Raw genomic sequence first — 57671 nt, 5'->3', positions numbered from 1 at the left:
GAATGCGTATTCGCTATAGGGGTATTGCGTGATGATGAACTGGTACGTCTGGATCGCATCCACGTAAAGCTTCTGGCGTTCCAGGCATTGACCGCGCAACATCGACACCTCAGGCTGAACGTAACGGCGCGCGCGGCTCTCGCGGTCTACCTTGGACAGGTTGTACATCACGGCGTCGCAATCGCCTTTCGCGTACGCTCGATTAGCGTTATCCAGATGGCTGTTCATTGCCCAGCGCGTGCAGCCGCTCAAGGCTACCAGCGCCATTAATGTCATCACGATTCGCATGAGAGTCTCCTGTGCTCTCCAACATATCGGCGAGGCGGCGGATTTCTTCAAGCCCGTTTCGTCGGCTGTGGCTTTGCAGGAACTGGGCCGATTACCCATGCAATCCGTGACGCGTAGTGCAAAGGAACAATGACTACAGCGCAATACAGGAGTAGCCTTCCGCTGCGCTTCAATTAAGGAGTTTGTGCATGTCCGTTCGTCGCACCAAAATCGTCGCCACCCTTGGCCCTGCCAGTAATTCGCCGGAAGTCATCGAGAAGCTGATTCTCGCTGGCCTGGATGTCGCCCGCCTGAACTTTTCCCATGGCACGCCCGACGAGCACAAGGCTCGCGCGAAGCTGATTCGTGACATCGCCGCCAAAAATGGCCGCTTCGTTGCACTGCTCGGCGATCTGCAGGGGCCGAAAATCCGTATTGCCAAGTTCGCGAACAAGAAGATCGAGCTGAAAGTCGGTGACAAGTTCACCTTCTCCACCAGCCATCCTCTGACCGAAGGCACTCAGGAAGTGGTCGGCATCGATTACCCCGATCTGGTCAAGGATTGTGGTGTAGGCGACGAACTGCTGCTCGACGACGGACGTGTGGTCATGCGGGTCGACACCCAGACCGCCGACGCCCTGCATTGCACCGTGACCATCGGTGGCCCGCTCTCGGACCACAAAGGCATCAACCGCCGTGGTGGTGGCCTGACGGCACCGGCCCTGACTGAAAAAGACAAGCAAGACATCAAGCTCGCCGCTGAAATGGACTTGGATTACCTGGCCGTTTCCTTCCCTCGCGACGCTGCCGACATGGAATACGCCCGCAAGCTGCGTGACGAATCGGGCGGCACCGCTTGGCTGGTGGCGAAGGTCGAGCGCGCCGAAGCCGTTGCCGATGACGAAACCCTTGACGCGCTGATCCGCGCCAGTGACGCGGTCATGGTTGCCCGTGGCGACCTGGGCGTGGAAATCGGTGACGCCGAACTGGTGGGCATCCAGAAGAAAATCATCCTGCACGCGCGCCGCCACAACAAAGCGGTGATCGTCGCCACTCAGATGATGGAGTCGATGATTTCCAGCCCCATGCCGACTCGCGCGGAAGTCTCGGACGTGGCCAACGCCGTGCTCGATTACACCGATGCCGTGATGTTGTCCGCTGAGAGCGCGGCCGGTGCGTACCCGGTTGAAGCCGTCGCGGCCATGGCGCGCATTTGCGTCGGCGCAGAACGCCATCCGACCGGCAAGACCTCCAGCCATCGCATCGGCCACTCGTTCACCCGTTGCGACGAAAGCATCGCGCTGGCGGCCATGTACACCGCCAACCACTTCCCGGGCGTGAAAGCGATCATCGCGTTGACCGAAAGCGGCTACACCCCGCTGATCATGTCGCGTATCCGTTCCTCGGTGCCGATCTACGCGTTCTCTCCGCACCGCGAAACCCAGGCGCGTGCCGCCATGTTCCGTGGCGTGTACACCATTCCGTTCGACCCGGCCTCCCTGCCGCCAGGTCAAGTCAGCCAATCGGCTGTGGACGAATTGGTCAAGCGCGGCTTGGTTGAGCAAGGCGACTGGGTCATCCTGACCAAAGGCGACAGCTACCACACCATTGGCGGCACCAACGGCATGAAGATCCTGCACGTCGGCGACCCAATCGTGTAAGACGCTGCCGTCATGGAAAAAGCCCCGGCGCGTGAGCGTTCGGGGCTTTTCAGTGAGCTAATGGTGGAGCTGGTTCATCCTGATGAATCTCACCTTCGACATTTGGGCCTTATTACGCTCCACATGCCGACGCTCCGAATAGGTAATGGGTTCGTAGGTATTGTCTGAAGAGATTGTTTTATAACGTCGCGAATTGTAATGCGTCGAGTTCAGATCTTCCCAGCCGCTGGAAGCGTCAGCAGGGCTACTCAATCCTATGTCGACGAACTCGACGTCGGCGGGGAGCGTCGCAGAATCGCTGTGGGCCCAATCCAGCCCCAATTTGGATATGCGTCTGAATATCCAGTTGGTTACGCCCTCGGCGGCATGCTCCATTCCCGATGAGGAACCTCCAAACAATGCCTCGGGGTCTTTTTGGAGCATCGCAGCCATTGCCCCCTGCCCTTGTTGCGATAACGGCATTCTCATATTTTTGCGCCAGAACTCTCCCCATTTTTCTGGTCTTTCGTCATACCGTTTGATTTTGTTGCGCACGTTGAATCTCTCGTTGTGCGCATAGAGAAAGTCGGACCAGCTCTGCAAGAGCCCGCGGGCTTGTTCTCTGCTGCCTTTATAATGAGCAGCCTTTTCCAGAAATATATCTACGCCCTCTTCAGGTACTTGACGATCGTCCGTATCGTCACCCTCCTCGGCATCACCCTCAAAAAATGGCTCGATAACATCCCCGTAATACCCCATCACCGTATCAGGCGAAATGCCGATCCCGGCATTCAACAAATCGATCGTCACGATGCTGCGGGATGACGCCTCGCTACCGCCTTCCAAGTACTTGTCCCGCGCAGGATCAAACCCATACAACAATGTCACCGTCCCTTCCCTCCCATCAGGATCGGTCATTGTGGCTGGATTGTTGCTAACAAATTGATACCGATTCAGCCCATCCACATCCTCTCCCGGATCCGGGTTGATCCATCGTCCTAACCACGGCGCGTAATAACGGGCCCCGTAGTCATACAGCCCGCTGATGTCTTGCTCCTTGCCCGAATAACGTCGAGTTTTAAAGCCCGCAGCGGTGGTCTGCGCCTGGGCCCACCATGCCGTACCGCCGTATGGGTAGTAGTGTTCCTGGCTGAGCAGCGTGCCGGTTTCGTCACATTCCAGCGTCGCCGAGCCTTGGTGATTGGTCAGGGAAAAGCGGGCAAAGCTGTCTCGCCCCGTACTTGGGGCTCCATTCACCCATTGGGTCCAGAACACCCGGTTGCGACCCGCGTGGACCTCAACCGTGTGCCACGCTGTGTCGCCCACCGAATCGCTGTGTATCTCCAGACCGGGCAGATAGCGCACTTCTCGACGGCGAACCTGACCGCCCCCCACCAGTCGCACCTTGCGCACACGCTGTCCCGAGGCGTCGTAGACATATCGCTCGCTGTCGGTACTCCCGTCGTCTCTGATAACCGGAGTGATCTGACGTAGCCGGTTGCACACGTCCCACTCCAGAGCCTGACCACGGAACAAAGCCTGTTGATTGCCATTGGCATCGAAACCCTTGGCGATATCCTGCTCATCCGGCGTCCAATCGCCTTGAACCAACAAGCTCCGATTGCTGGTCGCCGAAGTGATCATGCGACGCGTAAACGCTTGGGCGCCACTGTGCACCACAGTTTGAAGATTGCCCGCTGAGTCGTACGCGTACTGCTCGCAATAATTGGCCAGTTGCCCCGGATCGGCAGTACCCAAGTATGCGCCGGTCAGGCTCCGCCAGCCCTCGGACCGGATAAACTCAAAGCCTGTGGCCTCGATCACTTGGTAGAGCGAGTCATAGGCGTAAGTGTTCGTAGCGCTGATCTGCTGGTTGCGAAAAAAAACCGAGGGTTTCACGCCGTCGTCGACGCGCGTGACGTTCCCCACCGGGTCATATTGATAGGCCAGGCATTGAATCGCCGCATCCCTCGGTAGCCCGGACTCCAGATGAAGCAGGCGTCCACTCTGAGGGCAGAACTGCGCTGATGTCACCACTCCATTCCCCGCTGTCTCGCTCACGATCTGATCGAGCGCGTTAAAGCGAACTTGACTGAGCAGTAACCGTGGCTCGGCGCCATTCAGTTGCAACGAAACCCGATGCAAGTGGCCACCTATGTCGTACTCGAACCGTTGAATATTCTGCCGCGCGTCAATCCACCGTAACGGTTCGCTCAAGGCATTGAAAACGCGGCAAGTCTCCGCGCTTTCGATTTCCAATAACTCGTCACGGGCGGCGAGAGCCGATGGCCAATCCGGATCGTCCAGCGTCTTGAGAAAGCGCCGCTGCTCGGCGGCAACGTTTCCCGCCAAATCGTAGCAGGACATTTGCAGCGTCCCCGCCATATCGTCATGCCGCGCCAACCGCCCGCAGAGGTTTTGATGATGTTCCTTAGGGCCGCCATAGGTCATCCGCTCGACCACACTCGCGAAACCATCAGTTGTCTGCTGTAGGACGGTTGTGAGCCGAAGTTCATCATCGAATACGCGGTGGTGAACATGACCTCGCCCATCCCATACAACTCGTGATTCGCCCGCCTCGCCTGCAAGATTGAGCACCCACCCTGCGTCGACGCTTTGAGAAAGAAGCACGGTGCCTGAAAGGCTCCGGTGATAAGACCGGTTGGGAACACCCCCTTCCTGCGCGGCTAACGTGCGCCCGAGACGCGGATCGTAGGCCGAAATGAGCCGCCCCGCCCTATCGTAACGTTGGTAATGGGCGCGCGGCTCGGCAATCGCATCCGCCGCTGCACGATGAAATTCGACCGTTGACACGACCAAAGCCCTTGGATCGAAGACCCTGATGCCCGGCGTCGCGCTATGTACGGATGAGGCAGAATTCGACATGCAAACCTCCCTGGTCAGTTGGCACTGCGTCCCACCCTGCGTTTTCCTGAGCGTCGCAGTGCCCAGCGAGATAGATACCCCCTCGTCCGAACGTTATCTACTGTCAGAAATGACAGTAGGGAGCATGCTATTTACCGTGGGCCCTCAACTGACCGGGCCTTTTCCAGAAACACATCCGCCAGCACCTGCCCTCGCGGCAACCCGGCAATGAACAAGCGCTTCGTGAAGGCCTCGACCTTCGCAGGCGCGCCACAGACAAGCGCAATGGTTTGCCGAGAGGGAACACGCAGGCTCGACAAGACATTCGGCAAGGATTCGGGCTCGATCAATTCCACCTGCAGCGCGCTGTGTTCGGCCATCAGGCTGTGAAGCCGAGCCGCAAGATAAGGCTCGCTCGCAACGTGCATCACTCTGATCGGACCTTGGTGTCGCTGACGCAACGCCTCGCGCAGGATGCCCCAAAGCGGCCCTAGCCCGGTCCCCGAGCCCAAGAGCCAGAGGGGCCGCTCCTGCCAATCGGGATCATAGTGCAACGCGCCGCCGCGAAGCTCGCCCAGACGCAGCGTATCGCCGGGCTTCAGGCCACGTGCGGCATCGGCAAAAGCGCCGGGCCGTGAGCAATCGATATGAAACTCCAGAAAGGGGTCTTCTCCTGGCAAGCTCGCCAGCGAGTAAGGCCGGGCGACCCCTGTCGAAGTCCAGAGCACCAGATGCTGACCGGCCCGGTACCGTAGAGGCCGCTCGGGTTGCAGTTGCAGGCGCAGTACGGTCGGACTGAGCCATTCGGATCCGCTGACATGGGCTGGAACACCGTTTCGAACAGGATCGAACACCTCGACACAGACGTCCTCGACGACTCGACACTGACACGCCAGGCGCCAGCCTTGCTCTCGCCTGGCGGCTGGCAGCGCGTCGGGCATCGCGTCGAGTGGCTCGCCACTGAGGCAACGGACCAGGCACGCATGGCAACTGCCTGCCCGACAGCTATAGGGCACAGCGACACCGGCGTCATTCAAAGCATCGAGCAGGCTGCTACCCGAAGCCACTGACCACTGTCGATCGGCTGCTCGCAACTCAGGCATCGACATGATCCCAGGCGCCATAGCAGCGATTGCGACCGTGATGCTTGGCGCGATACAACGCCTGGTCGGCACGGTGCAGCGCGCGGTCCATGTCATCCCCACGCTCGATGACCGTCATGCCCACTGACAGGCTCAACTGCAGGCCGGACAACTCGGGAATGTCAGTTTGCTCGAAGGCCAACCGCACGCGCTCGCAGCACTCGATCAACTGTGCCCGAGTGCAGCGGGGAATCAGCAGAACGAACTCCTCCCCGCCATATCGGGCAAGAATGTCGTCGGCACGCAGGCATTGACTTGCCGCGGAGGCGAACACCTGCAGGACCCGGTCGCCCGTGGCATGCCCATAGACATCGTTCACCCGCTTGAAATGGTCGAGGTCGATCAGCGCCAGGCCTGCGGTGTAACTCCCCTCCATGCTTTCCAACTCGCGCGTTGCCAGGCGCAGGAAGTGGCGGCGGTTGTAGAGGTTGGTCAGTTCGTCAGTTGAGGCCAACTCCTCAAGCTGGAACATCATGCCGCGCAGCGTTTCCTGGTGCGCTTGCAAGGTGATGCGGTGCTGGTGCATGCGCTGGCGCGAGCCTTGTACGAAACGGGCATACAGGCACAGCCAGCCCAGAACGATGAACAGCGCGCTGGTCTGCAGACTGGCAAGACCGGGGTCGGACAACTGCCCCTGATGCGCGTCCCACAGGTTGAGCGCGGTAAACCCGAGCAGCGCCACGACAGCGCAGCGGGTGAATATTTTCGGTGGCAAGTGGAACAGACCGAAGAGCAAGACCAGCACATACAGCACCAGGAACGTGCCCCGCGCCGAATCCAGGTGGTAGAGCAGAAACGTCTCCCACCCCAGGCCCATCAGGACTTGAAACTCCGTCAGGCTCGAGTCCCTGAAGCGCTGGTTAAAGCCGCTGAAAAACACCAGGCTCAGGGCTGCCTGCGACATCATGACCGAGACACTGACGAGCCAGACATCGAAGAAATCGGCTCGGTAATACCCCGCGCCGTACGCGACCCACATGAGCACGATCAGCAGCATGTAGGTACCCGCCGCCATGGCGAAGCGCTTCATCCGCAAGCGCTGAATAGATCCATCTACATGAGGGTGATTCATTGTTGGAGCTCTACAGTCAAGCCAGGTGGACCCGCCTCATGCCGCCGACGGCCGCGTCTTGCGACGGCAGGCAGTGCCGCGGTCCCGAGGTCATCAGGAAACGCCAATGTAGAGCAAACATGGCGATTCGCCAACGCGCGCAGCGACTCCGCCATTGCCACACATCCGATAGACCATCCCTACCGCTGCCTCAAGCAGGATGACGCTCACCGCTGAACACCCACCCTGACAACTCCTGAAAACCTCTGTCGCCGCGCGATATATATGTATATCCATCTGGTCCTGGACGACTTTTACACTCGGGTCTCTTATCAGCACCACGGACGGTAATTCCCATGAGCTATACAGACGATACCCAATGGATCAGCACCTTTACCCTCGCTGTCACCTCCAGCTCCAACAAGGTGTTCTCCAACGGCCGCCACCAAGTGGAAATCACGGTCGGGGTCACGCCACAAGAAGGTGAAGAAGTCACCGAAGAGCAGATGGCGAGCATCCAGCTCGTCACCCTGGATGATGAGGGCAATTATCAGGGGCTTTCTGGCGATCTTCAGCTCGGCACCGAACGTGACGAACGCTTCGACTATCACCCGGACGCATCTGCCTCCGACATTACAGGCCTCGAATCCACGACTCAGCGCCGGATTTTCTATGTTTCGTCGACACGCCCAGAGGCCCGCCAGGACACCCTCTATGCCGTCATCAGCAAGGACGACGAGACGCGCTGCGTCACTCACAGCAGCACATTCAACGCTTCGGTCACTGTGGAGTCGGTAGCACCCACCCAGGTGAGTGCAGACGACTTCATGTTCTGGGGAGACGCTGTACCGAACCCTGAGCCTGCTCTCGCACAGGCAAGCTGCGAAATCTATTCCCTGGCCTTTAAGGACCCAGCACGCAGAATTGTGGCATCCCTTCCTCGCGGGGCTGGAGAAGGCGTCGCCTATTACCAGAACCACCTCGATATTTCCCCGTGGGAGGACGCTGATGAAGAAGCGTCCGTCCCACCGCGTTTTCAGAACTTCTACCACTACGCCTACAAGGTGGGCGAACCCAAGGCGTTCGTTTTTCAGGGCAGCTCCCTCCCGCTGAACCAGACGCCGGGCGTCATGAATTTCGTGCGACTGAAGACGACCAGCGACCGCCCTGAGGTGGAATTTCATCACGACGCCAGCCGTTGGGCGTTACTGGACCAATATGGCAATGCGCACACGATCGAGATGAAACAGTTCAACGATGGCGCAGGTCTGGATTTCGCGTTGCTCGAGTACATGTGAAGCGCAAACGCTCTCAGTCTGTTTAACGTAGGCAAATCGCCTGGCTTCTCTTTCAAGCACATCTTGATCGAGCGGCACGTCACTCCATGGATGGAATGAAATGAAGATCATTGAAAACACCCACTTTCTCAGCACATTTAAAATTCAGGTAACCTCTGGCCAGCCTCGAATCTATAACAACGGGCATCAGCAGATCGAAATAACGGTCACCTACCAAGCGGCAAAAAATGTGGAGCTGTCTGAAGAGCAATTGAGCAGCCTCAGGCTCGTTACTTCCAAAGGGGGTGAATACCGTGAACTGTCGGATGACTTCAAAGTCTCGACCACGCGCGACCCTCGGTTCAACTATTTTAAAGACCCGCACAGCCCGTCCAACTTGAGAGCACCGGAGGTTATCGCAGGCCAGAACATCAAAACCTTCTACCTTTCCTCCACACATGAAGCGGGTATCCCCATCAATATTCATGCTGCCATGAACAAAGATGAGGAGCTTGTAGCAATCACCGGAACCAAGTACTTCAATTCATCGTGCATCATTACGACGGTCAAACCGAATCTGAGACTTACTCGCCAGGATTTTAAATTCTGGGGCGAAGATGTTCACTGGGAGGACCTGAGCAGTTGGCACGCAGGACAGAAAGCCACGAAAGAGCTGGACGTCGACGTCTACCATCTGTCCTTCAAGGACCCACGACACCGGCTGGTGGAGTCCGTAAAAGCTGAAGAAGGAACCGTGGATGAGGGAGAGCCGTGGTTCCACAAAAAGTTCGAAGCCGAGGCATCCTGGTTTTTTGACAGCAAAGAAAGCCGTACACAAATGCACATCGCCTACAGAGTCGGTACACAGCTGAGTTTCAGCAACGAACACATCACCATCAATGTCTCCCGACGCAATGTCATGAATTTTGTACGCGTCAACATTTATGAGAAACACCCTGCGTTTCCTGTATCGGTCAAACCCCTCAATGAGCGCAGTGTATGGCTGTTGCGGGATCAGAACGGAAACACACACAAAATCGAGATGTTCACGGAATCCAACGGCAACATTCCAAACTTCAAAGTCATTGACGAGCACTATGATGACCACTGAATAGTGCAGCGGTAGCGACGCCCCTTTTGAGCGGAATTTCAAAAGGGTGCGTCCTTTATCAGGCATATTTACAGGGAGTGATGATATGTCAATCAGCGGTATTCATACCCAAGCGACAAACTTCGTGGATTTTGTAAAGACGGGCGTCGATGCCCGTACAGGGCAGTTCACGATTGCATTCCAGCTGCCGCTACTTCCCGCCAACGATCTCGCGGGGCCCTCTCTTTCGCCCACCTTGTCCTTCAACGTATTGACCTCGACCGTCGACCGGGGATTTGGCTACGGTTGGGCACTGGGTTTCAGCGAAATCAACCTGCAGCAAACCTCAGCCTCCCTCCAGCTTTCGTCAGGCGAACGTTTTGCCATCGATATTAAAAATACCGACTTCTCGCCTGGCAAAGAGCTGGTGCTGTTCGACAACAAGCTCAAATCCATGGTCGTCACGTGCCAAAGCGACACTGAGGTCCGAATCGATCACAAATCCGGGCAGACCGAGATTCTGACCAAGCAACCCAACAGTGCCAAATACGTGCTGACGGAGCTTCGCAGCCAGGAGGGACGCAGGCTGTACGTGGATTGGTCTGCGTTCGCCAATGACGACTTCAGACTCGACAAAATCCGCGACGAGACCCGCACGCTGTTGGAGGTTGAGAGCGACGGTGGAGAAGTCGTATTTCAGGTGCCAGGCCATGAGGCTCGTACCCTGTCGCTGCAACTGACGAACGATATGCTGGGCGCTGTGTACCTGCCTGGCATCGAACGACCCTTCACCGTGACTTATGAGGCGCAGCCGGTAAACGCCGAATTGGAACTACTGTTGCCTTCCGAACTTACCAGCCCATTGGGGACATCGGACAGCATCAGATGGGGGACGGGCGAGTTTGGCCACCAGCTTCCACCCGGTGCTCCCTTCCCCGAACTGCCAAGGGTGATTGAATGGAAGCATTCATCCGGAACGGGAGACGTTGAACTCACCCGCTCTTACGAATGGGTCGGTGCACTCAACTTTCTGGGATTCGGAAGCGAGCACCCTTTCAACTGGCAGACCGGACGCGACAACCTCTATGCGGTCCAGGAAGACTACAACTACGAAGTCATTGAAACGCAGACGGATGAACAAGCGCGCACGCTCGCGACCACGACGCGCACCTGGAACCGCTTTCACCTGCCTGTGAGTGAATCCACCCGCCAGGGGGATTCCGAGATCAGGCGCCAGACCACGTTCGGTATCAAGCCTGACACCCACTGGGACGAACAGCCAGCGTGGTGCCAGTTGCCTCATGAACAAACCGTCACTTTCATTGACCACAAGACCGGCAATCAACGCAGCGAGACGACCGAATATCGCTACGATGACAACGGCAATGTCGTATTCAGTCGCAGCCCCAACGGTGTCGAAGAGCACAACGAGTACTACCCCGCCGAAGGCGCCGAAGGATGCCCGGCCAACGCCATGGGCATGGTCAGGTACCTGAAGAAGAAAACCACCCGACCTGCTCGTCTGGAAGATGGCTCTTACGGCGGTGCATCCGAAATCTCCACGAGCTACACCTACACTGCATTGGCGTCGCTCATTGAGGGTGAGCCTGCGGTCGTGGTGGTCGAGCGCGAAACGGCACGGGATGAAACCCACGACCGCGTACTGGAGACCACTACTCAGACCTACATCACCGAGCCAGGTCCGCACTACGCCCGCGTGGATAGAAAAATCACCACGCTCAACGACAAACCCACGACCACCTCCTATCGCTACGAACAAACACAGGATGAGCTGAGCACCCATGTCACCCTGATCGGCTTTGAAAACACTGAGCGGGTGCGGGCGACGCAAAGCATCGCGCGCTCGCTGAGCACCGGCCGAGTGACACGGGAGCGCAATCAAGCTGGGGTCATTACTCGCTACGACTATGACGACCTGGGGCGGATTACCCTCGTCATCACTGCCGACGACAGCCCTTACCAAACCCGCCGCACCACGACCTATCACATCGGCGATGCCGTCGCGCTCGAGCACCGGGCAACCGGCGAAAACCCAGTGATGGTCGAGGACTGCCTCACCACCGGCCAGCGTCGCCGTCAATGGCTCGATGGCGAAGGCCGAACCGTGCGGGTGGAGCTTGAAGACATCGATCACGCGCCAGGCGTATTTCGCGAAATTGCCCGCACGGCCTTCGACGCCTTGGGCCGGCCCCTCAGCGAAACTCAAGTGGACTGGTTGCGCGACCCAGAACACCCGGCAACAGTGACGGCGCTCACGCTCACCACAACCACTCAGTACGATGACTGGGGTCAGGTGAGTTGCAGCACCACGCCGGATGGGGTCCAACATCACAGCGAGCACAACCCAGTTGCTCTCTCGCTGAAGACGTGGCAGCAAAACGGTCCCCTTCGCAGCGCCTGCACCCAGACGCTGCACAATGTGTCCGGCAGCCCACTCACCGAGCAGTTATATGACTCACAGGGAACGCTCATTCGCAGCAAGGAATGGGGCCGGGATGGGCTGGACCGCATCACTCAAACCACCGTCAAAGTGCCCGGTCAGCCGGACCGCGTGACCACTGCAAGGCTGGATGTCTACGGTCGGACGGTCGAACAAACGCTGGCCGACAACACAGTGGTGAACTGGACGTATGCTTTGCACAGCGATGACAACCACCCGGAGACCATTGCCGTCACACCCCCTGCGCTCGACGAAGCGTGACCAAGAACCACAGCCATGACGACAGGGACACCGGTTAACGCAGGCGTTCCTGATTAACGCTCTTTCCAAGGAATGGAAAAAATGAACGCACCCACGATTGTCGGTCGGCAAACTTTCGATGGCCTGGGCCGTCAACTCACCGTAGAAGTCGGAGGGCATACCACCCGCCTTGACTACATCGACGGGCAGTTGCCGCCTTCGTCCACCACGCTTGCCGATGGCAAGAACATCACCTTCACCTATGAAAAGGCATTGAACAATCAGCTAGTCGGTGTCGCGGCTGCGGGCGAGGCGGACGTCCTTATCACCCGTCATCCGACATTGGGTCAGCCTTCAGCCGTCGCAGGCGCATTGGGCACCCAGGCCTTTGCATTCACCCCGTCCGGCCAGCCCGCGAACGATACCTGGACCGTCGACGGGCAGTCTCATCACACCGCATGGCGCTATTCGTTCGGCGGGCTGCTTCAAGGTTTCGACGACGCCGAAGGCGTTGCGCACCTGCGCCAGCTCGACGCCATCGGCCGCGTCGAAAAGACCCGTGTTGGCGACGTTGACACCTATTACACCTACGACGCCCTTTCGCGCCCTCTGTCGATTCGCGTCGTCGACCCGCACAACCAGCGCACCCTTGTCACGTCGCTCACCTACGACGCGGTGGGCCGGGAACACACCCGCACATTTACCTTGTCCCAGGCGGGCGAGGACGATGAAACTGCCGTTCAGACCATCATCCAGACAGTGGAGTATTCCGCACTCGATCAGATCATTTCCCGCACTTGGGCCCAGGGTGGGCACGTAGGGGAGGAAACCTTTGAATACGATGCCCGCAATCGTCTGATCCGGTGCACTGCCAATGCGCTGGCCGCGCCTGAGGATCCGTACGGCAACCGCATGGTCGAGCAGGTGTTCGTTTTCAACGCCTTCAATGGCTATGAGAAGGTCGTCAGCACCTACTCGGACGGCACCCGAGACGAGGCCTGCTTCAGCTACGCCAGCGACGACCCCACCCGCGTCGTGACCGTTACCCACACGCATCCGTCCTGGCCCTCAACCATCACCCTGACCTATGACGCCTGCGGTCGGGTGATCGGCGACAACCTGGGCCGAAGCCTTAGCTGGAACACCCAAGGCCGACTCACCGAGGTCCGGGCGCCATCGGGCACCTGCACCTATCGCTACGATCCCAGCGGGCAATTGACCGACCGCGTAGTAAACGACACCTTGACCCGAGACTTTTTTAGCGCCGATCAACTCACTCATAAGCGTACCGACGACAATCGTGTCCAGTTGATCGGCGACATGGGCGCGCTGTTCGCGGTGAGCAACATCACTGACAGCGTTCGTCAAACTATCCTGGTCGGCACCGACGCCCAGGGAAGCGTCCGCCTGGAAGCCGACAGCGAATTGCACATCCATCGCTATACGGCGCATGGTGCCGAAACCTCCGCTTCGGATCACGTCGCCTTCGGTTATGCAGGCGAGCAACGCGAGCCGGTGTCCGGCTGGTACGTGCCAGGAGGCAACCGCCCTTACGACCCTGTTCTGATGTGCTTTTTGGCCCCCGACAGCCACAGCCCATTCGGTCCGGGGGGCATCAACGCCTACGCCTGGTGCGCGGGCGACCCGGTCAACCGCGTTGACCCCGATGGCCACAATTGGGTGAGCTATGCCTTGGCTGGGGTCGGCCTCGCGCTGGGTGCGCTGGCATTGATTCCCGGCCTTCAAGCGGCGCTACCCGCCGCGGGGGCGTTGATCGGTTCGGGACTGGGCGCGCTGACCACTGGGCAGATCACGGCATTGGTTGCCGCCACGTTGGATATCGTTTCCCTGGCCACGGGTGTGGCGAGCACAGCGCTTGAAGCAACCGGCCAAAACGGCGCCGCGTCAGGGGTATTGGGGAGTATTTCTCTGGTCACTGGGCTTGCGGGGGCAGGAGCGGGCTTCAAGCTGAGCAGTCTCAGACGGGCCGGTTCGCGACAGAGGGCGTTGGACGTCACACAAGGGTGGAAGCCGCCCAAGCCTGGACGCCTGGGGAACGGCGAAGTGCTCGCCCAGCACACGTCGAGGGCCGTGGACGTCGGCTTCATCGACACCTATCACGCCACCAACCGCGCGGCATTGCTCACGCACGGTGACCCCTTGCGTGCGCTGCTCATGGGCGCGGATGGAAAAGTCAGTCGCGCAGCCGACGTGGCAAGAGACGTCATCGCCCCTCGACTCCTAACGCTCAACGAGACGGCAGACCAGACCTTCGTGCTGTTATCGTGCTGGGGAGGTTCGAACGGGTCGGCATTGGAGATTGCCAAGGTGTTGAACCGGCCGGTGCAGGGCTTCGTCAACAAGGTCTACTTGAAAGGATTCGCTGGCCTCCAGAGCCCGATCAACTCATCCAACAGGCCCTTGGAAGCCGTTTCTTTCTTTGAACGCCTGCAAACCACCGGCAACCCGTTCAAGGCTTGGAAAACCACGTTCCGGGAGGCGCGCGCCAACATCTATCATCCAGACGGCACGGTCACACCGGTCTGACGGAACCGGCGCAGGGCATGGCGGTTATCGGTAATACCGAAGCGCCTGTCCTGGCCTTTAAGACCAATGTTTACCCTGCGACAGGGTGTCGCGGCGGTGTTCACGCGGTATACTGCCGCGCCTTTTTCCTGCTGCTGTGCCTGAGCGGTAGCCGAGCCAGAGGCCGTTTGCGCAACTGCCACGCGTATCCTGCGCCAGCCGCCCCTATAATGTTCCCGCCTGAATAGAGGAGAACGCCCATGACCGTGATCAAGCAGGATGACCTGATTCAGAGCGTCGCCGACGCCTTGCAGTTCATCTCCTATTACCACCCCGTCGATTTCATCCAGGCCATGCACGAGGCCTACCTGCGCGAAGAATCGCCCGCCGCGCGCGACTCCATGGCTCAGATCCTCATCAACTCGCGCATGTGCGCCACCGGCCATCGTCCGATCTGCCAGGACACCGGCATCGTCACCGTATTTGTACGCGTCGGCATGGACGTGCGCTGGGACGGCGCCACCATGAGCCTGGACGACATGATCAACGAAGGCGTGCGTCGCGCCTATAACCTGCCGGAAAACGTCCTGCGTGCTTCGATCCTCGCCGACCCGGCAGGCGCTCGCAAAAACACCAAGGACAACACGCCGGCGGTCATTCACTACTCCATCGTCCCGGGCAACACCGTGGAAGTGGACGTGGCGGCCAAAGGCGGCGGATCGGAAAACAAATCGAAGATGGCGATGCTCAACCCGTCCGACTCGATCGTCGACTGGGTGTTGAAGACCGTTCCGACCATGGGCGCTGGCTGGTGCCCGCCTGGCATGCTCGGGATCGGCATCGGTGGCACCGCCGAGAAGGCCGCGGTCATGGCCAAGGAAGTCCTGATGGAGTCCATCGACATCCACGAGCTGAAGGCGCGCGGCCCGTCGAACCGTCTGGAAGAAATGCGTCTGGAGCTGTTCGAGAAGGTCAACCAACTGGGCATCGGTGCCCAGGGTCTCGGCGGCCTGACCACCGTGCTCGACGTCAAGATCATGGACTACCCTACCCACGCCGCGTCGCTGCCGGTCTGCATGATCCCTAACTGCGCCGCCACCCGTCACGCTCACTTCGTGCTCGACGGCTCAGGTCCTGCGTCGCTGGAAGCGCCACCGCTGGACGCGTATCCGGAAATCGTCTGGGAAGCCGGCCCGTCGGCTCGTCGCGTCAATCTCGACACCCTGACCCCGGAAGACGTCCAGAGCTGGAAGCCGGGTGAAACCGTCCTGCTCAACGGCAAGATGCTCACCGGTCGCGATGCCGCACACAAGCGCATGGTCGAGATGCTGAACAAGGGCGAAACCCTGCCGGTGGACCTCAAAGGTCGCTTCATTTATTACGTAGGCCCGGTCGATCCAGTCGGTGACGAAGTGGTGGGCCCAGCCGGCCCGACCACCGCGACCCGGATGGACAAGTTCACCCGTCAGATCCTCGAACAAACCGGTTTGCTGGGCATGATCGGCAAGTCCGAGCGGGGCCCGACTGCCATCGACGCGATCAAGGACAACAAAGCCGTTTACCTGATGGCGGTGGGCGGCGCGGCGTACCTCGTCGCACAGGCCATCAAGAAGTCGCAAGTGCTGGCATTCCCCGAACTGGGCATGGAAGCGATCTACGAATTCGAGGTCAAAGACATGCCGGTCACGGTCGCCGTGGACAGCAAAGGTGAGTCGGTACACATCACCGGACCTGCGATCTGGCAGAAGAAGATCAGTGAAAGCCTGGCAGTGGAAGTGCAGTAAGCACTGACGGTGTCTGTTTTGCAGAAAGCCCGGCCAGCGTGCCGGGCTTTCTGCGTACAGGGCCTTTGAGTCATCAAAACCCGAACACGTTTTTCTTCCTGCCCACGTTCGAACCGTCATCGAGCAACGGCAGCCCTGCCTGCGCCCGCCGCGCGTTGACCTCCTCGGCCGTATCGTTTTCGTCCTCGGCAATGGAATACCAGTTCCGGTAGGTGGTGCGTCGCAACCAGCCTTTGGCGGTCCAGCTTTCAGTGGGCCGACCCAAGGGATCATAAAACTGCTTGTCGTGGTACCAAAGCTCACGCACCGAACTGTCGCTCACGTAACCGTGACTGTCGGTAAAGTACGGGCGGTAGACCCTGATCGCCAGCCCTTTGTTGTTGTACTCCACCCGCTCGCTGACTCGCCACCGCTTGTCCTTGACGTCCACCTCAATCAGTCCATCGCCATCGAAGCACAGATGACCGTCAATGACCTGATACGCCATGCCGGGTTCGACCAATTGCCGGGTTTGCAATTGCCTGCCGAAACCATCGACGGAACTGAGCGTCATGCGCAATTGCCGCTCTGGATCTCCTGGGTAGCGATCCCATTGCTGGACCAAGCTGTGCACCGGCACTTTGCGGTCTGTCCAACTGTACGCATCGTAGAAATAAGCAGTGCCGAAGTTGATGGTCTGGGACGGATTGGAGATGGCTTCATCGGGCGTCTGGTCAGGGAGGACGACATGCTCCAGGGAGTCGAAGCCGACTGCTTCTCCCAGCTCGGTGCCATGGAAGCTGGTCATGCGCAGCATTCCGAACCCATCGTAGAGCGCCTCTTGCGTATTCTGATTGGGATCGACCACTTTGATGGGTTGCAGGCTGTAATAGCTGAAAGTCGCCGATGTTCTGCAGCCATCCGGTGCCGTCACGGCGGTCAGCTGCATACTGTAGGGGTCATATTCCACCCGGCTCAGGCCATGGCTGGCGGTGGGTCTGAACGCATCGACACGGTAAAAATGCTCGGCGCCCGCATAGGTGTTGAACTCGCGCTTGACCGACCACAGAACACGCTCCGGCTCTTCTGGCAGAAAGCACGCCATGGTGTGATAACCCAGCTCGATCAATTTGGCGGTCAGTTGATCAGCGGTCATGACCCGATCGTAAGCGGTCAACGCATGCTCATCGAGCTCCGCCATTTCCGTGGCGTCAGGCAACGCCTGGAACGTCGCCTCGCCCTCTCCGGCCTCCTTGTACCGCTGCCGGGTCAAGGTCAACAACGTGCGAGGTAATGAAGCGAACCAACCATCGGCTTGAATGAAGGCTTCATAGCTGATGTCCTCAAGGTTCACATCGGCGGCCTCCGCCATCATTGCATTGTCACGCCTCAGATACGGCAAGCCCAGGCGCCAGCTCTGCGGAGCATCCAGATGAATGACCTGAACCCGGCTTTCGGTAAGGTAGAAACGCTGCTGCGCTTCGTCATGGGCGGCGCGCCACCAGCGCTGCTGATGCTCATCTTCGAAGGGAGGCGCATCGCTTTCGCGCTTGCGCCGCGCGTAATGGACGTTGGCGCCGTGGGTCAGCACGCCGTAGGCATCCCAGCCCAGACTGATGCTGCGCTGGCACATCGGATCATCCGCGAAGCCCTCGTATTGATAGCTGATCGATTCCAGCATCAGCGGCAGCATACGGGCATAAGGCTGATGAAGACCTGCCGGTTCGAGTTCGCGTACCAGGTAGCGCGAAGTCCGCACAGAATAAGGGACATCGTCGGGACGATCTCCCAGCATCGCGAACACCTCAGCCCTGATTACAGACCCGGCAAGCGTGCGCCCCATTGACCTTGACTGAGCCTCGGTGGGCGACTGGATCACTTGATCTTGCCCTTGGTCATAGGTCGTCAGCAAGTCTTCTCCCAGGGCTTGGGCTTGTGGGTCGCTCTGATTGAAGCCTGCCGCAGGGCGATGCGGAAACCGCCCCGTGTGGTACCAGGTTTTGCTCAGCACAGGCGCCGTGAAACCTTCATCCTCCTGCCCCGCTTGCTGCGCCTCACTGTCTCGTTGCATGACCAGACCAAAACCTCTGAACTCGCGCTCCTCACCATCGTAATAACCCTGGCGGTAGTGAAAGATCTGGGTCAGTTGATTACCGGTCACCTCGTCGAGCTGTGTCTGCCGGCTGACGACATGCAGCGCAAATGGCACACCGGGTTCGATCGGTGATCCGGACATTTGCAGCTCATGCTTTTCGTCCAGCCATTCCTGTGCCGAACTGCGATATGTCACGGTTCCGGATGCCCCCATGTTGTTGTGGGTCTGGCGCAATAAATACGGTTTGACCGGTGGGTGGTCATAGCGCCAATGGGTGGGGCTCAGGTGGGGAGTGGTCAGTACCAGGCTCGAACAACCCAACCCCTGGAGGTCGGCCATGCTGACCTGACACAACCGGTCATAGCGCACACCCTCGGGCCAGGCGTGGAACACAGGCTCACTCAAGCCTCGTCCAGATCGATTCAAGAACAGCTTGAAGCCTTCGCTTTCGAGGTATATCAGGTCTACGGCTCCGGAGCCGTCCATGTCGGCCAGACGAATGCGCCCCGCGTCGAACTCGGTGTAAGAAAACGGCAGCGTGGCAAATGGCTGGCCTTTGCCAAATTTCCCTCGTCCCAAGTTCGGCCAAAAGCGGATTTCATCATGCCGAATCCGCACGAGGTGTTGCTGCCCCGACCCAAGAATGTCGCAGAAAACCACCAGTTCGTTCGGGCTGTCCCTTAATACCGGTAACCGATCGTCTTCCCCCTCATGGGGCACATTCTCTCCTGCTGCAAAGCCTTCAGCACGCCGGCTGGCATAGAGGCGCACGCTCCTGGGCCCGACGAGCGCAAAATCGCCAAGCCCATCGCCTACCAGATCCACAAGCTGCCCTTCAGCGTTAAAGAACTCCGGGGGAAAAGCCGCGAAAGGCAGGTAGTTCGACCAGCTACCATCGGCCTTCATGGAGAAAAAACCAGCGCAAGCCGGTTGCGCCAAGACCCAGTCCAACCGACCATTGCCGGTCAGGTCGGCGAGCATCTGACGCACCGGGGCCTGAGCGTCGGCGACAGGAATCAGCGGCAAAAGCTGCCAGGCGCCGTAGGTCACTGCATCGGGATCCTGGGCCTCGACATCACGTTGTGGGGCGCGGTACATCCATCCCTTGTCGTCACGGTGAAGGACACCGGCCATCCCTTCGCCGTAAAGATCCACCAGTTGATAACGCTGGCCATCGTCCAGCCCCGGCATCTGCAGGAAGGAGGTGAAGCTCCCATCTCTGGCGTCGAAATCCTGATAGGTGAAGCTCAATGGTGGACGCGACTGGCCCTCGACTTTAGCGGTGCCGTCGTCATAGTGGTACCAGCCCCAACTTGTCGCCAAGGTCAGCGCCTGGTAGCGCTGCGCAAGGTCGGTGTAACCAAACTTCAGTGAGGCGACCGCTTGCGGCATCTCACCGGTTTCAGCAGGAAAATGATGAAACAGGATGAATTGATGGGCGAGCCGCAACGTGCCGACCTCAAACCCAGTGGCGAACGATGAATGAAAATCCGAGCGCGCGCCCCACGTACCCTCCGTCACGAATGGAGGGGCGGAGCCTTGGTCCACACGCTCCCCATAATCAGCCACCAGATAGAAATGCCACTCAAGCCCTGCGACCTGCTCCGGCCGCCAGAGATACAGATGTGAATGGGCGGCGAAGTTGCCGTAGCACACCCGATGCAAGTAGCGCTGGGCCGTGAAGTCGCGTGCAGGATCAGGCTGGGTGTCACCGACGGTGCCCGCCATATCCTCTGGCTTGTAGGTATAGAGAATGTGCTCGCCGCGCGCATTCATGGTTTCTTCCAACAACCACTCGGCGACGCGGTTTGCGTCCTCGGGATCAGCGATGCGCGAGCCTGGATTGCGGCCGTACATCGCCAGACTTCCATCGGCCCCATGCACCAGCCAGAAACCCGGAATGTCGTCGACGTGGCGCCAATGCTCGATGCGATTGAATGCACTTTCTACTCGGGCGAAATAGCGGATGACTTGGTAGCTTTTGTCCAGTGTCAGGTCACCATAGGTGTCCACGGTGGTCTCCACCACCGAGCCCTGCGCGTCGCGCTGTGCCAACCAGACATCACCGCCAGGGCCGAGAATCACATCATCGTCGGTATAGCGTGGCACGCCCTTACTGGTTCTTCTGCTGACGTGCTCCAGGTTCAGGCCCCAGCCCAACCCGAAAATGCCGTTGCCTACTGAACTCTGGTAGTTGAGCGCCAACTGCGGCGCGTAACCACGTCCCGCCGAAACCGGTAAAGGGAGGCTTAACGAAGAAACCCCCATGGCCCCCACGGCACCAAAGCCCTTGCCAATGCTTTGAATCGCGCCGCCGCCCTTGGGCAGCGAAGGCGCGGAAATGCCGACGTGTTCCTGCTGATCAGCCATGATCGTGCTCTCCACTCCTTTGGGCATCGGCGATGCGCGGGCGAATGGCGAATACGGCGAAAGAAGCGCCGAGCCGCCTGTAACGCCTCGATTGCTGTTAAGTCTAGAAAATGACGGCGCACAGGATTAGAACGTATCGCGATATCCATTATCGCCACGTCGCAGCATGGGCCAACTGCCGAACACTGCAGCGTGACAATGGGAAGGGTTGGCCTAGGAAGTGAGCATTACCGTAGGTCGCCGGGAACGATAGGCAGCGCTACTGAAGTCTAGCCTGAAAGAATAAGTCACCTACGGACAGGGACGCCGTTGCCATGCCCCTTCACAGCCAGACCCCTCGGGTACACGCCATTGACTCAAGGGGACTTTCAATCCGGGAACTTGACTGGCACCGCTCCGCCCCGGACGACCCTGCGCAGTTGCGCGTTACGCGTCACACATGGGACATCGCCGGACAACCTTCATCGGATTGGGATCCGCGGCTGGGGGCCGAGGGAGTGGTTGCTAACACCACGGCGATTCACGCCCAGTCTGGTAAAACAATTCTCACCACCCATGTCGACGCAGGCTGGCGGTTGAACTTGATCGCAGCCGATGGTCAGTCGTTGGACACCTGGGATGGTCGGGGAAGCCACAGCCGAACCGACTTCGACGACCAAACACGACCTCTCTGCGTGACTGAAAAGGGCGTCGATGGCCCACCCAAGATCGTCGAGCGGTATATCTACGGTGGCGCGTCGTCCGATGCGGCGCTGCACAATCAATGCGGCCGACTGATTCGCCATGACGATCCCGCAGGCACCCTGTGCGCTCAGGAGTTCGGGTTGACAGCCGAGGTACTGACCGAGAATCGGAGATTTCTGCCCACAGACGAGCCACCCGACTGGCCGCTTGATTCGGACCAACGCGATGCATTACTGGAGCCGGGAACTGGGCACACCACCACGACTGTTTTCGATGCTGCGGCTGCGCTCATTCTCCAGACTGATGCTGCCGGCAACCGCACTGAACACCGCTACAGCGTTGATGGGCTCCTCCGGGAAACACACCTGACACTGGTCAACACGCAGAATGCTCAGACGCTCATCAGCGACCTTCGCTACAACCCAATGGGTCAACTGGAAAGCGAGCGTCTGGGTAACGGCGTCATCACCGAAAAAAACTACGAGCAGGAAACCGGACGACTGACGCGCATCTTCTCTTCGAAAGCCGTCACTACCGCCTTGCAGGACCTGAGCTACCGCTACGACCCAGTGGGCAACCTCGTCGAAATCGAGGACGCTGCCCAAGCAACACGCTTTTTCGCCAACCAACGCATCGACGCCGTGAGTCGCTATCGCTACGACACGCTGTATCAGTTGATTGAAGCCACCGGTCGCGAAGTGTCCAACGGTGCCAGCTACGGCCCGGCACTGCCGATGCTGCAAAATCTGCCCCAAGACCCTACTCAACTGAGCAACTACGCCCAGCTCTACAGCTACGATGGCGGGGGTAATCTGCTGGAAATGCGACATATCGGCGCCCAATGCTTCACGCGAAAAATGCTCGTTGCTCCTGACAGCAACCGAAGCCTGCCTGAAGGTGAAGCCGATGCGAATTTTGAAAAAAGCTTCGATGCCAATGGCAATTTCCAGCAGTTGATGCGCGGACAAGATTTGGCGTGGGATCTGCGTAATCAGTTGCGTCGGGTCACCGCCATAAAACGCGAAGACGACCCCGATGACGATGAAGTTTACATCTACGCTGCCGACGGTCAGCGCTGTCGCAAGATTCGCAGCACTCACACCCGAAACCGAACAGTGATGGCTGAAACGCGCTATCTGCCGGGTCTTGAAATCCGCACGATGCACAACGGTGAAATCCTGCACGTCTGTTCAGCACCCGCAGGACGCTGCCACGTACAAGTGTTGCACTGGGCCGCCAACAAGCCGGATGGCATTGACAACGATCAAGTGCATTACAGCCTCAATGATCACTTGGGCTCAAGTACGCTGGAATTGGACGGCAGAGGCAGCGTGATCAGCCTGGAAGGCTATTACCCGTTCGGAGGGACGGCGTGGTGGGCTGCCAGAAATGCGACAGATGCAAAGTACAAGACAGTTCGTTATTCGGGCAAAGAGCGGGATGCGTCGGGGCTTTATTACTATGGCTTCCGGTATTACGCGCCTTGGTTGATGCGGTGGGTCAGTCCGGATCCTGCAGAGGGCGAAGATGGGCTGAATCGCTATCAGATGGTCGCCAACTGCCCTCTCTCGTATTCCGATCCGTCGGGCAAAACGAAGGAGCACGTCAATACGCCGTCCAACACAATGACTGATGTATTACGCCAACATTTTGAGAAAAAATTTAAAAAAAACCCAGAGAAGAAGGATATGTTTGAGAATTCATATAGCCACGTAATGCGCGACAAATACACGATCGTTTCCAAGTACCACCCCGCTGGGCATATCAGCCCCAATCTGTTCATAAACAAATTTGAACCCGATGTCTGGACCTTCAAGAACAATAACAAACCTATAAAAGAACACCCTATGCTTTACGCAAACGAAATAGCTGCCTACCAATACTACCGAGTATCCAACGACGTCGGCTTCTTCGGAAAATTACCAACCCTGATTATCCGAAACAACATTTCAAACAAGGGTGTAAAAGACGTAGCACATAGGTATCCAAGCAATACCCCAGAATTCACCAAGGCATTCCTGACGCAAACTCAGAATGGCAAAAGCACTCAACGAATTGTTGATGAATTTGGGCTAGACATTGTCAAAATAGAGCATTCATTCAATGAAGTAGAGTTGCTAGACATCTACGTGCACGTCAAAAGCAAAGCCAAGTTCCTTGATTCATCCCCTCTTCCAGGAAACGATTCATCTTCTACCTCAAGCCTCAGAAAGCTTTCATTGCGCGAAACACCGTCCAAAGTCGAGCGAGCAATCAGAAGACGTCATTCTAATGCAATATAAAAGCGCTTTCCGCATCAGAGACACCCAGCAATGTGCTCAATTTCATCCCCGCCGATCCAACACATTCACTACCAACCGATCCACCCAGCCCCAGACCCGCTGCTTGATGCGACTCCACAATGGCCGGGTCTGCCAGGTTTCCAAGCTGACTTCGGTGCTGACGAGAAAGTCCCGCTCGAAGCTTTCCGTGACCGAACGCGTCAAGGCCGGATCCATCGCCTCGAGGTTCGCTTCAAGGTTGAAGCGCAGATTCCAGTGATCGAAATTGCAAGACCCGATGCTGACCCAATCGTCCACCAGCACCATCTTCAAATGCAGAAAACGCGGCTGATATTCGAAGATTTTCACGCCGGCTTTGAGCAGACGCGGGTAGTAGCGATGACCGGCGTAGCGCACCGAAGGGTGGTCGGTGCGCGGACCGGTCAGCAGCAGGCGCACCTCGACGCCTCGGGAGGCCGCGCGGCGCAGGGCTCGGCGGACTTTCCACGTGGGGAGAAAATAAGGTGTGGCGAGCCAGATCCGCTTTTTGCTGGTATAGAGCGAGCGAACCAGCGATTGCAGAATGTCGCGCCGTTGTCGTGAGTCGGCGTAGGCGACTCGCCCCAGGCCCTCGCCGCTGATCGGAACCTTGGGCAGCCGTGGCAGGCCGAAATTCTCCGCCGGGCGCCAAGCGCGACGTCGGGCGTTGGCATGGAACTGCCGATCAAACAGCGCTTGCCAGTCGATGACCAACGGGCCGCGGATTTCGACCATCACCTCGTGCCACTCGCTGGTGGCCTGATCGGGACGCCAGAACTCATCCGTGACGCCGGTGCCGCCGACCACGGCAAGCGCTTTGTCCACCAACAGCAATTTGCGATGATCGCGGTAGAAATTGCGAATGCCCCGACGCCAATGCACCTTGTTGTAGAACCGCAGGATCACGCCCGCCTCGGTCAGGCGCTCGCGCAGGCTCAGGGTAAACGCCAGGGAGCCGAAATCATCGAACAGGCAGCGCACGATCACACCCCGCCTGGCCGCATTGACCAACGCTTGCACGATCGCCTCGGCACACGCGCCCGCTTCGACCAGATACAACTCCAGCTCGACCTGCTGCTGAGCGGCGTCGATCGCGGCGATCATCCGCGGAAAGAACGCCGGGCCGTCGATCAGCAGATTGAACTGGTTGCCCTCACGCCACGGAAAGATCGCGCCCCTCATGCTCAGCGCGCCGTGAAGATCAGCACGGCGCCCACTGGCACCGAATAGCCGATGGCTGACAGACCCGCCACGTTGCGCAAGCTATCGAGCCCCGGCAGCAAGCCGAAGTCTTCGACGTGCAATACCAGAGGTTCCAGCGTCACCACTTGAAAGCGGCGGTCGTCGAGCCGGGTGGCCAGCAACTCTGCCCGGTAGCTTTGCGACTGGCCGTGCATCTGCACCTTGAGCGGTAAACGCAATTCCAATTGCGCACCGGGCGCCAGTGCGTTGATCGGACGCATGTCCAATTGCGCAGTGATCTTCGCCTCGGGGAATTGCGTGACGTCGAACAATTGCCTGCGCAAGCGCTCGTCACGAAGGGGGATTCCCGTGCTCACTGAATCCAGCTCCACCTCCAGTTCAGCAATTCCTTTGGGGTCGACTTTGCCGTGCAGATTGAGAAAGCGATGGACTTCGGAAATGTCAGCATTCTTGGTGGAGATGAACGAAAGCCGCGAGGACTCGTTGTCCAGATACCAATTCGCCTGAGCGGGCAGCGCCAGGAGGGCCAGCGAGGCCAGCAGCAGGCGAGAAAGTAAGGGCATGGGAACTCCAGATGCGCGATGGGGCAAACCTTATCCGGCTGTCAGACCGCAAGCAAATCGGGATGTTCGACGTTACGGCACCGGGGGCAGCAATCGGCAGCCCTGGCGCGCGCCTTGCCATTGCGCCGCGCTCTCCCGGCCTGCGGCCAGAAACCAATACGTGTTCCCCATAACGCGCCCCCTGTCACGCAACCATCACCAAAGCTTAACGGTCGTGACATCGGCCCTCCCTAGCCTGAATTCGTACAGCAATGCATCGAATAATCAGTCGACCGGCCTGGACCAGGGCTGGCCCACGGAGACGCCACATGACTCAGATCGCCAGCATTCGAGACACCAGCTCCGACCGTCGCCTGCAGGCAGAACGCCTGATCGGGACCTATGCCTTGCAGGAAGCGCAGGCCTTGCGCTTCAGCGTGTTCAGTGGCGAATTCAACGCCAAACTCCAAGGCGCCGAGCTGGGCCTGGACATCGACGACTATGACGTTCACTGCATGCACATCGGCGTGCGCGATCTGAGTAACGGCCGCCTGGTCGCGACCACCCGCTTGCTGGACCACAAAGCGGCCACCTCCCTGGGCCGTTTCTACAGCGAAGAAGAATTCAGCCTGCATGGCCTCGGTCACCTGCAAGGGCCGATTCTAGAGCTGGGCCGCACCTGCGTGGACCCCTCCTACCGTAACGGTGGCACCATTGCCGTACTCTGGAGCGAACTGGCCGAGGTGCTCAACGAAGGCGGTTACAGCTACCTGATGGGCTGCGCCAGCATTCCCATGCAGGACGGCGGCATTCAAGCTCACGCGATCATGCAGCGCCTGCGCGAACGTTATCTGAGCACTGAGCACCTGCGCGCCGAGCCGAAAAAACCACTGCCAAATCTGGACCTGCCGAACAACGTCATCTGCGAAATGCCGCCGCTGCTCAAGGCCTACATGCGTCTGGGTGCGAAGATCTGCGGTGAGCCGTGCTGGGACGAAGACTTTCAGGTCGCTGATGTGTTCATCCTGCTCAAGCGCGACGAGCTGTGCCCTCGCTATGCGCGTCATTTCAAGGCAGCCGTATGATGAGGGCGCTGCGCAGGCACGCGCGGGTCATTCGTGTGTTGTGGGTCATCGGTCTGGGCCTGAGCATCGCGGGCACTTTCGCGCTGATGGAACGGCTGCGCCTGGGTGCGTCCATGGCTCGGCGGCAGCGCTGGACCCGTTGGTTCATGGGTCGCCTGACGGCCGCCCTGCCGTTTCGGGTGACCGTCAGCGGTCAACGCTCCGCGCAGCCGATGCTGTGGGTTTGCAACCATGTTTCATGGACTGACATTCCACTGCTGGGGATGCTCGCCCCGTTGTCGTTTCTGTCCAAGGCCGAAGTCCGGACCTGGCCGGTGGCCGGCTGGCTGGCACTGAAAGCGGGCACGCTGTTCATTCGGCGCGGCTCGGGCGACAGCAAACTGATCCAGAAACAGATGGGTCAACATTTGTTGAATCGGCATTCGTTGGTGATCTTCCCGGAAGGCACGACCACCGACGGTCGCAGCCTGCGCACCTTCCATGGCCGTCTTCTGGCCAGCGCCATCGATACCGGGACGCCGCTGCAACCGGTCGCGATCCAGTACCTGCGCGATGGGCATCCGGACCGCATCGCGCCATTCATCGGGGATGACGACCTGCTTTCGCATCTGCGGCGTCTGTTCGCCCATGAAGTGAGCGAGGTGCACATTCACCTGCTGACCCCAATCGAAACCCAGGGCAAAGAACGCGCGGCCCTGGCCTTCGAAGCCCAGCAGGCCGTGCAGACAGTCTTGTTCGGCAGCACGGATCAAGAGACTGAGGCGCGCTCGGCCGCCAAGGCGGCCTGAGTGAACGCCTGAAGTTCGGGATAGAACGCACGGAAGTCCTGACTCAAGGGTTCGTAAAGCGCCCTCAGCTCCTGCATCGCCCCGGCCAGTGCTTCTGGGCGCGACAAACGCCGGGAAATGCCGGCCAGTGCGTTGCCCACCACCTCGAACTCCGCGTAGGACCCCAGCCAGTCCTGGGCCGCCATGCGCGGGGCGATCAGCGCGAGACGCTCCGGCAAATCGGGCTCGTTGGCCAATATGCGGTAGACCTTGTCGGTAAAGGATGACAATGGCTCATCGGAGTAACGATTCCAGTCGCGGGCCAGGCAGTGGTCGAAAAACACATCTAGCACGATCCCGGCGTAACGTCTGCGCACTGTCGAAAAACGCTCCATGGCCTGTCTGATGACCGGGTGACCATCGGTGAATGCATCGATGCGACGGTGCAGGCGGATGGCGCCCTCGACGTCCGCGGGAAAGCGCCCAACCAGCAATCCTTTGACGAAGTCGCCGTAGAGGCTGCCAAGCAATTGCGGGGGTGTCTGGCCGCCGAGATGCAGGTGTGCGAGGTAGTTCATGGGAACGCAGGACCTTTTGCTGAAGGCGCACGGGCCCGGGGTGGGAACCTGTTCACGCCGGTTAGAGTGCGTGGTTGCTGACACTTGTTCAAGCCGCCCAGCCTGCGACGACTCATATCGTTATAACCCGATATACCGATTTATTGTGTCCTTAGCGCCAAATCATATTTGTATATCGCGATTTATAGATATAAAGTTCGCCCCATCGCGATATACCGCTACGCACCCGTGAGAACGACATGCCTATCGACCTCGACGACATAATAAAAGCCCTGGCGCACCCGGTTCGTCGGCAGATCCTTGCCTGGTTGAAAGACCCGGCGACCTGCTTTCCCGACCAACAACACTCCTTCGAAGGCGGTGTCTGCGCCGGTCAGATCGACCAGCGCGCAGGTCTTTCGCAATCGACGGTCTCCGCTCACCTGTCACAGCTGCAACGTGCCGGCCTGATCACCAGCAAAAAGCACGGGCAGTGGCATTTCTTCAAACGCGACGAAGCCGTCATTCAGGCGTTTTTGCACGAACTGAACGAACAGCTTTGAGCTGACGCTTCCCTACGGATTCAGGAGACGCACTGTGCCTCTTTCGCTACTTATTCTGGCCCTGAGCGCCTTCGCCATCGGCACCACCGAGTTCGTCATCATGGGCCTGCTGCCCAACGTGGCCGCCGACCTGGGTGTCAGCATTCCCGGCGCCGGTTGGCTCGTCACCGGCTATGCACTGGGGGTCGCCATTGGCGCGCCATTCATGGCAATGGCCACCTCCCGTCTGCCGCGCAAAGCCGCACTCATCACGCTGATGGGGATCTTCATCGTCGGCAATCTTCTGTGCGCGATAGCGTCCGATTACACCATTCTGATGCTGGCCCGGGTCGTCACCGCGCTGTGTCACGGCGCATTCTTCGGCATCGGCTCGGTAGTCGCTGCCGGACTGGTGCCAGCCAATCGCCGGGCGTCGGCCGTCGCGTTGATGTTCACTGGGCTGACCCTGGCCAACGTGCTGGGCGTGCCGCTGGGCACTGCACTCGGGCAACAGGCGGGCTGGCGCTCGACCTTCTTCGCCGTGACGGTCATCGGCGTGATTGCCTTCATCGGCCTGATCCGCTTCCTGCCTGCCAAGCGCGATGAAGAAAAACTCAATATGCGCGCTGAGCTGGCCCTGCTCAAAGGTGCCGGGATCTGGCTGTCGCTGAGCATGACCGCGTTGTTCGCAGCCTCGGTGTTTGCGCTGTTCACCTACGTCGCGCCGTTGCTCGGCGACGTCACAGGCGTCTCGCCGCGCGGCGTGACCTGGACCCTGATGCTGATCGGCCTTGGCCTGACGGTGGGCAATATCCTCGGCGGCAAACTGGCAGATCGCCGCCTGGCCGCCACGCTGATCGGCGTGTTCATCACAATGGCCGTGGTATCGACGCTCCTGAGCTGGACCAGCGCTGCGCTGGTTCCGGCCGAAGTGACGTTGTTCCTCTGGGCCGTCGCCTGTTTCGCCGCGGTGCCGGCCTTGCAAATCAACGTCGTGACCTTTGGCAAGGACGCACCGAATCTGGTGTCGACCTTGAACATCGGCGCCTTCAACGTCGGCAACGCCTTGGGCGCGTGGGTCGGCGGCAGTGTCATCGCCCACGGTTTCGGCCTGACCAGCGTGCCACTGGCCGCAGGCGCCCTGGCGGTATTGGCCTTACTGGTCACCCTGATTAATTTCCGTCAGCGCGGCGATGCCGGGCTGGCTGCTGTAGCGAACTGAGCCTTACGAGTCAGCGCTTCGGCACTTGCGTTAACGACTGCGGATTCAACCTTTTACCGACTGCAATTGAGGATTCTTCCGATGACCACGATTTTTGACCCGATCAAGATCGGCGAACTGGACCTGAGCAACCGCATCATCATGGCCCCGCTGACCCGCTGCCGCGCCGACGAAGGTCGCGTCCCAAACGCGATGATGGCCGAGTACTACGTTCAGCGCGCCTCGGCTGGTCTGATCATCAGCGAAGCCACCTCCGTCACGCCAATGGGCGTGGGCTACCCGGACACCCCCGGCATCTGGTCCAACGACCAGGTTCGCGGCTGGAGCAACATCACCAAGGCCGTTCACGCCGCCGGTGGCAAGATCGTGCTGCAGTTGTGGCATGTGGGCCGCGTGTCCCACACCAGTTATCTGAACGGCGAAGCTCCCGTGGCGCCGAGCGCCATCCAGCCAAAAGGTCACGTCAGCCTGATTCGCCCACAGGTCGACTTCCCGACACCACGTGCCCTGGAAACGGCTGAAATCGCCGACATCGTCGAGGCTTACCGCGTGGGGGCAGAAAACGCCAAGGCTGCTGGCTTCGATGGCGTCGAGATTCACGGCGCTAACGGTTACCTGCTCGACCAGTTCCTGCAAAGCAGTACCAACCACCGCACCGATGCCTACGGCGGCTCGCTGGAAAATCGGGCACGGCTGCTGCTGGAGGTGACTGATGCGGCGATTGAAGTCTGGGGCGCTGGCCGCGTCGGCGTGCATCTGGCACCTCGCGCCGATGCCCACGACATGGGCGACGACAACTTGGCCGAGACGTTCACCTACGTGGCCTCGGAGTTGGGCAAACGCGGTATCGCCTTTATCTGCGCCCGCGAACGTGAACTGGACGACAGCCTCGCGCCACGTTTGAAACAGGCCTTCGGTGGCGTGTTCATCGCCAACGAAAAATTCACCAAGGAAAGCGCGAACGCTTGGCTGGCAGAGGGCAAGGCCGACGCCGTGGCCTTCGGCGTACCTTTCATCGCCAACCCCGACCTGCCTGCGCGCCTGGCCAAGGATGCGCCGCTGAACGAGCCGCATCCTGAGACCTTCTACGCTAAGGGTCCGGTCGGGTATCTGGATTATCCGACGCTGTAAGTCGTCATATGACGTTGATGCCCTTCACCCCTCATCGCGGGCATGCTCGCGCAGAGGGCTGAAGGGCTTCGGCGTAACGATGCGGCAGGGACCTACTGCCCCCGCGCGTTGATTTGCTGCGACAACGTCTGAATCTGGCTCTGCAGCGTATTCAGATTGCGTGTCATCTGCCCGCGAAACGCGTCGAATTCCTGAGTGCTCGCCCCCGAAGAAGTCGGCTGCGCCGAACGGTTATCCTGCTCGCTCTTGAGCACAATCATGTCCTGTTCGAGCCGTTCGATCGCCTGACTGTTGTTGCTTTTCTTCAGGTTCGCCACGTCCGCAGCCAGACTTTTGAGCTGCGTATCGAGCCGATCCTGCTCAGTCTGGGCCGATTTGCCGTCCGGCATCGCTGCCTTCAACGCCGCAAGCTCGGTGGTAATCGTCTTGAGCTGGTCCTGCACTTGCTGAGTGGTCGCCTGCTGCGCCGCGGCCTGGCTGGTGATCTGCTCCAGACGCTTGTCCAAACCACCCTGCGCCCCTGCCACACCCTGCTGCTGCCGGCTCTGATCAGCCAGTTGATCCTGCAACTGCTTGATCTGCGCTTTGAGCGCTTCGCCGCCACTGTTGGCTTCCGACTCACTGGCGTTGAATTTGCCGGAGATGTCCTGCAGTCGACCGGCCGCCTCCTCGCTGATGCGCGCAAAGCTTTCCTGAGTCGCCACCAATTGCTGCTCCATCAGCGAGACCTGCTGGAAGCTCCACCAACCCAGTCCGCAGAAGGCGATGAACAGCGCGCCGATCAATGCCCACAAGGCACCTGTCCCGGGCGCCTTGACCTTGACCACCGGCGTGGTCCGCGAATAGACCGTGGTCCGCTCGCGAGTCTTGGCGTCGGGAATGAAATCATCGTCATCGTCCTTGGCACTGAGGCTGGGCACGTCGTCGATGTCGTCATACGGATCTTTACGCATGGGGTTACCTTTGAAATCCGTTGAATCTTGAAGGCGGACTCAACCCGCCGAACCTTGTGACCGTCCGCAACGCCGGGCGTTTTATACACCCGTCCCGTGCGTCGCTTTCCACCAACCACAGAACTCGTCCAGGGCGGTCCAGACGCTGACCTTGGGCTGGTAGTCGAGATAATACTGGGCGCGGCTGATATCGAGGGTGAAATCTCGGCTCATCACCTGCATTCCCATTCGCGACAGCGTGGGTTCAGGCCGGCCTGGCCAAAGCCTGCATGCCGTCTCGTTGACCACCGCTGCGCTGTAACCCAAGGCGTACGCGCGGTAACGCGTGACCGGCGGCAACTCCATTTTGCGCATTACGTAGTTCACCACGTCCCAGATCGGGATCGGCGTGCCGTTGCTGATGTTGTAGGCCTTGCCCAGCGCCGACCCAGTCGCCAGCAAACTGCTGAGCAGCGCCTCGTTCAGGTTCTGGATGCTGGTGAAGTCCACTTTGTTCAGGCCATTGCCGATGATCGACAAACGTTTTCTGGCCTGCATCTGCATCAGCCGCGGGAAAATGCTGTTGTCACCCGCGCCGGTGACGAATCGCGGACGCAGCGCAATGACCTCCAGGCCGAACTCTTCGGCGCCAAACACCTTCTGCTCGGCGAGGTACTTGGTGGCGGCGTAGTGATTGTGAAACCGCTTGGGCACCTGCTCTTCACGGATACCCACGTGTGATTTGCCATCGAAATAAATCGACGGCGAGGACAGGTGCACCAGCCGACGCACCCTCTGCTTGAGGCACGCCTCGACCACGTTTTCGGTGACCTGAACATTGCCTTGAAGGAAATGCTGGTAGCTGCCCCACGTCCCCACCGCACCGGCGCAATGCACCACCGCCTCCACGTCTTCGCACAGCGCCAGCACCCGTTCTGGATCGTTCAGGTCGCCTGGGATGAATTCGGCGCCACGCTGGACCAGATGTTCGACGCCTTGCGCACGACGGCCGTTGACCCGGACGCTAAACCCCTGCTCCAACGCAAAACGCGCAAAGCGTCCGCCGATAAAGCCGCTTGCGCCGGTGACCAGAATCTTCATGTACCGCTCCGTTTTGACTGGCTGCAGCCAATTCAATCACGACCCAAGGTCGCCGGTTGGCTGCAGTAATTACGTGAATCAGACATCCTTGACGCTCACTGCTGGTCCAGCGGCACTAGCCACTGTTTCGCTTTGTTCGCCAGATGTTCGGTGAAGCGAGCCAACAACTGCCCACCATTGCGCCAATGATGCCAGTACAACGGTACATCGATGCAGCGCTCGGCGAACAACTCCACCAAGCTGCCGTTCGCCAGTTGCTGGCGAACCTGCATCTCGGGCACCAAACCCCACGCCATGCCAGCCTCGGTCATGCGCATGAACCCTTCGGAGGACGGGCACAGGTGATGCTGAAAGCTGCCCTCGATGCCCAGCGACGCCATGTAGCGATGCTGAAGGTAATCGTCCGGCCCGAACACCAGTGCCGGCGTGAGCGCGAGCGCCTGCGGCGTCACACCGTTGGGAAAATGACGTGCGATGAATTCAGGGCTGGCCAACGCACGATAGCGCATCGCGCCCAATAACAGGCTCCGCGCTCCGGCCACCGGCCGCTCACTGGCGCACAGACACGCCGCCACTTCACCCGCCCGCATGCGCTTGAGACCCACATCCTGGTCCTCGACCACCAGGTCGGTCAGCATCTGGTGCTCGGCACAGAAATCCCCCACCGCCGCCGCCCACCAAGTCGCCAGGCTGTCGGCATTGAGCGCGATTCGCAACCGCTCGGGTGCACCGCCTTCATCCAGCGCGGGCACAACGCTCTGCAGATCACGTTCCAGCAGCCGGACCTGTTGAACATGGTTGAGTAGACGCTCGCCAATCTCCGTCGGGGTCGGCGGAGTGACGCGCACCAGCACCGGTTGGCCGACACGTGCCTCCAGCAACTTGATGCGCTGCGAGACTGCCGACTGCGACAACCCCAAGACCTGTGCGGCGCGTTCGAAACCGGCCTGCTCGATGACGGCCGCCAACGCGGCGAGCAGTTTGTAATCGAACATCATTTTTCCTAATGAGTAATCAGCAGTATTGGTTTTTCTTATACAAGCAATCACGCCACACTGGCCACCTCTGTCCATCGCACCTCACCAACCCAGGAGCCCGGAAGTCATGTGGCAAAGCTATTTCAACGGATTGTTGGTGGCCTTCGGCCTGATCGTCGCGATTGGCACCCAGAACGCTTACGTACTCGCGCAAAGCCTGCGCCGTGAACACCATCTGTCTGTCGCCGTGCTGTGCATTGTGTGTGATGGAATCTTGGTGGCGGCCGGCGTGTTCGGACTGGCCAATGTGCTCGCTCACAGCCCCACATTGCTGGCGGTGGCTCGCTGGGGCGGAGTAGCGTTTCTGCTGTGGTATGGCACTCAGGCCCTGCGCCGCGCGCTCTCGCCGCAAAGCCTGCGGCAAGGTGACGGCCAGGGCCAGCGCTCGCGTCGAGCGGTCCTGCTGACGGCACTGGCAGTGACCTTGCTCAACCCTCACGTGTACCTCGACACCGTTCTGCTGATCGGCACCCTCGGTGCTCAGCAGGCTGAACCCGGCGCCTACGTGGCAGGCGCCGCCAGTGCATCGTTGGTGTGGTTCTCCACCCTCGCGGTCGGTGCGGCTTGGCTGGCACCTTGGCTCGCTCGCCCTGCGACCTGGCGGCTGCTGGATCTGATGGTGGCGGCGATGATGTTCAGCGTCGCGGTGCAGTTGATCAGAACGGTTTAACGCTGTCGGGCAGCAGGGTTGCGCCGGTTTTGCGCGGCGGGAGCCGACACCTGTCGTCAAATCCTTGCACGTCGCCGGAACCTCTATCCCACACAGTTGTTGCGTGGTTATGGGCCGGACCCGGTGCTATGATCCAGCCCCTGCGTCGCAAAGAGTAAAAACTCGTCGGCGTATTCTGTCTGGCCGTCCGTGATCGGCCTTGCGCTAACCGCAACCTGACCTGATTAGGAGAATTACCATGGCTTTCGAATTGCCGCCGCTGCCTTACGCTCATGACGCCCTGGCACCGCACATCTCCAAGGAAACGCTGGAATATCACCACGACAAACACCACAACACCTATGTCGTGAACCTGAATAACCTGGTCCCAGGCACCGAGTTCGAAGGCAAGACGCTGGAAGAAATCGTCAAGTCTTCCTCGGGCGGTATCTTCAACAACGCCGCTCAGGTCTGGAACCACACCTTTTACTGGAACTGCCTGGCACCGAACGCTGGCGGCCAACCGACCGGTGCACTGGCTGACGCCATCAACGCGGCATTCGGTTCCTTCGACAAATTCAAAGAAGAGTTCAGCAAGACGTCCATCGGCACCTTCGGCTCCGGCTGGGGCTGGCTGGTGAAAAAAGCTGACGGCTCTCTGGCCCTGGCAAGCACGATCGGTGCAGGCAACCCGCTGACCAACGGCGACACTCCGCTGCTGACCTGCGACGTCTGGGAGCACGCTTACTACATCGACTACCGCAACCTGCGTCCAAAATACGTCGAGGCGTTCTGGAACCTGGTGAACTGGAAGTTCGTTGCCGAGCAGTTCGAAGGCAAGGCATTCACCGCCTGATTGGCTTCAAATCGAAAAACCCGGCGCGTCCGGGTTTTTTTTTGCCTTGCATTCCGGTTTATGTATTGTCAGACAACGATAGCGGACTAATATCAGGTTCGGTCGGAGTCGACGAAACGACGCTCAAGTTCCGCTCAGAAGTTACCGACACAGTACCGACAGCCCTGATCGCCCCCATGGGAATCGTATGCTGAGTGAAACGGGTCCTGGGGTCTCCCAACCCCTTGACCCTTGGCGCGGTATTGCCAATGCTTGTTACGTCACCCGCTATCAGCATGGATGAAGGAATGGCCATTTGAAGCTGGAACTCAAAAACAGCTTGTCGGTGAAGCTGCTGCGTGTGGTGTTGTTGTCGGCGCTGGTGGTGGGCGTCGTGCTCAGTTGCGCGCAAATCGTCTACGACGCCTACAAGACGCGACAGGCCGTCGCCACGGACGCCGACCGGATTCTGGACATGTTCCGCGACCCATCGACTCAGGCTGTTTATAGCCTGGACCGGGAGATGGGCATGCAGGTCATCGAAGGCCTGTTTCAAGACAAGGCCGTGCGCATGGCCTCCATCGGCCACCCGAACGAAACGCTGCTGGCTGAAAAGTCCCGCGATCTCAAATCGTCTCCCACCCGTTGGCTGACCGATCTGATTCTCGGCCAGGAACGCAGTTTCACGACCCAACTGGTGGGCCGCAGCCCCTACAGCGAATACTACGGCGACTTGCGCATCACCCTGGACACCGCCACCTACGGTGAGGGTTTTCTGCTCAATTCGATGATCATCTTCATTTCCGGCGTATTGCGTGCGTTGGCGATGGGGCTGGTGCTTTATCTGGTCTATCACTGGCTGCTGACCAAGCCCTTGTCGCGCATCATCGAGCACCTGACCAGCATCAACCCCGACCGCCCCAGCGAGCATCAGCTCCCGCTGCTCAAGGGCCATGAAAGGAACGAGTTGGGCATCTGGGTCACGACTGCCAACCAGTTGCTGGCCTCCATCGAGCGCAATACGCATCTGCGCCATGAAGCCGAATCCAGCTTGCAACGCATGGCTCAGTACGATTTCCTGACCGGCCTGCCCAATCGCCAGCAATTGCAAAACCAACTGGACAAGATCCTCATCGATGCCGGGCGCGTCCAGCATCGGGTTGCGGTGCTATGCGTCGGCCTGGATGATTTCAAAGGCATCAACGAACAATTCAGCTATCAGGCGGGCGACCAGTTACTGCTCGCGCTGGCCGACCGCCTGCGCGCCCACAGTGGCAGGCTCGGTGCCTTGGCTCGCCTGGGCGGCGATCAGTTCGCCTTGGTCCAGGCTGACATAGAGCAGCCCTACGAAGCGGCCGAGTTGGCGCAGAGCATTCTCGACGACCTTGAGGCTCCCTTCGCGGTAGACGGTGAAGAAATCCGTCTAAGGGCGACCATCGGTATCACCCTGTTTCCGGAGGACGGCGACAGCACCGAAAAGCTGCTACAGAAAGCCGAGCAGACCATGACCCTGGCCAAGACCCGGTCGCGCAACCGCTACCAGTTCTACATCGCCAGCGTCGACAGCGAAATGCGTCGCCGCCGCGAGCTCGAGAAAGACTTGCGCGAAGCGCTGGTGCGCAACCAGTTTCATCTGGTGTACCAGCCGCAGATCAGCTACCGCGACCACCGCGTGGTGGGCGTCGAGGCGCTGATCCGCTGGATACATCCTGAACACGGCTTCGTGCCGCCTGACCAATTCATTCCGCTGGCCGAACAAAATGGCACGATCATCGCCATCGGCGAATGGGTGCTGGATCAGGCCTGCAAGCAATTGCGCGAATGGCACGATCAGGGCTTCACCGAGCTGCGCATGGCGGTGAACCTGTCCACCGTGCAACTTCACCACTCCGAACTGCCTCGGGTGGTGAACAATCTGTTGCAGATCTACCGCCTCCCGCCACGCAGCCTGGAGCTGGAGGTGACGGAAACCGGCCTGATGGAAGATATCAGCACGGCGGCGCAGCATTTGCTCAGTCTGCGACGCTCGGGCGCGCTGATCGCCATCGACGACTTCGGTACCGGTTACTCGTCCTTGAGCTACCTGAAAAGTCTGCCGCTGGACAAGATCAAGATCGACAAGAGCTTCGTTCAAGACCTCATCGATGACGATGACGACGCGACGATCGTGCGGGCGATCATTCAGTTGGGCAAAAGCCTCGGGATGCAGGTCATTGCCGAAGGCGTGGAAACCGCGGAACAAGAGGCCTACATCATTTCCGAGGGTTGCCACGAGGGGCAAGGCTATTTCTACAGCAAGCCACTGCCTGCACGGGAGCTGCTCTCTTATCTCAAACAGGCGCAGCGCACCCACGTCAGCGTGTTGTGACCATCGTGGGCATATGCCCCCTTTCAACCCGAGGGTTGCGGGCCTGCCGACGACCGCAGCCAGCGCAGCGGTGCATTGATCGGTCTGGACTTCGACATGCGGCGCCGAATGCGATTTCCGGCTTTTCATCCTGACGCAGCGCCCTTTCTGTTGCGCTCCGTTCTGTAACAGCTTGAAATATCTCCTCCCGCACGACCCACCGTTTAGCCTTTACACAGAATGCAAATCTTTCGCATTATGTCGCAGATTTTTTAAGCCATTCACCACCGTTCTTCTCCCCTCTCGACGCAGGATTCCGTCATGATTCGTAAGCCCCTGGCTGCCGCCAGTCTGCTGGCCCTCGCTATCGCTCTGGCTGGTTGCGACCAAGGCAAGGACAAGCCCGCCGCCGCTGCACCGACCCCGGCTCCCGCCGCTTCCGCGCCAACGCCAACGCCTGCTGCTGCACCTGCCCAGGCCAGCGACGCCGCTGCCAAGGCAGTGGTCGCCAACTACGCGAACATCGTGTATGCCGCCTTCAGCGACGCCGAATCCACCGCAAAGCATCTCAGCACTGCCGTCGACGCTTTCCTGGCGTCGCCGAACGACCAGACGCTCAAGGCCGCCCGCGACGCTTGGGTGGCCGCTCGCGTTCCCTACATGCAGACAGAAGTCTTCCGCTTCGGCAACACCATCATCGATGACTGGGAAGGCCAGGTGAACGCCTGGCCGCTGGACGAAGGGCTGATCGACTACGTCGCCAAGGACTATCAGCACGCATTGGGCAATCCGGGTGCGACGGCCAACATCATCGCCAACACCTCCATCCAGGTCGGTGAAGACAAAGTGGATGTCAGCGAAATCACTCCGGAGAAACTGGCCAGTCTGAATGAACTGGGCGGGGCCGAAGCCAACGTTGCCACGGGCTACCACGCCATCGAATTCCTGTTGTGGGGTCAGGATCTGCATGGCACCGGACCCGGTGCGGGCGAGCGTCCCGCCAGCGATTACATCGAAGGCAAGGAGGGAACCGGAGGCCATAACGATCGCCGCCGCGCCTATCTGAAAGCCGCCACTGACCTGCTGGTCAGTGACTTGGAAGAAATGGTCAACAACTGGAAACCAGGGGTCGCCGACAACTACCGCGCCACCCTCGAAGCCGAGTCCGGCGAAAGCGGCCTGCGCAAGATGCTGTTCGGCATGGGCAGCCTCTCGTTGGGTGAGCTGGCAGGCGAACGCATGAAGGTCGCGCTGGAAGCCAACTCCAGCGAGGACGAACACGATTGCTTCAGCGACAACACCCATAACTCGCACTTCTACAACGGTCTGGGTATCCGCAACGTTTACCTGGGTGAATACACCCGTGTGGACGGCAGCAAGGTCAGCGGCCCGAGCCTGTCGTCGCTGGTTGCCAAGGTCGATGCAGCGACCGATTCGACGTTGCGTGCCGACCTGGATGACACTCAGGCCAAGCTGCAAGTGCTGGTCGATCATGCCAACAAGGGCGAGCACTTCGATCAACTGATTGCCGCGGGCAACACCGCGGGCAACCAGGTCGTGCGTGACGCAATTGCCGCACTGGTCAAGCAGACCGGGGCCATCGAACAAGCGGCAGGCAAGCTGGGCATCACCGACCTGAACCCGGATAACGCCGATCACGAATTCTGATCGCCGCTGGCAACGCGCGGCAGGTCTAACCAGCAGAGCCGACCCTTCGTGGGTCGGCTCTTTTTTTTGGATGCCAGAAACACTTCATCAAGGGGGTGGAACGGCAGCATTTCCGAGACCGATCCGTAAGTTTTGTAGGGTATTTCCTGTTCGCACTCTGTCGGATTGAACGCCTTTTATTCGCCCCTGATCATGGCCGCTCCTTTGATCCCATCCCATCCAGGAGGAGACAGACCGTGCCGAAAGGAAACAACAAAAGGCGTCGCGTCACCAAGCTCAAAGCCAATGATTACGGCATCCATCTATTGGTTGGCACCCGAGGTCCCCGAGCCTGGAAGGTGACCATTTACCGCGACGGAAAAACCTTCAACAGATTGTTCTCATTTTCCCGGTACGGCGGACGCGAAGCCGCCAGGAAAGCCGCCGACGCGTGCCGTGACGAGTTGATGCTGACTCATCTTCCGAAACTCACCCGTGACATCCGGCAGCGCCTGATCGCCACCAACACCAGTGGCCACCCTGGCGTTCACTACCGCTGTTACACCGGCATTGCCTACTGGGTCGCTCGCACTACCCTGCGCAATGGCAGCAGCGTGACCAAATCCTTCCGGGTGGAACACTACGGTTATGAGCGGGCCAAGGAACTGGCGATTCGAGAGCGCGAACGTCAGCTCGACAGCGTCGGGGAGTACCGATGTTTCAAAGTGGTGGAAGGCGAACAACGTTTGATGCAGCTGATGGTGGAAGACCCCTCATTGGAAATCTCGGGTTTCTGAGCACATGAAGAGCGCGTTGTGGCGCGGCGGTATTTAGTTACAACACGTTTCGAGAGGTCCTTACAAACGCAAATCCCTCTTATTCGACCCCCACGGGGCTGGTAAGCTTGCCCGCCCCGATTCCCCGCTTTTGCAGGATCCGTATGACCGCGTGGCCCCGTCTTTCACTCGTTCTGCTGATGGCCCTGGCCCTCGGTGGGTGCGACGACGCCCCGCATTTCACTGCAGCCGAGCCCGGCGAAGCCCTATCGGGGGGCGCGGCCACCGTCAGCCGCAGTGACCGAAACGCCTTCGCCCTGCCCTCGGGTAACCTGTCCCCCGTGCGCCGTCTGGACTTCAGCGTCGGAAACAGCTTCTTCCGCAGCCCTTGGGTCATCGCCCCCTCCACCACTACCGCACGCGATGGTCTGGGGCCGCTGTTCAATACCAATGCGTGTCAGAACTGCCACATCAGGGACGGTCGCGGCCATCCGCCTGAACCCGGCGCCGACAACGCGGTGTCCATGCTGGTGCGGCTGTCCATACCCGATGACCCCATGCATGGCCAACGGCTGCAGCAACTGGGCCTGACGCCGGAACCGGTGTACGGCATGCAATTGCAGGACATGGCGATTCCCGGCGTCCCCCCGGAGGGGAAAGTGCGGGTCGAGTACGATTCACTGACCCTGCATTTCCGCGACGGTACACCGATTCAACTGCGCCGCCCGACGTTACAGATCACCCGCCTGGGCTACGGCCCCATGCACCCGCAGACCCGCGCATCGGCACGGATCGCGCCTCCCATGATCGGCCTTGGCCTGCTGGAAGCGATTCCAGAAGCGGCCATCCTCGCCAACGTCAACGCGGGTGATAAAAACGGTACCGGCATCACCGGCACGCCCAATTGGGTCTGGGACGAAGCTCGGCAGAAAACCGTGCTTGGCCGCTTCGGCTGGAAAGCGTCACAGCCCAGTGTCAAGCAACAGAATGCCCACGCGTTGGCGGGGGACATGGGGCTGACCTCACACCTCAAGCCCGCAGACGACTGCACAGCGTCACAGGCCGCCTGCCTTCAGGCCCCAAGCGGCAAAGGCCCCGACGGTGAGCCGGAGGTCAGCGACAACATCCTCCGACTGCTGACCTTCTACACCCGCAACCTGGGGGTGCCGACCCGTCGTGATGTAGGTGACCCCCAGGTATTACAGGGCAAGAGTCTGTTCTTCAAGGCCGGCTGTCAGCAGTGCCACACGCCGCAGTTCACCACTGCCGCCGATGCGCAGGAGCCCGAACTGGCCAATCAGGTCATCCGGCCTTACACCGACCTTCTGCTGCATGACATGGGAGAAGGTCTGGGCGATAACCTCAGTGAATTCCAGGCCACCGGTCAGCAATGGCGTACCCCGCCGTTGTGGGGCATCGGGCTGACCCAAAGCGTCAGCGGCCACACGCAATTTCTACATGACGGGCGTGCACGCAACCTGATGGAAGCCGTGCTGTGGCATGGCGGCGAGGCACTGCCTGCGCAGCGCCAGGTTCTGGCCTTCGACGCGGAACAGCGGGCGGCCTTGCTGGCATTCCTGAACTCTCTATAACCTGTTTTTACCGATTGATAAGGAGCCGGACATGTTCCGCCCCAAGCTGTTGTTCACCTGCCTTGCCGCGCTGGCCTTGGGTGCCTGCGCCCCCTCGGACCCGCAAGCCGTGACGTCCGCCGCCATCGCCACGCAGGTCATTCTGCCGACCTACAGCCGTTGGGTCGACGCCGACCGGCAACTCGCGGCGAGCGCATTGGCGTTCTGTCAGGGCAAGACCGACCTGCAGGCCGCCCGCGCCGACTTTCTTCATGCGCAAAAGGCTTGGGCCGAATTGCAACCCCTGCTGATCGGCCCCCTGGCCGAAGGCAACCGGTCGTGGCAGATCCAGTTCTGGCCGGACAAGAAAAACCTCGTCGGGCGGCAGGTCGAGCAGTTGATCAGCGCACAGCCCCAGATCACCGCTGAAGCGCTGGCGAAATCGAGTGTCGTGGTTCAAGGCTTGTCCGCTTACGAATACATCCTGTTCGACGCCGACATCGACTTGGCCAGCCCCGAGCAGAAAGCCCAGTACTGCCCGTTGCTGACCGCCATCGGTGAACGTCAGAAGAGCCTCGCGGAAGAAATCCTCACGCGTTGGAATGCCGCTGACGGCATGCTCGCGCAGTTGAGCAAATTCCCGAACCCGCGCTATGCGGATTCCCACGAAGCGATCGCCGAGTTGCTGCGGGTGCAGGTCACCGCGCTGGACAGCCTGAAGAAGAAACTCGGCACCCCGCTGGGCCGGCAGTCCAAAGGCGTTCCGCAGCCGTTCCAGGCCGAGGCTTGGCGCAGCAAGGCCTCGCTGAGCAGCCTGCAGGCCAGTCTGACGAGTGCCGAGACGGTGTGGTCCGGTGTGGACAACAAGGGGTTGCGCAGCCTGCTACCGGCCGAGCAAAAGCCCTTGGCTGAAAAGATCGATGCCGCCTATGCCGAAAGCCGCAGGCAACTGGCCGCACTCAAGCCACCGCTGGCCGACCTGCTGGCGACGGAAGAAGGCCGCCAGCAGTTGAACGCGTTCTACGACAGCCTCAATGTGGTCCATCGCCTGCATGAAGGCGAATTGGCCAAGGCATTGGGCATCCAACTCGGTTTCAACGCCAATGATGGTGACTGATATGTTGCGACGTCAGGCTCTGGCCTTGGGCAGTCTGGTTCTTGGCGCGTGCACGCTGGGCGGCTGGTCGCTGTGGCGGAAAAAAGGCGAGAGCCCCCTGCTGCTCTCCGCTCGCGATGACGCCGAGGGCCGGCACTACGCTGTGGGCTACCGCGTGGACGGCACTCGAGTGTTTGCCACCCAGGTGGCTCAGCGTTGCCACGACATCATCAACCACCCCGAACGGCCGATTGCGCTGTTCGTCGCTCGGCGCCCCGGCACGGAAAGCTACCTGATCGATCTGCGCGATGGCCGTCTGCTGCAAACCATCGTGTCCGGGCCTCACCGGCATTTTTATGGCCATGCTGTAATTCACAAGCACGGCGAATGGCTGTACGCCACCGAGAACGACACCACAGAGCCGGGCCGGGGCGTGCTGGGCGTCTACCGGTTCGTGAACGAGCGGCTGGAACACACCGCGGAAATCCCCACCCATGGCATCGGCCCGCATCAGGTCGCCTGGATGCCCGACGAGGAAACGCTGGTCGTGGCCAACGGTGGAATTCGCACCGAGGCGGAAAGCCGCGTGGAGATGAACCTCGACGCCATGGAGGCGAGCCTCGTGTTGATGCAACGCGACGGCACGTTGCTCAGCAAGGAAGCCCTGCCGCAACAGATGAACAGCGTGCGCCACATGGCAATCGCCCGTGACGGCACCATCGTCACCGGTCAACAATTCATGGGGCCGGCCCATGAGTCCGCCGATCTGTTGGCGATCAAGCGACCCGGGCAACCGTTCCAAGCGTTCCCCGTGGCCGAGACGCAATTGCAGGCCATGGCGCATTACACCGCCAGCGTGGCGGTCCATGACGAACTGCGACTGGTGGCGCTGACGGCGCCACGGGGCAATCGTTTCTTCATCTGGGAGCTGGACAGCGGTGCGCTGCGGCTCGACGCGCCGCTGCCGGATTGCGCGGGGGTGGGCGCGGTCGCCGATGGTTTTGTGGTCACCTCAGGCCAAGGCCGCTGCCGCTTTTACGACTGCCGCACGCGCACGGACGTGGCAGAGGCCTTGCCGCTGCCGGCGGGGTTGTGGGACAACCATCTGCATTTGGTCCAGGGACCGCAGCGTTCGCCCGCATAAGCTGAACGTGCGCGCAAAGGCGGCGCATCGCCGACATTTGTTGCAACTGCCATGGCCTGCGCGACGGAGTTGGACTACCGTGCTCGCCTGAGTCATCCGTTTTCCAAGGAAGTGGAATATGTTGCGTCGCCGCATGTTGATCATGCTGGGAGTCGCTTTGATCGTGGTGTTGGCCTTGGGGGGTTACAAGGCGTTTTCGATCTACCAGCAGATCCAGCAATTCACAGCACCCAAACCGCCGATCAATGTCGCCGTGGCGGTCGTCGAATCGCGCGCCTGGCAGAACCGCCTGCCCGCCATCGGCAGCCTCAAGGCGCTGCAGGGCGTTGACCTGAGCCTGGAGGTCGCGGGCACGGTCAAGGCGGTGCAGTTCGAATCCGGGCAGAAGGTCAAATTCGGCCAACCCCTGCTGCAACTGGACAGCGACGTGGAAAAGGGCCTGCTGGGCACCGCCGAAGCGGACTTGGGCCTGGCGCAGGTCGACTATGTCCGCGGCAGCAAGCTGATCGGCGACGCGGCCATTTCCAAAGGCGAATTCGACCGACTCGCCGCCACGCAGAAAAAGGCCGCGGCCACCGTTGCGCAACTCAACGCCTCGCTGGCCAAGAAGCGTATTCTCGCGCCGTTCAGCGGCACCATCGGCATTCGTCAGGTGGATGTCGGCGACTATCTGGCCAGCGGCACGGTGATCGCTACGCTGCAAGACTTGAGCAGCCTCTACGCCGATTTCTACGTGCCTGAACAGGCGCTGCCGAAGCTGGAGGTCGGGCAAGGGGTTCAGGTCAGCGTTGCCGCCTGGCCCGGTGAGCGCTTCGATGCCCGCATCAGTGCGATCAACCCCAAGGTCGAAGACGCCACCCGCAATGTCCTGGTGCGCGCCACCCTGCCCAACCCGGACGGCAAACTGCTGCCAGGGATGTTCGCCAACTTGCAAGTCATTCTGGGTCAGGACACGGAAGCGTTGGTCGTCCCCGAGAGCACCATCACTTACACACTCTACGGCAACTCGGTGTTCGTCATTGCGCCGAAAACCGACGCCGAGGGTCGGCCGGAAAAAAACGCCAAAGGCGAGCCGCTCCTGATGGTGGAACGTCGCTTTGTGGAAACCGGAGAGCGCCGCGAAGGGCAGGTGATCATTCGCAAAGGGCTCAAGGCTGGCGAGCAGGTGGTGACCGGCGGCCAGTTGAAACTGGACAACGGCACGGCGGTCGCCATCGGCGGCGACCCGACAGCCCCCGTCGAACAGACCGCCCCGCCCAGGGCTGATTGACCTGGCGACTGTCCGAAGGAGCTTTCATGGCATTTACCGATCCGTTCATTCGCCGCCCCGTGCTTGCCAGCGTCATCAGCCTGCTGATCGTATTGCTGGGGTTTCAGGCATTCAGCAAATTGACCATCCGCCAGTACCCGCAGATGGAAAACGCGCTGATCACCGTCACCACTGCCTACCCCGGTGCGAACGCCGAGACGATTCAAGGCTATATCACCCAACCGCTGCAACAGAGCCTGGCCAGCGCGGAAGGCATTGACTACATGACCTCGGTCAGTCGGCAGAACTTCTCGGTGATTTCCATCTATGCCCGCATCGGCGCCAATACCGACCGCCTCTACACCGAGTTGCTCGCCAAGGCCAACGAAGTGAAGAACAAGCTGCCGCAGGATGCAGAAGACCCGGTGCTGAGCAAGGAAGCGGCTGACGCCTCGGCGCTGATGTACATCAGTTTCTACAGCGCGGAGCTGAACAACCCACAGATCACCGACTACCTGTCGCGGGTCATCCAGCCAAAGCTGGCCACACTGCCAGGCATGGCCGAAGCGGAAATCCTCGGCAATCAGGTGTTCGCCATGCGCCTGTGGCTGGACCCGGTCAAGCTAGCGGGCTTTGGCTTGACCGCGAACGACGTGACCGAAGCCGTGCGCAAATACAACTTTCTTTCGGCTGCCGGCGAAGTGAAGGGCGGATACGTGGTGACCAGCGTCAACGCCACCACGGACCTCAAGTCCCCCGAGACGTTCGCCGCCATCCCCTTGAAGACCGAAGGCAACAGCCGGGTGCTGCTGGGTGATGTGGCGCGGGTGGAAATGGGGGCGGAGAACTACGACACCGTCAGCTCGTTCGACGGCACGCCGTCGGTCTACATCGGCATCAAGGGTACCCCGAGCGCGAACCCGCTGGATGTGATCAAGGAAGTGCGCCGGATCATGCCGGAACTGGAAAGCCAGTTGCCACCGAGCTTGAAGGCCTCCATTGCCTACGACGCCACGCTGTTCATCCAGGCCTCGATTCACGAAGTGGTGAAAACGCTGATTGAAGCGGTGCTGATCGTGATCGTCGTGGTGTTCCTGTTCCTCGGCGCCCTGCGCTCGGTATTGATCCCGGTGATCACCATCCCGTTGTCGATGATCGGCGTGCTGTTCTTCATGCAGATGATGGGCTATTCGATCAACTTGTTAACGTTGCTGGCGATGGTGCTGGCGATCGGTCTGGTGGTCGACGATGCCATCGTGGTGGTGGAAAACATCCATCGGCACATCGAGGAAGGCAAGACCCCATTGGACGCGGCGCTCGAAGGCGCGAGGGAAATCGCCATGCCGGTGGTGTCGATGACCATCACCCTGGCCGCCGTCTATGCGCCGATAGGCTTTCTGGAGGGGCTGACGGGCGCGCTGTTCAAAGAGTTCGCGCTGACACTGGCCGGAGCCGTGGTCATCTCCGGGATCGTCGCCCTGACATTGTCACCCATGATGTGCGCGGTACTCCTGCGTCATGACGAAAACCCCAGCGGGCTGGCGCACAAGCTCGACCAAGTGTTCGACGGGTTGAAAGTCCGCTATCAACGCCTGCTGCACAGCACGCTGAACACCCGGCCAGTGGTGATGGTGTTCGCCGTGCTGGTGCTTTGCCTGATACCGGTATTCCTCAAGTTCAGCCAGTCGCAACTGGCGCCGGATGAGGACCAAGGCATCATCTTCATGATGGCCACCTCGCCACAGCCCACCAACCTCGATTACATGAACAAGTACACGCAGCAGTTCATCGAGATCTTCAAGGCGTTTCCTGAGTATTACTCGTCGTTCCAGATCAATGGCTTCAATGGCGTGCAGACTGGCGTGGGCGGGTTCCTGCTCAAGCCATGGGACGAACGCAACCGGACGCAGATGCAATTGCTGCCGGAGGTCCAGGCCAAGCTCGAACAGATCACCGGCTTGCAGATCTTCGGCTTCAACCTGCCTTCGCTGCCCGGCACCGGTGAGGGCCTGCCTTTTCAGTTCGTGGTCAACACTCCGAATGACTACCCGGCATTGCTGGAGGTGGTGAACCGCATCAAGAAGCGCGCGAACGATTCCGGCAAATTCGCCTTTCTTGACCTCGATCTGGCGTTCGACAAACCGGAGGTGGTGGTCGACATCGACCGTGCCAAGGCGGCGCAAATGGGCGTTTCCATGCAGGATCTCGGCGGCAGCCTCGCCACTCTACTCGGCGAGGCGGAGATCAATCGGTTCACCATCGATGGGCGCAGCTACAAGGTCATCGCGCAGGTGGAGCGAGCGTATCGGGATAATCCGCAATGGCTAGCCAACTATTATGTGAAGAACGCTCAAGGCACCCTGCTGCCACTGTCGACGCTGATCACTGTCAGCGACCGGGCGCGGCCACGTCAGCTCAATCAGTTCCAGCAGCTCAACTCAGCGATCATTTCCGGATTCCCGCTGGTGAGCATGGGTGAGGCCATCGCCACCGTCAGGCAGATCGCCATGGAGGAAGCGCCCGCAGGCTTTGCTTACGACTATGCGGGGGCTTCCCGACAGTTGGTCCAGGAAGGCAATGCGCTGTGGGTCACCTTCGGCCTGGCGCTGGCGATCATCTTTCTGGTGCTCGCCGCGCAGTTCGAGAGTTTTCGTGACCCCTTGGTGATTCTGGTGACCGTGCCCTTGTCCATCTGCGGTGCACTGGTGCCCCTGTTTCTTGGGGTGTCCACCCTGAACATCTACACTCAAGTCGGATTGGTGACACTGATTGGCCTGATCAGCAAGCACGGCATTCTGATCGTCGAGTTCGCCAATCAGTTGCGCAGAGAAAAGGGGTTCACAGCCCGGGAAGCGGTGGAAGCCGCCGCGGCGATTCGCCTGCGCCCAGTACTCATGACCACAGCGGCCATGGTGTTCGGGATGGTGCCTTTGATTCTGGCCTCGGGGGCGGGGGCCGTGAGCCGGTTCGACATCGGGTTGATGATTGCGGTGGGGATGTCGGTCGGTACGTTGTTCACGTTAATCGTGCTGCCGTGCGTCTATGTGGTGCTGGCGACCGGGCATGGCTCGAAGGCCCCCCATTGATGCCCTATCCGGCCTATCGCGGGCAAGCGCTCCTACATTTTTTGCAACGTGCGATGGCCTGATGGACCGCGTGGGTAGCCTTGGTGCTCGACACACGATTTTTATGTGTGGCTCAAAGGCTAACAACTCGGTCCATCGGAATTTGGCACGTTTCAAAAAACGTAGGAGCGCGCTTGCCCGCGATTAGCGCCCGACAGGGCATCAGAGTAAGAGATCCAGAGCCAACAACCCAGGGTCAATTCTGCCCCCTCGTCCCCTGCGCCAGACCAAACATCAACAACAGCAAATCGTGGTCTGGCCGTACTGGCGATTCAGCCTTCGCCACACGCGGGAGGGCACATTGGCCTTCCCCATGGACTGCGCTCAGGATCTTCGGCTTGGGCGTTTCCCAAGCGGCCATGGCTATGGATGCGATGCCTAACGCTCCAACCAGAAACATACCTCGAGCGATTTCTAACTTCATCGATCTAAACCTTTGATGGGGCTGCCAAACGCTGCTTCGTAAAAGTAGACGAGCTTGCTCCAGTCCGCAGGTTGAAACGACGAATGGCGACGAAGCTGTTTCATGTCGTGCTGGGCGGCACCATAGGCGGTCAGGCGCTGGCGGCATTTCTCCAGATCCAGCAACGCGACTTCGGGGCGCGCACTGGCGCCCTCGCCCACGACACGCACGAACACGTGCTTGATGTAGATGCAGCTGTGCTGCCAGCGTCCCCGGTGCATGCGCGCGAGATTCTCGGCCAGTTCCTTGAGCATCTGTTCATATACCCCTTCGCCGTGCTGTTCACGCCCGCCGGCCTTGAGCCAGTGCTCGAACTCGACGAAGCCATCCAGGGAGGCGGTCACCAGCAACGCGCGCCATTCATTGTTCGCGTCACGCTCCGCGCCGCAGAACACCATGCGCGGTACGTTGACGTCGAGCTGGCGCAGGCCTTCCAGCGCATCCCGCTCTCGCAGGACAGTGGGGCGACCAAAGGGGTGTAGCCAACTGCGATAAATATGGCCGACCTGCCGCTTCACATACAGCAGACGGCCGTTTTCCGACACCACACGCTGAACCCCACTTTCTCCACCGCGGCGCACGTTGGGCTCTTCCACCCAATCACCCTTGGTGTTCCAGAAATAGGCAAAGCGATCCTTGGCGGGAAGGGTCGAATCTGCTGCGAAATCCACGGCCATCCTGTTACCTCTTACGTAATAGATACACACGCCACATGGCGTACAACGGCAGGAAATCCAGTCGGTCCTGGATGCGGAATCCTGCCTGCTCGAATTCGGCTTCTACGGTGCTCACTGGCAACACGAAGCGGTTCTGGTAACCCTCTTGTCGACGATTACGCTCAGCACGCTTGCGTTTCCAGGCTTTGAAATTGCCATCAACCCAGAGCGAAACGATTACGCTGTCTCGGGTGACGCGGTGGAACTCCTTGAGTAGCACAGCCCTGTCCTCGGCCTTGCCGACATGGTGCAGCAGACGCATGCAGAAAATGCTGTCCACTGCGTTGTCGGGCATGTCGATGGCGAATGCGGAGGTCTGCAGGGGTTGAACCCGCTTCACCACCTCAGCCGGTTGCGCGCTGCAGGCCGTCTTGATCATGGATGCCGAATTGTCGGCACCAATGATGACCCGATTGGCCTTCTCTGCCAGCAGTGGCCAGAAGCGGCCAGCCCCACACGGCAGGTCCAGCACCAGCCCTGGCTCCCCGGCCAGCGCCAATGCGCGGCGTGCCAGTTGCTTGTCGCGATGGTCTGACAACCGTCGCGCCAATCCGTCCCTGTGTTTGCGCAAATATTTTTTGGCGTGCGCATCGTCGTATTTGTGCGAGAAATCTAACTCAATCCGCTTGCTCATGACCGTCTCTCCTGAAGGTGATACGGCCAAACTAGGCGGGTTAACGTCATCCTCAAGTCACGTGAATGTGAAAAAAACGTCCCTTGGGCGGGTAACATGTTACGGGATTTTTCAAGAAGATGTGGCCATTAAATAGCCATGATCCGACAAATCGCAGCACGGCAGTCGACTGACCTGATGGTTTTTGCCTGAACTGAGGCGATCAGTTGGGCGACCGTTTGAATTCGACGGTGAAACGGCAGCCGTTCGGTTCCATCGTATCCAGGCTGACGGTCCACCCTTGGTTTTCGCAGATGCGCTGCACCAGCGATAATCCAAGCCCGAGGCCCTCCCCTCGTTTTTCGTTGCCTCGGACGAAGGGCTGGAACATTGCCTCGCGTTTCTCTTCTGGAATGCCCACACCAGAATCTTCCACCATGAAGCCGTTGGCCAGCAGGGTCAGACGGATGAAGCCCTGGTCGGTGTAATGCAGCGCATTGCGCAGCAAGTTGCCCATCACCGCATACAGAAACGTGGCGTTGTAGGTGCCTTGCGCTGCGCCCTCCGGATGGTATTCCAGACGCAGGCCTTTGGTTTCGATCGGGTCACGCCACAGGTTCAGCAACTGCTGGGCCGCCCCCTCGAGTGACAATTGGGGATTCAAACCCGCGTCATCGTGCTGGGTGCGGGCCAACATCAGGAAGGTTTGCACCAGATCACGCATTTCTTCACAAGCCCGCGACACGCGCTCGACCTGGGTTCGGGCACGCTGATCGAGCGCAGGGTTCTCCAGCAGCAATTCACACGAGCTGGCAAGCACCATCAACGGTGTGCGCAACTCGTGGCTGACATCGCTGGTGAACATGCGCTCACGGGTCAAGGCGTCACGCAGCCGCCCCAGCGTGGCATCGAAGGCCACGGCCAGTTCGCCCACCTCATCCGCCGCGTAATCCGGCGCCAAGGGCGGCGCCAGCCCCAACAACTGGTCGCGATGCCGCACCTGCCGCGCCAGCCGCACCACCGGCGCCATCACTCGGCGCGCCAGAATCCAGCCGAGGACCACCGCCAGTGCCAAAGCCAGCACGAAGCCGACGAGCACGACGGCGAAGAGCACGCGCTCGCGCTCCTCGAAATCGCTCTGATCCTGCAGCAACACGTAATGTCGGCCGTCCACGACCTCGACCATGGCGTGGTATGAGAGCGGCCCGCGGAACACCTCATGGAAACCGGGCTCCAGATGGCGCAGGTCCTTGGGCAGCTCGAAATCGCCCGGTCCACCACTGAAGTAGAATAGTTGGTCCGGCTCCGGGCGGTGGCTCCAGTCTTCGACGCTGTCCATCAACAACAGGCGCGTGAGATCACCGCCCAGCCCGGCGGAGATAAGTTTCTCTTCGACCAGGTGAACCGTTGCCACGATGCCCATTGCGAAAGAACCGGCCACCAAGGCGCTCATCAGCGCAAACGCGATAATGATCCGCTGAGCGAGGCTCTGCTTAAACTCCATCGCGGCCCTCGGCCAGACGATAGCCCACGCCATGGACCGTTTGCAGCAACGGCTTGGCGAATGGCTTGTCGATCACCTGGCGCAACTGGTGCACGTGACTGCGCAGGCTGTCACTGTCTGGACAATCATCGCCCCACAGGGCCTCTTCGAGAATTTCCCGGCGCAGCACATGAGGGCTCTTCTGCATCAGCACCGCCAGCAGTTTGAGCCCGACAGGGTTGAGTTTGAGCATGCGCCCTTCACGCGTCACCTCGAGGGTATCGAGGTCGTAGACCAGATCGGCGACCTGGAGGGTGCGCCGCCCGCCGCCCTGTGCGCGGCGCAATACGGCCTCGATTCGAGCCGCCAGTTCGGACAAGGCGAATGGTTTGAGCAGGTAATCGTCCGCACCGGAGCGAAAGCCCTGCAAACGGTCATCGAGCTGGTCCCGAGCGGTCAGCATGATGACCGGCGTATCGCGGCGAGCGTCTTCGCGCAGGCGTTTGCACAGCGTATAGCCGTCAATGCCCGGCAGCATGATGTCGAGCACGATCAGGTCGTAATGCTCGGTCGCGGCCAGGTGCAACCCGGATAAACCATCCTGCGCGCAATCGACGGTGTATCCCTTCAACCCAAGGTAATCGGCCAGATTTGCCAGGATGTCGCGGTTGTCTTCAACCAGCAGAATTCTCATGGGCGCATATCTCCCTACGCAGTTGTAGCGATGACCCGTGCACCGAGTGTGCGCACGATGAGGTCAGAGTTGGCGGCAGCTTACGGCCAACTTCGCCTGAGGGCCAGCACCGAGGTGCACAACGTTTTTTTCACCGGTGGTTCACAGGGGCGCGACAGCCCTGCGCTCAGACTGCCGAACGTTTATGAGGGTCTCCTCGCCATTACATGGAATCCGACATGTCTGAAGTTCTCGAACGCCGCGCCTCGCGCCCGATCAACCTCTGGGTTTACGTCGGCATCCCGGCGGCGACCGCCCTTGCCCTATTGTTGCTGGAGTTGACGTCACTGGACATGAGCATTGCGCAATGGGCCTACGATCCGGCAGCCGGCGGGTTCATCGGCAAACACAGCTATTTTCTGGAGAACGTACTGCACGACCGCGCCAAACAGGCCGTCATTGCCTTGGGCCTGCTGTCCTTCGTAGCCTTCGTGGCCTCGTTTTTCGTGGGGCCGCTGCAGTCCTGGAAAAGAGAGCTGGGGTGCCTGGTGCTGTCAATGGCGCTGTCCACCAGCTTCGTCACACCGGTCAAGGCAGTGACGGCGGTCCAGTGCCCTTGGAGCCTCACCCAGTTCGGCGGCACAGAAACCTACAGCGAGTTGCTGGCCCCTCGCCCACAGACTGACAAGCCTGGTCGTTGCTGGCCAGGCGGTCATGCAGCAACCGGGTTTACCCTTTTTGCATTGTTTTTCGTCTTCCGCGACCGTCGCCCGCGCTTGGCCAAGGCGGGGCTGGTCTTCGCATTCGGCCTGGGCACGGTCTTTTCGGTGGGACGCATGCTGCAAGGCGCACACTTTTTCTCGCACAACGTCTGGACGGCCGTGTTTTGCTGGCTGATTTGCCTGGGGGCTTATTACGCGGTGTTGTACCGGCCGACGGGCGGGAAAGGCAGAGTGGTTGAAGGTGCGGTGGTTTCGGGGTAGTTGGCTTTGATCGTTACTCGGATACCCTGTCGGGCGGTATCGCGGGCAAGCGCGCTCCTACGTTTGCTTCGGGATACCAAAGGCGGACAACGTGATCTTTCAGAATGCGGCACGTTGCGACAAATGTAGGAGCGCGCTTGCCCGCGATGCGCCCAAAGGGCATCAATGGGGCGATCCCAAACCAGGCTAAGATCCGACTCCCCCTTTTACAAAAACCGCCACCCATAAAAAAACCCCGCCGAAGCGGGGTTTTCCGTGCATCAGGGTCAGGCTGAATTACATCATGCCGCCCATGCCACCCATGCCGCCCATGTCTGGCATACCGCCGCCAGCTGCAGGCTTGTCTTCAGCCACGTCAGCGATCATCGCTTCGGTGGTGATCATCAGACTGGCAATCGAGGACGCCGCTTGCAGAGCAGAGCGAGTCACTTTGGCTGGGTCCAGGATACCCATTTCGATCATGTCGCCGTATTCGCCGCTCGCAGCGTTGTAACCGAAGTTACCCGAACCTTGCTTGACCTTGTCGACCACGACGCTAGGCTCATCGCCGGAGTTGGCAACGATCTGACGCAGCGGCGCTTCAACGGCACGGCGCAGCAGGGCAATACCCACGTTCTGGTCGGCGTTGTCGCCTTTGAGCTCGGAGATGGCCTGCAGCGAGCGAACCAGCGCTACACCACCGCCAGGCACCACGCCTTCTTCGACCGCTGCACGGGTAGCGTGCAGGGCGTCTTCAACGCGGGCTTTCTTCTCTTTCATTTCGACTTCGGAACCAGCACCGACCTTGATCACTGCAACGCCGCCGGACAGTTTGGCCAGACGCTCTTGCAGTTTCTCTTTGTCGTAGTCGGACGAAGTATCGCCGATCTGCTGACGGATCTGAGCGATGCGACCATCGATGTCGGTCTTGTTGCCAGCACCGTCGATGATGGTGGTGTTTTCTTTGTTCAGCACAACGCGTTTGGCGTTACCCAGGTGCTCCAGGGTGGTGCTTTCCAGGCTCAGACCGATTTCTTCGGAGATCACGGTACCGCCGGTCAGGACAGCGATGTCCTGCAGCATGGCCTTGCGACGATCGCCGAAACCCGGTGCCTTGACGGCCGCGACTTTGACGATACCGCGCATGTTGTTCACCACCAGGGTCGCCAGCGCTTCGCCTTCGACGTCTTCCGCGATGATCAGCAGAGGACGACCGGCTTTGGCAACGGCTTCCAGCACTGGCAGCATTTCGCGGATGTTGGAGATTTTCTTGTCGACCAGCAGCAGCAGCGGGCTGTCCAGCTCGGCGACCATGGTGTCTGGCTTGTTGATGAAGTACGGAGACAGGTAGCCACGGTCGAACTGCATGCCTTCGACTACGGACAGTTCGTTTTCCAGACCCGAACCTTCTTCAACGGTGATTACGCCGTCTTTGGTCACTTTCTCCATGGCTTCGGCAATGATGTCGCCGATGGAGCTGTCCGAGTTGGCCGAGATGGTACCCACCTGAGCGATGGCCTTGGTGTCGGTGCATGGCTTGGACAGGGACTTCAGCTGAGCGACGATGGCCAGGGTGGCCTTGTCGATGCCGCGCTTCAGGTCCATTGGGTTCATGCCGGCAGCGACGGCTTTCAGGCCTTCGTTGACGATGGCCTGAGCCAGAACGGTTGCGGTGGTGGTACCGTCACCGGCGTCGTCGTTCGCGCGGGAGGCAACGTCTTTGACCAGCTGCGCACCCATGTTTTCGAAACGGTCTTTCAGTTCGATTTCTTTGGCAACCGAGACACCGTCTTTGGTGATCAGCGGAGCGCCGAAGCTTTTTTCGATGATGACGTTACGGCCTTTCGGGCCCAGGGTCGCTTTGACGGCGTCAGCCAGAACGTTTACGCCAGCCAGCATTTTTTTACGGCCAGCGTCGCCGAATTTAACTTCTTTAGCAGCCATGATCGTTATTCCTTAAATACTGTGTAGTAACGGGAAATGCGGGAGGTACCGACTCAGCCTTCAACGACGGCGAGGATTTCGTTCTCGCTCATCACCAGCAGGTCTTCGCCATCCACTTTCACGGTGTTGCTGCCGGAGTAAGGGCCGAATACCACTTTGTCACCCACTTTCACGGCCAGCGCACGTACTTCGCCGTTGTCCAGGACGCGACCTGCGCCGACGGCGATGACTTCGCCACGGTTTGGTTTTTCGGCGGCCGAACCAGGCAGCACGATACCGCCAGCAGTCTTGGTTTCTTCTTCACTGCGACGGATTACGACGCGGTCATGCAGAGGACGAAGCTTCATTGTCGATCTCCTAATTATGGTTTTTGAACGTCCGGCGTTGGCACCGAGCGGCTAAAACGTTCCGGACTTGCCGGGCGCGGCTCGCGAGCGAACCGCGGAATACGGTCTGGCGAAATGCGCCAGAAACCTTACGGTGACCCATACATAGGGGCGAGCAAGATGATTACAAGGCTGGGCGAAGAAAAAATTTTCAACGGGCACATGCCGTTGAAACGAAAACGGCACCCGAAGGTGCCGCGCGAATCACACGTAGGATTCACTTTTTGTCGACAGGCTCGTACTCGCCCTCGATCACCTCGCCTTCGATAACCTCCGGCTGGCGAGCCCCTGAGCGGCCCGCTCCTGCATGCGGCGAGTGCGTAGCCCCTGCCGAACGCAGATCATCCGCGAACGCCCGCTGGCGACTGGCCGAAGCTTCGGCACGCTGACGCACCTTGTTGGCCAGCAGCCGACTGGTGAACGGCATCAGACAGATCAGGCCCAGCACGTCGCTGATGAAACCCGGCAAGACCAACAGCCCGCCACCCACCGTCATCATGAGGCCGTCCATCATCTGTTGGGCAGGCAACTCCCCTCGCGCCAAGCTCTCGCGAGCGCTCATGGCCGTTGCCAGACCGGCGACACGAATGATGAAAAAGCCGAGCATGGACCCGGCCACCACCAGCAGGAAGGTCGGCAGAAAGCCGATCGACATCCCGACTTTCACCAGCACGAACAGCTCGAGCACCGGAAAAAGCAAAAAAAGCAGTAGAAAAGCGCGCATCAAATAGTTTCCTCTAGGGAAGAAGGCTTCCAGTAGACACTAGGTGACGTCGCAAAGTCGTTAATTCAAGCTTCGGACGCCTCAGCGGTCGGCCATTTTTCGGCGTGAGCCAGTTGAACCAAGGCCTGGCGCACTTGTGTCGGCGTATTACAAGGCTCGGGGAAGGCCAGCCAATGCAGGCTTTGGCCGATACGCAAGTGCATTCCTTCGCTGTCGATGCCCACCAGCGCCGCCGGTTCGCTCTGCGGTAGACCGGCCAGCTCGACGTAGTGCGCGATGGCTTTTCCATGATCCTGGTTCATGTGCTCGACCATACCGATCTCGGCCCCACCAGCGAACGGATTGGGCAAGGCAATATCGTCGAGCCAGTGAATGGCCCCGAAACCACCAATATAGCGGTAGCGCACCGGGAGCAGCGTCCAGAAGTCAAAATCATGGGCGCTGTGGTAGCTCTCTGACTCCGGGAAGTAGCGGTAATAGCGTTGGGCTGCGGCATCGATGGCGGCTTGATCGCTGAGCTTCTGCGCTTCAGCCATCACCGTCACCCGCCCCACCGCTTGAATATCTTCAGCCTCACGTTCGCCCACCAGCATCGAGCACTTGGGGTCGCGTTGCAGGTTATGCGTGTGCTGAGCGATGCGGCTGATCAGGATCAATGGACGGCCTTGATCGTCCAGGCAATACGGCACCACCGAGCCGAACGGGTAACCGGGCATCGACTTCGAATGGGTCGACAGCACGCCACGGTATTCCTTGAGCAGCAACTCTCGGGCTTGCCGGTTGGCTTTGGCGCTCATGTGAGGCTCCTGAGGCAGGTAAAACGACGAATGTGGGCCAGCCTCAAGCGGCTGAGGTCCACCACGATAATCGTTATCGCCCAGGGGTGCCAGATCGAAGGGGGGTGACGGTTCGGCGCAAGATTCGCGTCATTTTCAGCGAGCGCTGCTGACCTGGCTCAGTCCCGAAAGGAAGCGAGAGCACGCAGGCCAGCCACTGCGTCTTAATAAGGAAGCGTTTACCAGGCCACACCAAAGCCGGCGGTGTAGCGCGTCTTGTTCAGATCGCCATTGTCGGAGCCGGTGATGATGTCTTTTTCCGCCTTGACGTTGAGCGAGGCCCATTCGGTGACTTTGTAGCGAAACCCGACCTCGGTATCCAGGCTGTAATCCGCCACGCCGCTGAGAGGCTTGCCCAATTCGCCGTTGGTGAAGAATTCAACCTTCTTGCCGATCAGGTAGCGGTTGTAATCCCATGTCCCGGACACGGAGTAGAAATTGTCCTTCTCGCCATTGGAGTATTCGAAGTCCGTGCGGTTGAGCAGCGCGCCAATCTTGAACGCGCCCAGTTCGTCATCCCAGAGCTGGTAGCCCGGACCGGT

General features: G+C 59.8%; 44 protein-coding genes (2 of these 44 cut by a window edge). 23 read left to right on the top strand and 21 right to left on the bottom strand.

The window, feature by feature from the left end; translation table 11 throughout:
* Positions 1-288, bottom strand: partial view of a tetratricopeptide repeat protein gene (locus tag N5D61_RS08640; RefSeq protein ID WP_279892049.1) — the 5' portion only. The gene continues 87 nt to the left of window position 1, outside the view; only the first 288 of its 375 coding nucleotides appear in the window; the start codon lies at positions 286-288; its stop codon lies beyond the left edge, outside the window.
* Positions 289-476: 188 nt separating this feature from the next.
* Between N5D61_RS08640 and pyk the strand changes: the two genes are divergently transcribed.
* Complete coding sequence (gene pyk, locus N5D61_RS08635) at positions 477-1928, top strand: pyruvate kinase (RefSeq protein WP_108236975.1); 1452 nt, start codon at positions 477-479, stop codon at positions 1926-1928.
* 57 nt (positions 1929-1985) lie between these two features.
* Here pyk and N5D61_RS08630 read toward each other — a convergent pair whose 3' ends face one another.
* The 3 genes from N5D61_RS08630 to N5D61_RS08620 all read right to left on the bottom strand — a co-directional run bounded on the left by N5D61_RS08630 (position 1986) and on the right by N5D61_RS08620 (position 6986).
* Positions 1986-4793: an RHS repeat-associated core domain-containing protein gene (locus N5D61_RS08630; protein ID WP_279892046.1), complete on the bottom strand. Its 2808-nt coding sequence runs from the start codon at positions 4791-4793 to the stop codon at positions 1986-1988.
* Positions 4794-4924: 131 nt separating this feature from the next.
* A complete protein-coding gene (locus N5D61_RS08625) occupies positions 4925-5875 on the bottom strand; it encodes an iron-sulfur-binding ferredoxin reductase (protein WP_279892044.1) in 951 nt (316 codons plus the stop codon).
* Positions 5868-6986, bottom strand: a complete 1119-nt coding sequence (locus N5D61_RS08620) for a GGDEF domain-containing protein (protein ID WP_108236973.1) — start codon at positions 6984-6986, stop codon at positions 5868-5870. The genes N5D61_RS08625 and N5D61_RS08620 overlap by 8 nt, the downstream gene beginning before the upstream one ends.
* 335 nt (positions 6987-7321) lie before the next feature.
* Here N5D61_RS08620 and N5D61_RS08615 point away from each other — a divergent pair, with 335 nt between their 5' ends.
* From N5D61_RS08615 to N5D61_RS08595, 5 genes are all read left to right on the top strand, one after another.
* Entirely contained in the window at positions 7322-8263 is a 942-nt protein-coding gene (locus N5D61_RS08615; RefSeq protein WP_279892041.1) for a hypothetical protein, read from the top strand.
* 100 nt (positions 8264-8363) lie between these two features.
* On the top strand, positions 8364-9353 hold the full coding sequence (locus N5D61_RS08610; RefSeq protein WP_279892039.1) for a hypothetical protein: 990 nt from the start codon (positions 8364-8366) through the stop codon (positions 9351-9353).
* Positions 9354-9438: 85 nt separating this feature from the next.
* Complete coding sequence (locus N5D61_RS08605) at positions 9439-12054, top strand: hypothetical protein (protein ID WP_279892038.1); 2616 nt, start codon at positions 9439-9441, stop codon at positions 12052-12054.
* A gap of 81 nt (positions 12055-12135) precedes the next feature.
* Entirely contained in the window at positions 12136-14580 is a 2445-nt protein-coding gene (locus tag N5D61_RS08600) for an RHS repeat-associated core domain-containing protein (protein ID WP_279892035.1), read from the top strand.
* A 239-nt stretch (positions 14581-14819) separates the two neighbouring features.
* Positions 14820-16343: a fumarate hydratase gene (locus N5D61_RS08595; RefSeq protein ID WP_108236967.1), complete on the top strand. Its 1524-nt coding sequence runs from the start codon at positions 14820-14822 to the stop codon at positions 16341-16343.
* A 73-nt stretch (positions 16344-16416) separates the two neighbouring features.
* Here N5D61_RS08595 and N5D61_RS08590 read toward each other — a convergent pair whose 3' ends face one another.
* Positions 16417-20787 carry a SpvB/TcaC N-terminal domain-containing protein gene (locus tag N5D61_RS08590; protein ID WP_279892031.1) on the bottom strand — a complete coding sequence of 1457 codons (4371 nt, stop codon included), beginning with the start codon at positions 20785-20787 and terminating at the stop codon, positions 16417-16419.
* Between the two features lie 314 nt (positions 20788-21101).
* On the opposite strand from N5D61_RS08590, the gene N5D61_RS08585 reads away from it, so the two are divergent.
* On the top strand, positions 21102-23753 hold the full coding sequence (locus tag N5D61_RS08585) for an RHS repeat-associated core domain-containing protein (RefSeq protein ID WP_279892029.1): 2652 nt from the start codon (positions 21102-21104) through the stop codon (positions 23751-23753).
* 42 nt (positions 23754-23795) lie between these two features.
* Here N5D61_RS08585 and N5D61_RS08580 read toward each other — a convergent pair whose 3' ends face one another.
* Both N5D61_RS08580 and N5D61_RS08575 read right to left on the bottom strand, forming a co-directional pair.
* Positions 23796-24953 (bottom strand): phosphatidylserine/phosphatidylglycerophosphate/cardiolipin synthase family protein, encoded by a 1158-nt coding sequence (locus N5D61_RS08580; RefSeq protein ID WP_108236964.1) that lies wholly within the window; start codon positions 24951-24953, stop codon positions 23796-23798.
* 2 nt (positions 24954-24955) lie between these two features.
* A complete protein-coding gene (locus N5D61_RS08575) occupies positions 24956-25537 on the bottom strand; it encodes a YceI family protein (RefSeq protein WP_108236963.1) in 582 nt (193 codons plus the stop codon).
* A gap of 308 nt (positions 25538-25845) precedes the next feature.
* Here N5D61_RS08575 and olsB point away from each other — a divergent pair, with 308 nt between their 5' ends.
* Together olsB and N5D61_RS08565 are read left to right on the top strand one after the other, a co-directional pair.
* Positions 25846-26601 (top strand): L-ornithine N(alpha)-acyltransferase, encoded by a 756-nt coding sequence (gene olsB / locus N5D61_RS08570; RefSeq protein ID WP_279892026.1) that lies wholly within the window; start codon positions 25846-25848, stop codon positions 26599-26601.
* Positions 26601-27389: a lysophospholipid acyltransferase family protein gene (locus N5D61_RS08565; RefSeq protein WP_279892100.1), complete on the top strand. Its 789-nt coding sequence runs from the start codon at positions 26601-26603 to the stop codon at positions 27387-27389. The genes olsB and N5D61_RS08565 overlap by 1 nt, the downstream gene beginning before the upstream one ends.
* On the opposite strand, the gene N5D61_RS08560 is transcribed toward N5D61_RS08565, so the two are convergent.
* Positions 27350-27946: an ACP phosphodiesterase gene (locus N5D61_RS08560; protein ID WP_279892022.1), complete on the bottom strand. Its 597-nt coding sequence runs from the start codon at positions 27944-27946 to the stop codon at positions 27350-27352. The two genes, N5D61_RS08565 and N5D61_RS08560, sit on opposite strands and share 40 nt — an antisense overlap.
* Positions 27947-28185: 239 nt before the next feature.
* Here N5D61_RS08560 and N5D61_RS08555 point away from each other — a divergent pair, with 239 nt between their 5' ends.
* The 3 genes from N5D61_RS08555 (at position 28186) to N5D61_RS08545 (ending at position 30820) form a co-directional block, all read left to right on the top strand.
* Complete coding sequence (locus tag N5D61_RS08555) at positions 28186-28488, top strand: helix-turn-helix transcriptional regulator (RefSeq protein WP_279892020.1); 303 nt, start codon at positions 28186-28188, stop codon at positions 28486-28488.
* 34 nt (positions 28489-28522) lie between these two features.
* Positions 28523-29689 carry an MFS transporter gene (locus N5D61_RS08550; protein WP_108236958.1) on the top strand — a complete coding sequence of 389 codons (1167 nt, stop codon included), beginning with the start codon at positions 28523-28525 and terminating at the stop codon, positions 29687-29689.
* Between the two features lie 81 nt (positions 29690-29770).
* Positions 29771-30820, top strand: coding sequence for an alkene reductase (locus tag N5D61_RS08545; RefSeq protein WP_108236957.1), 1050 nt, complete (start codon positions 29771-29773; stop codon positions 30818-30820).
* Positions 30821-30912: 92 nt separating this feature from the next.
* On the opposite strand, the gene N5D61_RS08540 is transcribed toward N5D61_RS08545, so the two are convergent.
* From N5D61_RS08540 to N5D61_RS08530, 3 genes are all read right to left on the bottom strand, one after another.
* The gene (locus tag N5D61_RS08540) at positions 30913-31773 is read right to left on the bottom strand and encodes an ATPase (protein ID WP_279892016.1); all 861 of its coding nucleotides are present in this window, start codon (positions 31771-31773) and stop codon (positions 30913-30915) included.
* Positions 31774-31854: 81 nt separating this feature from the next.
* Positions 31855-32853, bottom strand: coding sequence for an NAD(P)-dependent oxidoreductase (locus N5D61_RS08535; protein WP_108236955.1), 999 nt, complete (start codon positions 32851-32853; stop codon positions 31855-31857).
* 95 nt (positions 32854-32948) lie between these two features.
* Complete coding sequence (locus tag N5D61_RS08530; protein ID WP_279892015.1) at positions 32949-33848, bottom strand: LysR family transcriptional regulator ArgP; 900 nt, start codon at positions 33846-33848, stop codon at positions 32949-32951.
* Between the two features lie 109 nt (positions 33849-33957).
* On the opposite strand from N5D61_RS08530, the gene N5D61_RS08525 reads away from it, so the two are divergent.
* The 10 genes from N5D61_RS08525 to N5D61_RS08480 all read left to right on the top strand — a co-directional run bounded on the left by N5D61_RS08525 (position 33958) and on the right by N5D61_RS08480 (position 48290).
* Positions 33958-34560 carry a LysE/ArgO family amino acid transporter gene (locus N5D61_RS08525; RefSeq protein ID WP_279892012.1) on the top strand — a complete coding sequence of 201 codons (603 nt, stop codon included), beginning with the start codon at positions 33958-33960 and terminating at the stop codon, positions 34558-34560.
* Between the two features lie 238 nt (positions 34561-34798).
* A complete protein-coding gene (locus tag N5D61_RS08520) occupies positions 34799-35395 on the top strand; it encodes a Fe-Mn family superoxide dismutase (protein WP_108236952.1) in 597 nt (198 codons plus the stop codon).
* Between the two features lie 295 nt (positions 35396-35690).
* Positions 35691-37742: a bifunctional diguanylate cyclase/phosphodiesterase gene (locus N5D61_RS08515; RefSeq protein ID WP_108236951.1), complete on the top strand. Its 2052-nt coding sequence runs from the start codon at positions 35691-35693 to the stop codon at positions 37740-37742.
* A 300-nt stretch (positions 37743-38042) separates the two neighbouring features.
* Entirely contained in the window at positions 38043-39389 is a 1347-nt protein-coding gene (locus tag N5D61_RS08510) for an imelysin family protein (protein WP_279892006.1), read from the top strand.
* Positions 39390-39625: 236 nt separating this feature from the next.
* Positions 39626-40165 (top strand): AP2/ERF family transcription factor, encoded by a 540-nt coding sequence (locus N5D61_RS08505; RefSeq protein ID WP_146749656.1) that lies wholly within the window; start codon positions 39626-39628, stop codon positions 40163-40165.
* Between the two features lie 143 nt (positions 40166-40308).
* Positions 40309-41736, top strand: coding sequence for a di-heme oxidoredictase family protein (locus N5D61_RS08500; protein ID WP_279892003.1), 1428 nt, complete (start codon positions 40309-40311; stop codon positions 41734-41736).
* Between the two features lie 31 nt (positions 41737-41767).
* Positions 41768-42832, top strand: coding sequence for an imelysin family protein (locus N5D61_RS08495; RefSeq protein WP_279892000.1), 1065 nt, complete (start codon positions 41768-41770; stop codon positions 42830-42832).
* 1 nt (position 42833) lies between these two features.
* Positions 42834-43955 (top strand): DUF1513 domain-containing protein, encoded by a 1122-nt coding sequence (locus tag N5D61_RS08490; protein ID WP_279891998.1) that lies wholly within the window; start codon positions 42834-42836, stop codon positions 43953-43955.
* Positions 43956-44073: 118 nt separating this feature from the next.
* Entirely contained in the window at positions 44074-45225 is a 1152-nt protein-coding gene (locus N5D61_RS08485) for an efflux RND transporter periplasmic adaptor subunit (RefSeq protein ID WP_279891995.1), read from the top strand.
* A 26-nt stretch (positions 45226-45251) separates the two neighbouring features.
* Positions 45252-48290, top strand: a complete 3039-nt coding sequence (locus tag N5D61_RS08480; protein ID WP_279891993.1) for a multidrug efflux RND transporter permease subunit — start codon at positions 45252-45254, stop codon at positions 48288-48290.
* Positions 48291-48525: 235 nt separating this feature from the next.
* On the opposite strand, the gene N5D61_RS08475 is transcribed toward N5D61_RS08480, so the two are convergent.
* The 5 genes from N5D61_RS08475 to colR all read right to left on the bottom strand — a co-directional run bounded on the left by N5D61_RS08475 (position 48526) and on the right by colR (position 52298).
* Positions 48526-48753, bottom strand: a complete 228-nt coding sequence (locus N5D61_RS08475) for a hypothetical protein (RefSeq protein ID WP_108236943.1) — start codon at positions 48751-48753, stop codon at positions 48526-48528.
* Entirely contained in the window at positions 48750-49469 is a 720-nt protein-coding gene (locus N5D61_RS08470) for a lipopolysaccharide kinase InaA family protein (protein ID WP_108236942.1), read from the bottom strand. The genes N5D61_RS08475 and N5D61_RS08470 overlap by 4 nt, the downstream gene beginning before the upstream one ends.
* A gap of 4 nt (positions 49470-49473) precedes the next feature.
* Positions 49474-50142, bottom strand: coding sequence for a class I SAM-dependent methyltransferase (locus N5D61_RS08465; protein ID WP_108236941.1), 669 nt, complete (start codon positions 50140-50142; stop codon positions 49474-49476).
* 202 nt (positions 50143-50344) lie between these two features.
* Positions 50345-51625: a HAMP domain-containing sensor histidine kinase gene (locus N5D61_RS08460; RefSeq protein WP_279891987.1), complete on the bottom strand. Its 1281-nt coding sequence runs from the start codon at positions 51623-51625 to the stop codon at positions 50345-50347.
* The gene (gene colR / locus N5D61_RS08455) at positions 51615-52298 is read right to left on the bottom strand and encodes a two-component system response regulator ColR (RefSeq protein WP_108236939.1); all 684 of its coding nucleotides are present in this window, start codon (positions 52296-52298) and stop codon (positions 51615-51617) included. Before colR ends, N5D61_RS08460 begins: the two co-directional genes overlap by 11 nt.
* 218 nt (positions 52299-52516) lie before the next feature.
* Between colR and N5D61_RS08450 the strand changes: the two genes are divergently transcribed.
* The gene (locus N5D61_RS08450; RefSeq protein WP_279891984.1) at positions 52517-53260 is read left to right on the top strand and encodes a phosphatase PAP2 family protein; all 744 of its coding nucleotides are present in this window, start codon (positions 52517-52519) and stop codon (positions 53258-53260) included.
* Positions 53261-53536: 276 nt separating this feature from the next.
* Here the strand turns inward: N5D61_RS08450 and groL are convergent, their stop codons facing one another.
* The 5 genes from groL to N5D61_RS08425 all read right to left on the bottom strand — a co-directional run.
* Positions 53537-55183: a chaperonin GroEL gene (groL, locus tag N5D61_RS08445; RefSeq protein ID WP_108236937.1), complete on the bottom strand. Its 1647-nt coding sequence runs from the start codon at positions 55181-55183 to the stop codon at positions 53537-53539.
* 53 nt (positions 55184-55236) lie between these two features.
* Entirely contained in the window at positions 55237-55530 is a 294-nt protein-coding gene (locus N5D61_RS08440; RefSeq protein WP_108236936.1) for a co-chaperone GroES, read from the bottom strand.
* Between the two features lie 256 nt (positions 55531-55786).
* Positions 55787-56293: an FxsA family protein gene (locus N5D61_RS08435; protein ID WP_279891979.1), complete on the bottom strand. Its 507-nt coding sequence runs from the start codon at positions 56291-56293 to the stop codon at positions 55787-55789.
* Positions 56294-56358: 65 nt separating this feature from the next.
* The gene (locus tag N5D61_RS08430; RefSeq protein ID WP_108236933.1) at positions 56359-57090 is read right to left on the bottom strand and encodes a DUF2470 domain-containing protein; all 732 of its coding nucleotides are present in this window, start codon (positions 57088-57090) and stop codon (positions 56359-56361) included.
* A 218-nt stretch (positions 57091-57308) separates the two neighbouring features.
* A protein-coding gene (locus N5D61_RS08425; protein WP_279891975.1) for a DUF481 domain-containing protein crosses the window boundary here: on the bottom strand, positions 57309-57671 show its 3' end. 645 nt of this gene lie beyond the right edge of the window; 363 of the gene's 1008 nt are visible here — the last part of the coding sequence; the start codon falls outside the window, past its right edge; it ends in the stop codon at positions 57309-57311.

This window comes from Pseudomonas sp. GD03842, assembly GCF_029841165.1.
In the GTDB taxonomy this organism is placed as follows: Bacteria; Pseudomonadota; Gammaproteobacteria; order Pseudomonadales; family Pseudomonadaceae; genus Aquipseudomonas.
The sequence above is the reverse complement of the archived record's forward strand: the minus strand, read 5'-3'. Positions and strand labels throughout refer to the sequence as shown.

Bases quoted from the DNA above. Each gene is read 5' to 3' on its own strand.
- pyk (WP_108236975.1), top strand. From the start codon at position 477: ATGTCCGTTCGTCGCACCAAAATCGTCGCCACCCTTGGCCCTGCCAGT.
- N5D61_RS08465 (WP_108236941.1), bottom strand. From the start codon at position 50,142: ATGAGCAAGCGGATTGAGTTAGATTTCTCGCACAAATACGACGATGCG.
- N5D61_RS08500 (WP_279892003.1), top strand. From the start codon at position 40,309: ATGACCGCGTGGCCCCGTCTTTCACTCGTTCTGCTGATGGCCCTGGCC.
- N5D61_RS08595 (WP_108236967.1), top strand. From the start codon at position 14,820: ATGACCGTGATCAAGCAGGATGACCTGATTCAGAGCGTCGCCGACGCC.
- N5D61_RS08585 (WP_279892029.1), top strand. From the start codon at position 21,102: ATGCCCCTTCACAGCCAGACCCCTCGGGTACACGCCATTGACTCAAGG.
- olsB (WP_279892026.1), top strand. From the start codon at position 25,846: ATGACTCAGATCGCCAGCATTCGAGACACCAGCTCCGACCGTCGCCTG.
- N5D61_RS08430 (WP_108236933.1), bottom strand. From the start codon at position 57,090: ATGAGCGCCAAAGCCAACCGGCAAGCCCGAGAGTTGCTGCTCAAGGAA.
- N5D61_RS08440 (WP_108236936.1), bottom strand. From the start codon at position 55,530: ATGAAGCTTCGTCCTCTGCATGACCGCGTCGTAATCCGTCGCAGTGAA.
- N5D61_RS08580 (WP_108236964.1), bottom strand. From the start codon at position 24,953: ATGAGGGGCGCGATCTTTCCGTGGCGTGAGGGCAACCAGTTCAATCTG.
- N5D61_RS08615 (WP_279892041.1), top strand. From the start codon at position 7,322: ATGAGCTATACAGACGATACCCAATGGATCAGCACCTTTACCCTCGCT.
- N5D61_RS08525 (WP_279892012.1), top strand. From the start codon at position 33,958: ATGTGGCAAAGCTATTTCAACGGATTGTTGGTGGCCTTCGGCCTGATC.
- N5D61_RS08490 (WP_279891998.1), top strand. From the start codon at position 42,834: ATGTTGCGACGTCAGGCTCTGGCCTTGGGCAGTCTGGTTCTTGGCGCG.
- N5D61_RS08545 (WP_108236957.1), top strand. From the start codon at position 29,771: ATGACCACGATTTTTGACCCGATCAAGATCGGCGAACTGGACCTGAGC.
- N5D61_RS08605 (WP_279892038.1), top strand. From the start codon at position 9,439: ATGTCAATCAGCGGTATTCATACCCAAGCGACAAACTTCGTGGATTTT.
- N5D61_RS08625 (WP_279892044.1), bottom strand. From the start codon at position 5,875: ATGCCTGAGTTGCGAGCAGCCGATCGACAGTGGTCAGTGGCTTCGGGT.
- N5D61_RS08495 (WP_279892000.1), top strand. From the start codon at position 41,768: ATGTTCCGCCCCAAGCTGTTGTTCACCTGCCTTGCCGCGCTGGCCTTG.
- groL (WP_108236937.1), bottom strand. From the start codon at position 55,183: ATGGCTGCTAAAGAAGTTAAATTCGGCGACGCTGGCCGTAAAAAAATG.
- N5D61_RS08450 (WP_279891984.1), top strand. From the start codon at position 52,517: ATGTCTGAAGTTCTCGAACGCCGCGCCTCGCGCCCGATCAACCTCTGG.
- N5D61_RS08630 (WP_279892046.1), bottom strand. From the start codon at position 4,793: ATGTCGAATTCTGCCTCATCCGTACATAGCGCGACGCCGGGCATCAGG.
- N5D61_RS08600 (WP_279892035.1), top strand. From the start codon at position 12,136: ATGAACGCACCCACGATTGTCGGTCGGCAAACTTTCGATGGCCTGGGC.
- colR (WP_108236939.1), bottom strand. From the start codon at position 52,298: ATGAGAATTCTGCTGGTTGAAGACAACCGCGACATCCTGGCAAATCTG.
- N5D61_RS08485 (WP_279891995.1), top strand. From the start codon at position 44,074: ATGTTGCGTCGCCGCATGTTGATCATGCTGGGAGTCGCTTTGATCGTG.
- N5D61_RS08555 (WP_279892020.1), top strand. From the start codon at position 28,186: ATGCCTATCGACCTCGACGACATAATAAAAGCCCTGGCGCACCCGGTT.
- N5D61_RS08480 (WP_279891993.1), top strand. From the start codon at position 45,252: ATGGCATTTACCGATCCGTTCATTCGCCGCCCCGTGCTTGCCAGCGTC.
- N5D61_RS08460 (WP_279891987.1), bottom strand. From the start codon at position 51,625: ATGGAGTTTAAGCAGAGCCTCGCTCAGCGGATCATTATCGCGTTTGCG.
- N5D61_RS08535 (WP_108236955.1), bottom strand. From the start codon at position 32,853: ATGAAGATTCTGGTCACCGGCGCAAGCGGCTTTATCGGCGGACGCTTT.
- N5D61_RS08560 (WP_279892022.1), bottom strand. From the start codon at position 27,946: ATGAACTACCTCGCACACCTGCATCTCGGCGGCCAGACACCCCCGCAA.
- N5D61_RS08565 (WP_279892100.1), top strand. From the start codon at position 26,601: ATGAGGGCGCTGCGCAGGCACGCGCGGGTCATTCGTGTGTTGTGGGTC.
- N5D61_RS08620 (WP_108236973.1), bottom strand. From the start codon at position 6,986: ATGAATCACCCTCATGTAGATGGATCTATTCAGCGCTTGCGGATGAAG.
- N5D61_RS08510 (WP_279892006.1), top strand. From the start codon at position 38,043: ATGATTCGTAAGCCCCTGGCTGCCGCCAGTCTGCTGGCCCTCGCTATC.
- N5D61_RS08435 (WP_279891979.1), bottom strand. From the start codon at position 56,293: ATGCGCGCTTTTCTACTGCTTTTTTTGCTTTTTCCGGTGCTCGAGCTG.
- N5D61_RS08610 (WP_279892039.1), top strand. From the start codon at position 8,364: ATGAAGATCATTGAAAACACCCACTTTCTCAGCACATTTAAAATTCAG.
- N5D61_RS08575 (WP_108236963.1), bottom strand. From the start codon at position 25,537: ATGCCCTTACTTTCTCGCCTGCTGCTGGCCTCGCTGGCCCTCCTGGCG.
- N5D61_RS08590 (WP_279892031.1), bottom strand. From the start codon at position 20,787: ATGGCTGATCAGCAGGAACACGTCGGCATTTCCGCGCCTTCGCTGCCC.
- N5D61_RS08470 (WP_108236942.1), bottom strand. From the start codon at position 49,469: ATGGCCGTGGATTTCGCAGCAGATTCGACCCTTCCCGCCAAGGATCGC.
- N5D61_RS08540 (WP_279892016.1), bottom strand. From the start codon at position 31,773: ATGCGTAAAGATCCGTATGACGACATCGACGACGTGCCCAGCCTCAGT.
- N5D61_RS08530 (WP_279892015.1), bottom strand. From the start codon at position 33,848: ATGTTCGATTACAAACTGCTCGCCGCGTTGGCGGCCGTCATCGAGCAG.
- N5D61_RS08520 (WP_108236952.1), top strand. From the start codon at position 34,799: ATGGCTTTCGAATTGCCGCCGCTGCCTTACGCTCATGACGCCCTGGCA.
- N5D61_RS08475 (WP_108236943.1), bottom strand. From the start codon at position 48,753: ATGAAGTTAGAAATCGCTCGAGGTATGTTTCTGGTTGGAGCGTTAGGC.